Source organism: Sphingobium lactosutens (assembly GCF_013393185.1).
Lineage (GTDB): Bacteria > Pseudomonadota > Alphaproteobacteria > Sphingomonadales > Sphingomonadaceae > Sphingobium > Sphingobium lactosutens_A.
Map to the genome: position 1 here is coordinate 1 of NZ_QJQX01000057.1, position 56,367 is coordinate 56,367.

Genomic DNA, 56,367 nt, shown 5'->3' on the forward strand with positions numbered 1-56,367 from the left:
GGTGACGATTTAATCATTTGAGCCAGAGCATGATGCTGGCGAGTTTGACAAATCCGAGGAAGTTGGGGGCGAGCTTGTCGTAGCGTGTTGCGATGCGCCGCCATTGTTTGAGTTTGGCGAAGAATCCTTCGATGCCCCAACGCTGTTTGTAGGCGATGCGGTCGTAGCCGTGTTGGTACTTGCGGTGGCGGCGTGGTGGGATGACCGGCTCGCCGCCTTGCTCGTAGATGAGGTCATGCAGGCGGTCGGCATCGTAGGCGCGATCCGCCAGCACCTTGCCTGCCGGGATGCCCCGGATCAGGTCGCAGGCTGGAGCCATGTCGTTTTGCTGTCCGGGGCCAAGAATGAAGCGGATCGGCAGACCGAGGGCATCGACTACGGCGTGGATTTTGGTGCCGAACCCACCTCTCGACCGCCCGAGAGCCTGGGCTTGAACGCCCCCCTTTTTATCCGAGCCCCTGCCGCTTGAGCCTGAGCGCGGATGACAGTGGCATCGATCGCCAGCCATTCGATGTCGGGATCATCGGACACCGCCGCGAATATCCGGTCGATCACACCCTGCTCGATCCAGCGATAATAGCGCCGCTTGGCTGTCTGATAGGGACCAAAGCGTTCGGGAAGATCGCGCCAACGACCGCCTGAGCGCGCCAGCCACAGCAAGGCATCGAGAAAACGCCTGCCGTCGCTACGCGGACCACGCTTACCCTTGCGCCCGCCCGGAACGAACTCCCGCAATCGCTCCCATTGATCGTCCCGAAGTACCTCGCCTTCCACACCAGCCTCCAAAAGCCACTGTTGAATCACAAAGACCCGGCGCCGTGAATCCCTAAAATGTCACTACAGCCTAGAGCCGTGAACGATTAGATTGAATCGTTCACGGCTCTATTGTCTTTTGATTACCGCATTCTGCGAGCCGTCGGCTGTTCCAGCCGACTTCAGAATGCTCTAGCCGTTCGGCACGATCAGATATTTCTCGCCCGTCCGCCTGGCGTTGTAGGTCAACACCGCCTCCCGCGTGAGCGCATCCTGTAGCGAGATGCGCGCTTTGTAGGGGCTGGCGAAGGTCGTTGTGAGTCCGTCACGCACCCGCTGGCGCATCCGGTCCACCGTTTCGGCGCCAGCGCGCTGGAGGAAGGGGAAGAGCAGCCAGCCGCCCACATTCCAGCTGAAGCCGAAGCTGCGCGTGATGACCGTCGGCGCCATATCGAGCGCGCCATATATATAGGCCTGCTTGAGTATGTCGGAGCCATAGCGGTTATAGGCGGCCCCCTTGTTCGCCGCCTGCTCCATCGCGTGCAGGATTTCGCCGACCAGCGTGCCTCCGCCGATCGCGTCGAACGCGATGGTGGCGCCGGTCGCTTCGATCGCGCTCTGGAGTTGCGCGCGGAAATCCTCGCCGGAACTGTCGATCACATGTTCGGCACCCAGCGCCGTCAGCGTATCCACCTGCGCCTGATTGCGGACGATGTTGACCAGCGGGACATTGTCTTCCTTGGCGATACGCACCAGCATCTGGCCGAGATTGGAAGCGGCAGCGGTGTGGACGATCGCCTTGTGCCCGTCGCGACGCATCGTCTCGACGAAACCCAGCGCGGTCATCGGATTGACGAAGGCGGACGCGCCCTGCTCCGCACTCGCCCCATCGGGCAGCACCATCACCGACCGGGCGTCGACCAGCCGATATTGGGCGAACATCCCGCCCGGCACGCAGGTGACGAGCTTCCCCAGCAGCGCCTGCGCTTCGGGCGCATCGCCCGCCGCGACCACCGTCCCGGCACCTTCATTGCCGACCGCCATCGCTTCCCCGACACGCGATGCCATGGCCCGACGCGCCGGATCGGGCATCTGGGCCACGATCCGGCCATCGTCATAGTCGGCATTGTCCACATCAGCCGGGCCGAACAGCAGACCAAGGTCGGATGGGTTGATCGGCGCGGCTTCCACCCGGACCAGTATCTCATGCCCTTTGGGAGGCGGCAGGCTTTCCTCGACCAGTTGGACGGTCAGCTTGCCATCCTCGGCCAGGGTGGACAGGATCTTGAGGCCGCGCGTGTCGCCCATGGGAATGCTCCTTCTATCTGGGATCAGGAAGTAGGTGGCCGGGCTTCAATGACAAGCTGGCAAAAGTGCCGGTCGGATCAGGCCGACGGATTTTCCCGGTAGAGCGTCGGGAACATCGCCTTGAGCGCGGCGATCTTCGGCTTGTCCCAGCGGAGAATATAGGGATGCAGCGGGTTCCTGTGCGCAAAGTCCTGATGGTCGCGCGCGGCATCCTGGAAGCCGGTGAACGGCTCCACCCGCGTCACGATCGGGTCGCGCCACAGGCCCGCCTTGCCGAGCTGGGCCAAATAGGCGCGGGCCGCCCTGTCCTGCTCAGGATTCAGGGGAAAGAGCGCGCTGCGATACTGGGTGCCGCTGTCGGGTCGCTGATAGTTGAGCGTCGTCGGATCGACGATGACCGAGAAGAAGATGCGCAGTAGGGTGCCGTAGCTGACCTGCGCCGGGTCATAGGTGACGCGGACCGACTCGGCGAAACCGGTTTCGCCGCCACTCACCGTCTCATAGTCGACGCGCCGCCCTTTCAGCCCGCCGGCAAAGCCGGAGACGGCGAGATGGACGCCCTTCACATGGGAAAAGACGCCCTCCACGCCCCAGTAACAGCCGCCCGCGAAGATGGCGGTTTCCAGCGTGCGGGTCGGGGCGGCATCTATGGTCGGGACCGGCGCCTGGACGGCGGATGCGGCATGCAACGGCGGCGCGGCGACGAGCGCCGCTAGAAAGAGGGAGGTTAGGGCTTTAGAGCGCCGTTCCATTGGTCGTGGTCGCCGCGACGGCGGTGGTGCTCAGCATCGGCGGTTCCGACGGCTGCAACAGGAACATGCCGACGGCGCCGATCGCGAACCCGCCCAGAAAGCGCAGGAACAGGTCGGATTTCAAAAATGCCATCATGGCAGTGCCTTTCTTACAGTCCTTTTCGGCCAACTCGACCGGCGGCTATACCCCGGCGCCTTGCCCTTGGCTGAACCGGCCGCGTCGCGGGAGCGACTTTCGACCAATGTGGGCCAGGGAACGACGAAGGGGCCAAGTCCAAATTCGGTTTCTTTCCGCAACGGGCATATAGACGCTGCGGCGTCAATCGCAAGACGCCGCAGTGCGAAAAAGACCGTTTCCGTTTTTTGACAGGATAGAAAAACCGGCGCTTTCACGCCGGTTTCCGTTTGTCACAGATGCGAAATCGCGACGGCTTATTTGAGGGCGGCGCAGGCTTCCTGAATCCGGGTGCAGGCCTTCTTCAGCACCTCGTCCGAGGTCGCATAGCTGATGCGGAAGGCCGGCGACAGGCCGAAGGCGGCGCCATGGACAGCCGCGACCTTCGCTTCGTCGAGGAAATAGCCGATCAGCGCTTCGTCGCTGGTGATGACCTCGCCCTTGGGCGTGGTCTTGCCGATCAGGCCGCTGGCGTCGGGATAGACGTAGAAGGCGCCTTCGGGCGTCGGACAGTCGAGGCCCGGCGCATCGTTCAGCATGGCGACGACCATATCGCGGCGCTTCTTGAACACGCTGTTGCGCTCTTCAAGAAAGTCCTGCGGACCGGTCAGCGCGGCGGCGGCGGCGGCCTGGCTGATCGAGCAGGGGTTGCTGGTCGACTGCGACTGAAGCTTGCCCATCGCCTTGATGATCCATTCGGGACCACCGGCGAAGCCGATACGCCAGCCGGTCATGGAAAAGGCCTTGGAGCAGCCGTTCACCGTCAGCGTACGGTCGTACAGTTCCGGGCAGACCTGCGCGATGGTGGCGAAGGGCGTCGGCGCGTACCAGACATGCTCATACATGTCGTCGGTCATCACCAGCACATGGGGGTGACGCAGGAGCACGTCGGCCAGCGCCTTCAGCTCGTCGGCGGAATAGGCCGCACCCGACGGATTGGAGGGCGAGTTCAGCATCACCCACTTGGTGCGCGGGGTGATCGCGGCGTCCAGCTGGGCGGGCGTGATCTTGTAGCCCTGGCTTGCCGGACCTTCGATGAAGACGGGGGTGCCGCCCGCGAAGTTCACAATGTCGGGATAGCTGACCCAGTAGGGCGCCGGGATGATGACCTCATCGCCCGCATCGACGGTCGCAATCAGCGCGTTGAACAGGGTATGCTTGCCGCCCGAATTCACGCTGATCTGGCTGCGCTTGTAGATCAGGCCATTGTCACGCTTGAATTTGAAGGCGACGGCTTCCTTGACGTCGGCGGTGCCGTCCACGTCGGTATAGCGGGTCAGATTCTTGCGAATGGCCTCAATGCCCGCCTCTTTGACAAAGTCGGGCGTATCGAAATCCGGTTCGCCGGCCGAGAGACCAATAACGTCCACGCCTTCGGCTTTAAGGGCATTCACGCGCGCGCTCATCGCCAGGGTGGCGGAGGGCTGGATGCGACCGAGGGCGGCGGAAGTCTGGCTCATGGTAATAATCTTTCTCCAGAGCGATTTCAAAGCAGGCGGAACAGCCCGCTGACTCGAAAATCGCGACCCAAAATAATGAATCCCCAAAGGCCCGCAATAAAAGCGGACGCCGCGTCCCTTAGTGCGCAACGGACGAAGGGGCAACCGGCCAGATGGGCGTTAATGGCTTTACGGCAGCATAGCGTTGCTATCGGGCGAAAATCAGCGCGACAGTGTCGCCGCCACCATGCCGCGCGCGGCATTTCCGATGAAGAAGCCGCGCTCCAGATCGTGGATGCGCAGGTCGCCCTCCACCGCCTCGCCCATGTCGATCAGGCTCTGCCGCAATATGCCCGGCAGCAGCCCGCGCGACAGCGGCGGCGTCACCAGCTTGTCGCCGCGCTCGACGAAGAGGGTGGAGAAGCTGCCCTCGGTCAGATAGCCGGCCGCGTCGGTCATGAGCACCTCATAGGTGCCGCCGCGCTTGAGCGCATCGCGGTACAGCGCCCGGTCGGTGGTCTTGTGCGCCAGGCGCAGGTCGTCGGCGGGCGCGTTGCGCGGCACCACGGCGACCGGGACGATCGCCTGCGGCCAGCTACCATGATCGCGCACCTCGATCGCCAGCGCGCCGCCGCGCGACACCAGCAGCCGTACCCGGCTCGCCTCCCGCAAGCGGAAGGTCGCCGCCTGCAGCTCGTTGCGCACGCCATGCCGATCGAAGGCGAAGCCCATCGCATCGGCGCTGGCCTTTAGCCGCGCCAGATGCAGCTCAAGCAGCCTGATCCCCTCATGCGGATCGAAGGCCATGGTTTCAAGCAGGTCGAACCGTCCGTCAGCCAAAGACATTGCTATTGTTTCTAGCCCCTGCACATCATGCCATCACGCCGGCGAAAGAAAGCGCCCCTTGGCCAGGCATTCCGCCCATTCGGAGCCTGCTTCCGAATCCGCGACGATGCCCGAGCCGAGGCCCAGCCTGCCGACTCCATTGCCTTCTTCGACGCATAGCGTCCGAATGGCAACATTGAAGGCGGCATCGCCTTCCGGATCGATCCAGCCCATCGTGCCGGTATAGACGCCGCGCGCGTGCGGCTCGACCGCGTCGATGATCTCCATCGCCCGTACCTTGGGCGCGCCGGTGATCGATCCGCAGGGAAACAGCACGCGCAGCACATCGACCGGCGACAGGCCCGGCAGCACCCGCGCGCGCACGGTAGAGACAAGCTGGTGCACGGTCGGATAGCTCTCCACCCTGAACAGGTCGGGCACGGTGACGCTGCCCGCCTGCGACACCCGCGACAGGTCGTTGCGCAGCAGGTCGACGATCATCAGATTTTCGGCGCGCTGCTTGGCATCCGCCTCCAGCCAGCGGGCGTTGGCGGCATCCTCGTCCACATCGGCGGCACGGACCGCCGTCCCCTTCATCGGCCGGGCGGTCAGCTGGCCGCGCACCTGGGTGAAGAAAAGTTCGGGCGAGAAGGACAATATGGTCTGCCCCCCGTCGCGGATCACCCCGCCATAGCCCGCCGCCGCACGCGGCCGGATTGCGGCGTAGAGCGCCATCGGGTCGCCGTCGACCGCGACCGCGCAGGGAAAGGTCAGGTTGGCCTGATAGATGTCGCCGGCGCAGATATAGTCCTGCACCTGAGCGAAGGCGGCGCGATAGCCCGCCTCGTCCACCAACGGTCGCAACGGCCCGGCGGCAGCGCCCACCGGATCGGGGAGAAGGCCCGGCAGCGCACCGGGCGCAATCAGCCTGACTCCTTCGAACAGGCCGAACCAGAGCAGGGGCGTATGCGCATCGTCCCGTCGGCGCGCGATCGGCGCGAGCCGGTCTTCCAGCGCCAGCCCGGCCTCATAGCTCATATAGCCCGCGACATGCAGCCCCGCCTCGCGCGCTTCGGCCACGCGGTCGAGCGCGGGCTGCACCTCCGCCATGGCCCGAGCCGCGATAATGCCGACAGGATCGCGATAGAGCCGCGCCGGCGCCGCGCCACGCAGGCGCGCATCGTCGAACAGGCAGAAAGGCTCGTCGGGACCGGGGAGACGCATGGCGCTTCTTAACAGGCTTTGTCGACAGCGGAAGAGCGCAAGACGGCGATGCTCTGTTGCATGGACAGTTTGCAGCGCTTAGCCATCGATCCATGACCGATCCTGCCCCGGACACCCGAACCGACCGCCCGATCGGCCCGGCGATCGGCCATGGACTGCGCGGACGCTGCCCAGCCTGCGGCGAGGGCCGGCTGTTTGCCTGCTTCCTCAAGGCCGCGCCGACCTGCACGCGCTGCGGCCTTCACCTCGACGCGCATCAGGCGGACGATTTCCCCGCCTATATCGTGATCCTGCTCCTGGGGCATATATTGGTGCCCTTGATGATAGAGGTGAATGCCGCCTTTGCCATCCCGCTCGGCTGGCAGGCGCTGATCTGGCCGGGGCTGGCGATCTTGCTGGCGGTGGCGATGATCCAGCCGATAAAGGGCGGGGTCATCGCCTTTCAATGGAGCCGGCGGATGGCGGGCTTCAGATAGGCCCGCTCATCCCGGCCCGATCAATCCGGCTTGCGCAGGAAATTTCGCTCCATCGCCTCGCGCAGCGTATCGTCGATCGAGCGGCGGCCCTCCGCGCCATGGGTCACGACCGTCGTGTCACAGGTGGCGACGCACATGCCCTTCTGGAACCCCGCCGAGCTGATCGTCCAGCTGGTGCGGCCGATATGGCCGATCGCGCAATGCACCTCGAACGGATAGGGGAAATGCGATTCCTCGATGAAGTTGAGGTTCACATTGGCCACCAGCCAGCGCACCCCCTGTTCCTGCGGATGACGCCCCATATGATGATGGAAGCGGATGCGGGCGGTTTCGAAGATGCCAGAAATGGCCACATTGTTGATGTGGCCCATCGTATCCAGATCCTGGAAGCGCGTGTCGATGCTGGTGACGAAGCGATAGGCTTCGGGACTGAACCGCCAGGATTCGGGTTTGGCCATGTCCTGCTTTCCCTTTGGAATTTTCTGTCACATTTCCATAGCCGCCCGGATCGTCGATGCAATCGCGCCAGTGAAAATGGCAGGACTGCGACCTTTATGACACAATCGGCAAGCAACCGGCCATGATCCAGTGAACGGCTCGTTCGATCATGACGCACGTGTCACAAGAGCGTCACCGATCCGTCAACATGTTCACACCGCAGTGCAACATCGCGCGCTTAAGGCCCCCGGCAGAGCCAGTCATCCAACAGGGTTCCAAGGGGGATTTCACCATGCGTCCGATCAACGCCCTATTGCTTGCGTCCACCATTCTCGCCGCCACACCCGCCTTTGCGCAGGACGTCGCGCCGGCAGCCGACGCCGCTGCTGCCGATGGCGCGGACATCATCGTCTTCGGCCGTGGCGAAACCCGCCAGGTGCAGGAAATCGCGGCCAGGGATCTCGTCACCCTGACGCCCGGCACCAATGCGCTCAAGGCGATCGAAAAACTGCCCAGCGTCAATTTCCAGTCGGCCGATCCGTTCGGCAATTATGAATGGTCGCAGCGCGTCACCATCCGGAGCTTCAACCAGAACCAGCTCGGCTTCACCTTCGACGGCATCCCGCTGGGCGACATGAGCTATGGCAACCATAACGGCCTGCACATCACCCGCGCGATCAGCAGCGAGAATATCGGCAGCGTGCGCGTGTCGCAGGGCGCCGGCTCGCTCGGCACGCAGGCGACCGGCAACCTCGGTGGCACGGTCGAGACCTTCTCCGCCGACCCGGCCGACTATCTGAGCGGCGGCGCATTCGGCGCGCAGGGCAACCTGACCTATGGCAGCGACGAAACCTGGCGCGCCTTCGCCCGGCTGGCGCTGGGCAGCAAGGATGGCATTCGCGGCTATGTCTCCTACGGCTATGGCTCGACCGACAAATATAAGGGGCAGGGCACGCAGGACCAGCATATGGGCAATGCCAAGGTCGTGATCCCCGTGGGCGATGCGACGGTCGACGGCTGGCTCAGCTATTCGGACCGCCGCGAGCAGGATTATCAGGACATGTCGATGGGCATGATCCGCCGCCTTGGCTGGGACTGGGACAACACTTACCCCGACTATGCCCGCGCGATCGACTATGCCAGCCGCCTGAACGACGTCGACCGGATCAGCAACAGCGGCGGGTCGCCTTTCCCCGACGGCTTCTATGACTATAGCGGCGCATCGGTGGCCGGTGGACAGACCTATCCCGGCAACGTCACCAGCGCCGACGACGCCTATTATGACGCGGCCGGCCTGCGCAAGGACTGGCTGGGCGCGATCGGCATCACGACGCCGATCGGCGAGCAGGCGACCTTCAAGATCAAGGGCTATTACCACAATAATAGCGGTATGGGCCTGTGGGCGACGCCCTATACCCCCAGCCCCAACGGCGTGCCCATGTCGGTCCGTACCACAGAATATGAGATGGACCGGATCGGCGCGTTCGGCAGTGTCGACTATAGGCTCGGCATCCAGAATCTCAGCGTCGGCGCCTGGTATGAGAATAACAAGTTCAACCAGGCCCGCCGCTTCTACGCCTTCGCCAGCCGCACCGATCCGGGCCTGAGCTTCCGCGACTATCCCAAAAATCCCTTCGCGACCCAGTGGGAATTCGATTTCACCACCGACACGTTCCAATATCATGTTCAGGACAAGATCGACCTTGGCATGGTGACGGTCAATCTGGGGTGGAAGGGGTTCAGCGTCACCAACAAGGCCGAAGCCGTGGTGTCATCGACCTTCCCCGAAGGCAAGATCAAGGTGCAGGACTGGTTCCAGCCCCATGCCGGCTTTGCGGTCGAAATCACGCCTCAGGCGGAAATCTTCGGCGGCTTCACGCAGGTGACGCGCGCCTTTGCCAGCGCCACGACCACCGGTCCCTTCTCGACCAATCAGGCCGGCTTCGACGCGATCAAGGACGATCTGAAGCCCGAGGAATCGGATACCTATGAACTCGGCCTGCGCTACAACACGCCGGTCTTCAACGGCACGCTGGGCGCCTATCTGGTCAACTTCCGCAACCGCCTGCTGGCGGTTCAGGTCGGCAGCCCAATCCAGGGTCTGGCATCCGCGCTCCAGAATGTCGGCGGCGTGCGCGCCGTCGGCGTCGAGGCGGCGGGCGACCTGAAGCTGGGCAGCGGTTTCGGCCTCTATGCCAGCTACAGCTATACCGACGCCACCTACCGTGACGATGTACTCAACAGCTCCGACGGCACGCTGGTCGCGGCGATCAAGGGCAAGACCGTCGTCGACAGCCCGAAGCATATGGCGCGCGGCGAACTGAACTTCGATGATGGCCAGCGTTTCTTCCGCGTCGGCGTCAACTATATGTCGCGGCGTTTCTACAGCTACACCAACGACGCCTCGGTCCCCGGCCGGGTGATCGTGGATGCCTCGCTCGGCTATCGCTTCACCGACAAGATCGAGGTGCAGCTGAACGCCACCAACCTGTTCGACAAGAAATATGTCGGCACCATCGGTTCGGGCGGCTTCGGCAATAGCGGCGATGCGCAGACCCTGCTGGTCGGTGCGCCGCAGCAATTTTTCGCGACGCTGAAGACCGGCTTCTGAAGCTCGCGCCGGAGATAGAAAGATGAAGACAGTCGCGCTTGTCGCATCGACATTGGTCATGGCCCTCCCGGCCATGGCCCGGGCCGAACCCGTCCTCCTGATCTCGATCGACGGGCTGCGGCCCGGCGACGTGCTGGAGGCGGACAAGCGCGGCCTGTCCATTCCCCATTTGCGCCGCTTCCTGAAGGACGGCGCGCATGCAAGCGGCGTGACCGGCGTGCTGCCGACGCTCACCTATCCCAGCCACACCACGCTGATGACCGGCGCCGCGCCCGCCCGGCACGGCATCGTCGCCAACAACAGCTTCGATCCGACCGGCATAAACCAGGGCGGCTGGTACTGGTATGCGCAGGACGTCAAGGTACCGATGCTGTGGGAGGCCGCGAGCAAGGCGGGCCTGTCCACCGGCAATATCCACTGGCCGGTCAGCGTTGCGGCAAAGGGCGTGACCTGGAACCTGCCGCAGATCTGGCGCACCGGCCATGCCGACGACGCCAAGCTGCTCGACGCGCTGGCGACGCCGGGCCTGAAGGCTGAGCTGGAGGCCAAGGTCGGCCATCCCTACGCCATGGGCATCGACGAAAGTCTGCCCGGCGACCAGCTGCGCGGCCGCTTCGCCACGGCGCTGATCGCCGCGCACAAGCCCGATTTCCTGACCGTCTACCTGACCGCGCTCGACCATGAGCAGCATGAAAAGGGTCCGGACACGCCCGAGGCGAAGGCGGTGCTGGAGAAGATCGACGCCATCATCGGCGATCTTGTCGCGGCAGAAGCGAAAGCGCATCCCGACGCGGTGATCGCGCTGGTCAGCGACCATGGGTTCGAAGCGACCCACACGGCGCTCAACCTCTACCGCCCCTTCATCGATGCCGGCCTCATCACGCTGGGCAAGGATGGCAAGGTCGCCTCCTGGCTGGCCATGCCGTGGATCGCCGGGGGATCGGCCGCGATCATGCTGGCCCGTCCCGACGATCAGATGCTAGCCGCGCGCGTGAAGAAGCTGCTCGACCAGCTCGCCGCCAATCCGGCGAACGGCATCGCCAGAGTGGCCGACAGGACAGAAGTGGCGGCCATAGGCGGCAACCCGCAGGCCAGCTTCGCCATCAACCTCAAGCCCGGCTTCGTCACCGACATTTTCCGCGGCCCGGCAGCCCCCATCGTCGCACCCAGCCCGGTCAGGGGCATGCACGGCTATTTCCCCGGTCCGGCCCACCTTCAATCGACTCTGCTGCTGATGGGCAAAGGCGTCGCGCCGGGCAAGGATCTGGGCCAGATCGACATGCGCGCCATTGCGCCGACGCTCGCCAGGGTCATGGGCGCGGAACTGCCCGACGCGGAGAAGCCGGCGATCGATCTGGGGCGCTAGGCTGGGCGCGAGCGTTTTGGGTGGTTAGGGGACTGTCGGCTGTTCTTCTTGGCCGTCACCCCAGCGAAGGCTGAGGTCTCAGGCGAGGTTGCGCGACTTGGCCTGAGATCCTAGCTTTCGCTGGGATGACGGAATATGATAGCTTCCAGATCCCCATTCATGACCGCGCGCGCTCAAGCTGCAACCCATCGTTTCCGCCCCGGGCAATGGACTTGGTTACGAGCGCGACATAATTTGCGCCCAATCATCAGGGTCATTTCCGGGGTAATTCATGACGCAACGCTACAGCCTTGTCGCCATCATCCTGCACTGGGCGATCGCCGCCCTGCTTGCTTTCCAGATCGCCGTCGGCTGGGCGCTGGAGGATCTGGGCGCGCGCGGTTTCTCGCTCTACCAGTGGCACAAGTCGGTCGGGATGCTGATCCTCGCGCTCACCCTCGTCCGCATCGCCGTCCGCTACTGGAAACCGCGTCCGGCCAAGCTGGAGGGCGGCTGGCAGGGCGCGCTGGCATCGGGCGTGCATGTCGGCCTCTACGCCTTCATGCTGGGCGCGCCGCTGACCGGCTGGGCGCTGGTATCCACGGCGAAGGTCCAGGTGCCGACCCTGCTGTTCGGCGTCCTGCCGCTGCCGCATCTGCCCCTGCCGGCCGCCAGCCACACCCTTGCCGAAAACGGCCATGGCCTGCTCGCCTGGCTCGGTATCGCGCTGTTCCTGCTCCATGCCGCGGGCGCACTGCGCCATCATTTTCTGATGGGCGACGGCCTCATCTGGCGCATGGTGCCGGGCCGCTCGACTGCATTGCTGGTGGCGCTGCCCGCACTGATCCTGGGCGGTGTCGTCGCCGGACGCGCGATCCTGCCCGCCCCGCAGGCCGCCCCCACCCCCGTTCCGCCACCGGTAGCGGAACAGGCCGACACCGAAATAGACAATCTCGCCCAGATGGAAGCGGTCAACGCCACAGCGCCGGCCGACAATGCCGCCGCCAACGCGACACAGGCTGCTCAAGAAGAACCCGTCGGCCCGCCGCCCGCATGGACCGTCCAGCCCGGCGGCCGCATCGGCTTTTCGATCGGCAATGATGGCGAGACGATCAAGGGCAGTTTCGCCAAATGGACCGCTGCCATCGTCATGGACCCCGATCATCCCGACAGCGCGGACATCAAGGTCACGATCGACATGGCCTCGGCCAGCGTGGGGGACGCCTACAAGGACGGGATGCTGCCGGGCGAAGAATTTTTCGGCGTAGCGGCCCACCCCACCGCGACCTTCGTAGCCAAGGGGGCGGAGGCAACCGGTCCCAACCGCTACCGCGCCAGCGGCACGCTGACACTGAAGGGCGTTTCGAAGCCGCAGGCCATCCGCTTCGCCCTTTCAGGCAAGGACGCCGTCCGCAAAGTGTCGGGCAGCGCCACCATCGCGCGCAGCGCCTTTGGCGTCGGTAATGGCGACAGCAGCACTGGCCTGACCCCACAGGTGGCCCTGTCCTTCGACTTCACCGCCAAACGGAAGGAGTAATCCCGCCGCGCACTGGCCCGGCGCGATTCGGGAAGCTATGGCATCGACACGGACAGGTCGAAAACGGACAGGCGTTGTTCAGCATCGCCTGGTTACGGGCGGGCAACAAGCATCGGCTTCAGGATGATCATGATACGCGCGCTTCCGATCGCGATGGCGGCAGCCAGCCTCGCCGCCTCGCCCTCCCCTGCGGCTCCGACGGCCCCCGCCGCCGGAACGGGCGCCTTCATGTTCGAAACGGGCGCCAGCCTGCTGGCCAAATGCCGCAACAAGGCGCCCGAATATGCGCTGGCCTGCACCGCCTATATCGTCGGCGTGGTCGATGGCATTCGCAAGGATGCCTTTATCGGCCGGGGCCGTCCGGTCTGCTGGCCCGACCGCATGAGCGCGGACGAGGCGCGCAAGATCGTCGTCGCCTATCTCGAACGCTGGCCCGACCAGCGCAAGGCGCCCGCCTCGGTCCTTGTCAGCGTGGCGCTCAACGATCGCCATCCCTGCCAAAAATAGAGCGGGGCGATCAGCCTGATCGGGACAAATCATTGCGCATTCCGATGGCCTAACTGGTACAATCTTGCCTTGCCCCCCAGACAAGCGTAGGGGCGGCCCCTATTTTATCTTGAGCGAAGGAGACTCGACGTGGCGGCGAAGTGGACGCCGGAAAGCTGGCGGGAGCATAAGGGCATCCAGATGCCCTTTTATCGGGACCAGGAGGCGCTGGCCTCGGTAGAGGCCCAGCTTGGCCAGTTTCCGCCGCTCGTCTTTGCGGGCGAGGCGCGCAATCTGAAAGCCGATCTGGCCAAGGTCGTGACCGGCGACGCTTTCCTGTTGCAGGGCGGCGACTGCGCCGAGAGTTTCGCGGAGTTCCATCCGAACAATATCCGCGACACGTTCCGCGTGCTGCTCCAGATGGCGGTGGTGCTGACCTTCGCGTCGAAGCTGCCGGTGGTGAAGGTCGGCCGCATGGCGGGCCAGTTCGCCAAGCCGCGCTCGGCCGATACCGAGACGATCGGCGGCGTGGAACTTCCCAGCTATCGCGGCGACAATGTCAACGACATCGCCTTCACGCCCGAAGCCCGCGAGCCGAACCCACAGCGCATGGTGCAGGCGTATAACCAGTCGGCGGCAACGCTCAATCTGGTCCGCGCCTTCTCGACCGGCGGCTATGCGTCGCTGGATCGCGTCCACGGCTGGATGCTCGATTTCATGGGCCGCTCCCCCTGGGCCGCGAAGTTCGAGGCGATGGCCGACCAGATCGGTCAGGCGCTGGACTTCATGCGCGCCTGCGGCCTGGACGCGGACAGCGTGCCGCAGCTGGGCGGGACAAGCTTCTACACCAGCCATGAAGCGCTGCTGCTGCCATTCGAACAGGCGCTGACCCGTCAGGACAGCCTGACCGGCGACTGGTACGACACGTCGGCGCACATGCTGTGGATCGGCGACCGCACCCGTTTCGAAGGGTCGGCCCATGTCGAATATCTGCGCGGTATCGGCAATCCGATCGGCTTGAAATGCGGCCCCAGCCTGGAGCCGGACGCTTTGCTGCGCCTGCTCGACACGCTGAACCCGAAGCGGGAAGCCGGGCGCATCACGCTCATCACCCGCTACGGCCATGACAAGATCGAGGCCGGCCTGCCCAAGCTGGTGCGGGCAGTCATGCGCGAAGGCCATCCGGTGATCTGGTCCTGCGACCCGATGCACGGCAACGTCATCAAGGCGGCCAACGGCTACAAGACCCGTCCCTTCGACCGCATCCTGGCCGAAGTGCGCGGCTTCTTCGCCGTCCACCGCGCCGAGGGCAGCTTCGGCGGCGGCATCCATGCCGAAATGACCGGGCAGAATGTGACCGAATGCACCGGCGGCGCCATCGCCATCACCGACGAGGGGCTGGCCGACCGCTACCACACCCATTGCGACCCGCGTCTGAACGCGGCGCAGAGCCTGGAGCTGGCTTTCCTGCTGGCCGAAATGCTCAACGAAGAACTGAAGGAACGCCGCGCCGCGGCCTGACCTTCCTCGGGCAGGGGCGCCGTCTGGCGCGGCGCCCCTCCTCGGACCGGCGCCACCCTGTTCAGAGCAGGATGCCGAAAAGGCCGCGCGCAAATAAAGCGGGGTCGATACGCCCGTTTAAATTCATTCTATCCGCTCATTTTGAAATTTCGTTACCTATACTGGAAATAAGATTTCCAGCATTGCCTTGTCGCGTCCGTCGATGATGCGAGTGGATGACCGGTCAAAGGGGCCGGACCGAGGCTTAATACCTTGCAATGCAACAGGACGGCATTTTGCGCCCTGCCCCTGTGACGCCACGGCCCGTCCCTTTGTTGCACCTTTTTGCGGATATCATCCCTATGTCTCCGGCTCCTCGCTTGATGCCAATGCGGCGTCGCAACATTCTTGGGCCTGCTTTGCGCCCATAATCGCCTGTCTGACGCTTTGGTGGCGCGCTGCTCGCGCCCGCTTGGACGGGCCGGGAGAATAATTTGTCATCATCCCACGCGCAGTCCGCGCGTCACGCCCATTTCGGCTGGTTCAAACGCCGCCGCGACATGAAGGTCGACGACGTCACGCTGGTCGACCGGTCCCTGCTCAACCGGGCCGTCGGCGCGGCCGCGCTCGGCAACGCGATGGAGTGGTTCGATTTCGGCGTCTATGGCTATATCGCCGTCACGCTGGGTCATGTCTTCTTCCCGTCGAGCGATCCCGCCCTTCAGCTGATCGCGACCTTTGCCACCTTCACCGTGGCCTTTCTGGTACGCCCGCTGGGCGGCCTCGTCTTCGGGCCGCTGGGCGACCGCTATGGCCGGCACAGGATATTGGCGCTGACGATGATCCTGATGGCGGCGGGCACCTTCGCCATTGGCCTCATCCCCTCCTATGCGCAGATCGGCATCGGCGCGCCGCTGATGCTGCTGGCCGCGCGGCTGGTGCAGGGCTTTTCGACCGGCGGCGAATATGGCGGCGCGGCGACCTTCATCGCGGAATATTCGACAGACCGGAAACGCGGGCTGATGGGGAGCTGGCTGGAGTTCGGCACGCTGGGCGGCTACATCGCCGGCGCGGGTACGGTCACGGCGTTGCAGATGGCGCTGAGCGACGCGCAGATGCTGGACTGGGGCTGGCGGGTTCCTTTCCTGGTCGCCGGGCCGCTGGGGCTGCTGGGCCTCTATATGCGGCTCAAGCTGGAAGAGACGCCGGCATTTCAGGCCTATAGCGAGCAGGTCGATGCGCGCGAGAGCGATCGGCCGCGCCTGGGCACGCTGTTCCGCCTCCATTGGCGGCAGTTGCTGAAATGCGTCGGGCTGGTGCTGGTGTTCAACGTCACCGACTATATGCTGCTGACCTACATGCCCAATTATCTGAGCGTGACCATGGGATATGCCGAAACCAAGGGGCTGCTGCTCATCATCATCGTGATGCTGGTGATGATGCCGCTCAACATTGCGGGCGGGCTGTTCAGCGATCGGCTCGGCCGGCGACCGATGATCATCGGGGCGTGCCTCGCGCTGATGATCCTGTCCATTCCTTGCATGCTGCTGATCGGCACGGGCAATGACGCGCTGATCTTCCTGGGTCTGATGGTGATGGGGATCGTGCTGGTGTGCTTCACCAGTTCCATGCCGTCCACCCTGCCCGCGCTCTTCTATACGCCCGTGCGTTACAGCGGCCTGTCGATCGCATTCAACCTGTCGGTATCGCTGTTCGGCGGCACGACCCCGCTAATCACCGCCTGGCTGGTGCAGACGACCGGCGATCCGCTGGTGCCGGCCTATTATCTGATGGGCGCGGGCCTGATCGGCGTCATCACCATGTTGACTGTGCGCGAGACGGCGGGGCTGCCGTTGCGCGGGTCGCCGCCAGCGGTGGAAACCAGAGCAGAAGCGATCGCACTGCTGAAGAGCGACGAACCGGCGACAGTGGACAAGGCGTTGCCGGACCTCTCGCCGCCAGTGACCGACGAGAGCGGTTTCGCTCGGCCAGCTGCGGCTTAGAGCGGCAGCACCAGACTGGCCTCCAGCCCGCCCTGCGGCCGGTTGGCGAGGCGCAGTTCGCCCTGATGCTCCGCCATGATCGCGCGGACGAGGGCGAGGCCCAGGCCCGCTCCGCCCGTCTCGCGGTTGCGCGATCCTTCGAGGCGGGTGAAGGGTTCGAGCATTTCCTCCATCCGGTCCTCGGCGATGCCGGGACCGTCATCGGCGACGGCGATGCGGATCGTCCCCGCTTCGTGGAGAACCGAGACATGGGCGCGCTCGCCATAAACGATCGCGTTTTCGATGAGGTTGCGGAGCGCGCGGCGGATCTGCTGCGGCCGCACGACGGCGACGGCGCGGTCGCTGTCGGCGAGGTCGACGGGCGATCCCAGCTCGATGAAATCCTCCACCACCGCATCGGCGAGCGAGGCGAGGTCGACCTTCTGCGGGCTTTCCGTGCTGCGCCCGGCGCGGGCGAGGGAGAGGATATCCTCCAGCATCCGGTTCATCTCGTCGATCGTCTCGGACATGCGGGCGCGCTCGCCATCATCCTCGACCGATTCGGTGCGGACGCGCAGCGAAGCGAGCGGCGTGCGCAGGTCATGGCCGATCGCGCCCAGCATCCGGTCCTTCTCGTCCAGCATGGCGATGATACGCGACCGCATGGCGTTGAACGCCATGGTGAGGTCGCGCACGTCGCCGGGGCCGCGTTCATCGACGGCGTCGGCCGCGCCGCTCTTCGCAAATTGCTGGGCGGAAGCGGTGAGTTGCTTCATCGGACGAGCCATGCGGCGGCCCACCCAGAGCAGGGGCAGGAGGACGATGACATAGAGGATCAGCGTCTGGCCTATCAGCCAGCCGCCGAACCGCGCGGGCCGATTGCCGATGCGGGCTTCGGTCACGACCCATTTGCCCGGTTCATATTCGACCGCAAGGCGCAGACGGCCGATGCGGCGGTCGCGCGGCACTTCGCCGGTGGCGCGGCTGCGAATCTGCTCCCAGCGGCGCAGCGGCATGATCCGGCTGTCTTCGGCCGCGGCGACGGAGTGGACGGTCAGGCCGATATCGTCGAACATGGCCTTCGCGCGCGCCTGCACGTCGGGGCGTGGCTTGCCGTCGAGGACGGGGCGGGTCGTGGCGAAGTCGACATTGCGCCGCTCATTCCGATCGCGATCGTCACTGTCCCGCCGGTCGGCGCGGCCGGGCCAGCGGTCCCCGCGCGCGTCGAGTGCGTTGATCACGCGATACACGACCGGCGCGGTCTGGCCGGTCAGATCGACCCGGTTGCGTTCGCGCAGCAGCAGGCCGAAATTGATTGCCTGCGCGACGAACAGCCCGATCGCGACCAGCAGGATGATCTGGCCGACCAGGCTTTGCGGCCAGAGACGAAGCCGCTTCACAGCTTCCGCACTTCGGCCGACAAGGTGTAGCCGCCGCCCCAGACGGTCTTGATAAGCGTGGGGTTCTTGGGGTCCGGCTCGATCTTCTTGCGCAGGCGGCTGATCTGGTTGTCGATCGCGCGGTCGAAGGCATTGGCTTCGCGTCCCTGCGTGATGTCGAGCAGCTGGTCGCGGCTCAGCACCTGATTGGGGCGCGTGGCGAAGGCGAGCATCAGATTATATTCGGCGGTCGACAGCGGCAGCGACACGCCCTCGCTATCCACTAGCGTGCGTTCCTGCGCCTTGAGCAACCAGCCGGCAAAGGCGTAGCTCGCGCCGTCGGGTGCAGTGACGCGCTGGCCGCCGGTGGCGACGCGGCGGAAGATCACCTTGATACGGGCGACCAGTTCGCGCGGAGAGAAGGGCTTCAGCACATAATCGTCCGCGCCCATTTCCAGGCCGACGATGCGGTCGGTCTCTTCCGACCTGGCGGTCAGGAGAATGACCGGGATCTCGCTCGTCTCGCGAATGTGACGGCAGAGCGACAGGCCATCCTCGCCCGGCATCATGATGTCGAGGATGACGAGATCGATCGCGCTCGCGCTCATGCGCAGCCGCGCGTCGGCGGCGTTTTCCACGGCGGTGACGCGAAAGCCGTTGCGCGACAGATATTGCGCCAGCGGTTCACGGATCGAACGCTCGTCATCGACGAGCAGGAGATGGGGACGGTCGCTCATCTTGCCTGTCTGTCATGGCCTTCAGGAGGTTGGAAGGGCGAAGGCGTGAAAGAGGGCAAGCCTTCGCCCTTCCCGGTCGGGCGGCGGGGGCGCGGGGCCAGGGGGAGGAAAACCCCGCGCCGGACCGCCGCCCATGCTGCTCAGTTGGCGGGCGGGGGCGGCGGCGCGCCTTCCGGGCCGGGGCCGCGCTTGCCCATCGGCCCGCGCATATGATCCCGCATCTGGGGGCGGGCCGCCTTCATCTCGTCAGCGGTGACGAAGCCGTCCTTGTTGGCATCGGCCTTGTCGAACATGGCGAGCGGCCCGGCCATGAACTCGGCCTTGGTGATGGTGCCGTCCTTGTTCGCGTCGCCGAAGCCGGGACCGCCCTGACCACCATGGCGCATCATGCCGCCGCGCGGGCCACGATGATGGCCGCCCCAGCCGCGTCCTTCGGGCTTGCCGGCCTCAGCGCGGCGTTCGTCGCGCTTTTCGGCGCGAGCCTGATGACCGGCGGTAAATTCAGCCTTGCTGATCTGACCGTTCTTGTCGGTATCAAGCGCGGCGAACCGTTCGTCCATGCGCTGCTGACGCTTGAGGTCGCGATCCTTCTGCGTCAGCTGGCCGTCACGATCGACATCCATTTTTGCGAAGCGGGCTTCGAGCGCGGCGGTCAGTTCCGCCTTGCTGATCTTGCCGTCCTTGTTGGTGTCGGCTTGTTCCATCATGCCGCCGCGCGGGCCGCCGGGGCCGCCTTCGGCGCCGGGCTGGGCATAGACGGCATGGGTTGCCGCGAGGCCGCCGACGAACAGCGATCCGACCGCGACGGTGGTGAAAAATCTGCGGAGCATGTCCAACTTCCTTCCAGTGTCTTGCTGAACGGCAGTCCGCCGTCCTTGAAGACGCTTATGAGGAAAATTTGTCCCGCAACTTTGTCACGCCGCCCGCTTGTTTGTCGCAAACTGTAACGGGCGGCGTGAGAAGCAATCAGCGATCGCGACGACCCAAGAGGCGCAAACGCAGGGCGTTGAGCTTGATGAAGCCCGCCGCGTCGCGCTGGTCATAGGCGCCGGCATCGTCCTCGAAGGTCACGACCTTTTCGCTGTAGAGCGAGTAAGGCGACTTGCGGCCGACGACATAGACGCCGCCCTTGTACAGCTTCAGGCGGACGGTGCCCGTCACCTTTTCCTGGCTGTAGTCGATCGCGGCCTGGAGCATCTCGCGCTCGGGCGAGAACCAGAAGCCGTTATAGATCAGCTCGGCATATTTGGGCGCCAGCTCGTCCTTGAGATGCGCCGCGCCACGGTCGAGCGTCAGCTGCTCGATACCGCGATGGGCGAGATGATAGATGGTGCCACCCGGCGTCTCATACATGCCGCGCGACTTCATGCCGACGAACCGGTTCTCGACCAGATCGAGGCGGCCGATGCCATGCTTGCGGCCATATTCATTGAGCGTTTCGAGCAGGGTCGCGGGCGACATGCCGACGCCGTTGATCGCGACGCCATCGCCACGCTCGAAATCGATGGTGATATATTCAGGCGCGTCGGGCGCGTCCTCCGGGTTCACCGTGCGCGAATAGACATAGTCCGGGGTTTCCTCCCACGGATCTTCCAGCACTTTGCCTTCCGACGAAGTGTGCAGCATGTTCGCGTCAGTCGAGAAGGGGCTTTCGCCACGCTTGTCGCGCGGGATCGGAATCTGGTGCTTTTCGGCGAACTCGATCAGCTTGGTGCGGCTGGCCAGATCCCATTCGCGCCAGGGCGCGATCACCTTGATGTCGGGGGCGAGGCCGTAATAGCCCAGCTCGAAGCGGACCTGGTCATTGCCCTTGCCGGTCGCTCCATGGCTGACCGCATCGGCGCCGACCATCTTCGCGATCTCGATCTGGCGCTTGGCGATCAGCGGACGGGCGATCGAGGTGCCAAGCAGATAGAGGCCTTCATAGAGCGCGTTGGAGCGCATCATCGGGAAGACATAATCCTTCACGAACTCCTCGCGCAGATCGTCGATGAAGATATGCTCTTCCTTGACGCCCATCAGGCGGGCCTTGGCGCGGGCGGGTTCCAGCTCCTCGCCCTGCCCCAGATCGGCGGTGAAAGTGACGACTTCGCACTGATAGGTCTGCTGAAGCCATTTCAGGATCACGCTGGTGTCGAGACCACCGGAAAAGGCGAGGACGATCTTGTTGATGGAATCGGACATGGCTGGCGACTCTTTTCGTGCAGAAGGACGCGGAATTGATGCGCGCGCCCGGTATCAGGCAAGCCGCCAAAGCGCAACCGGACATGACAAAAGCCGGGCGTCGGGACGCCCGGCTTTCCTGTCGTGCCGATGATCGGATCAGCTGGTGCGCGGCTTCATGAAGCCCTGGCGCTGACGATCCGAACCGAAGCGGTAGACGGTCTGGCTGCGGTCCATCGCCGGAGCCATAGTGGGTTCTGCATCGATCGTCTGCGGCGCGGCATGGGGCGCGGTCGCCGCTTCCTGCTGCGTCAGCAGGAACTTGGCGCGGCGCAGACGCTTCGCGCGGGTGGCGAAGGGATTTTCGGCGCTGGGCGGCGCAGCAACCATCGCTTCGAGCGTTGCCTCTTCCGCCGTCGTTGCGGCCATCGGGGTCATCGCCGCCGAAGCATAGTCGGGGCGGACGACCGGCTCGGCAACAGGGCGGGCCGGGGCGGGCGCCGGCGTCCTCGCGGCGACGGGAACGATCGACGGTTCGACCACCGGAGCCTCGACATACTCCTCCTCGGTCCGGCGACGACGCATCAGCGCAGCGCCGCCCAGGCCGAGCAGCAGCAGCGCGCCGCCACCCATGGCCCAGAGAAGTGCATCATCCGTGCGCGCCGTTTCGGCCGGTGTTTCGGCAACCACGGGCGCCGGTGTCGGCGCGGTCGCTTCTGCCGCAGCAGGTTCAGGCGTTACGGGTACGGGCGCGGCGGCAGGCGCAGCAGCAACCGGTGCGGGCATCGGCGCAGGTGCGCGTTCCGCCACAGGCTCGGCGCGCGGCGCCGGTGCAGCCTGCGCACGCGGCGCGGCGGTGCGGTTCGCAGGCTGCGACGCAGCCTTCTCGGCCTCGGCAGCCGCAGTCGCGGCCGCAATGCGGTCCTCAACCGGCGGGGTCGTCTGGACGACCGGCTCGCTAGGCTTGAAGATCGGCGCAGGTGTGGCAGCGGCCGGTGCTTCCGGGGCCGGGGCGGCAGTTGCGGGGGCAGGCGCCTGTAGCGGCTGCGCCGTCTCCGGAACGGTGGTCGGCGCGGTCGGCGGCGTCATTACGGTCTGCGCCAGCAGAGGGGTTGCACTCAAAGCCAGAACAGCGGCGATCGCGGCCCTGGCGGGGCGGATATTGCGAATATGTCCAGTCATAGCAGAGGAGAAACCAACGACCGGACGATTCATCTCACCCAGTTCGGCTGAATCGCGATGAATCGAGTGCAGTCCGCGTTATTCCGATCAATATTAATATCCGTTCATTTCAACATGAACGTTATATTTACAAGAATAGATGCAGATGATCGGCACCATTACTGATCGCCATCGGCATCCTTATCTTCAGTCCGATCCAGACGCGCACCATCAAGCAAGGCCGCCCGCCGCTTTTCCTCTTCGGCATCGGCCGCGCGTTGCGCCTTGGTCCGGCCGAACTTCGCGCGATTGGCGTCGGCCTCCCGCGCCTTGTCCGATCGCGCCTTTGCTTTCCTCGCCTGACGCAGATTGATGACATTGCTCATCGTGACAGCATAAGGCCGGGGGCCGCATCTTGCCAAGAGGCCCGGATTCCGGGCATGACAACCTTTTCCCAGCATTCCGAGCAACACCCATGACGAGCATCCACGACGTCGCCGCCCTCGCCAAGGTTTCAATCAAGACGGTGTCGCGTGTCGTCAACAAGGCGCCCAATGTCAGCCCCGAACTGCGCGAGCGGGTGCAGGCGGCGATCGATCAGTTGGGCTATCGTCCCAACCAGTCGGCGCGGCGGCTGGCCGGCGGACGATCCTTCATGATCGCATTCCTCTACAACAATCCCGCCCCCGGCTATGTCAGCCGCATCCAGATCGGCGCGGCCTGGCGCTGCCGGGAACTGGGCTATCATCTGGTGGTCGAGCCGATCTCGCCGGGCGCGGAGGAACGGTTCGAGGTGCTGGAGCGGCTGGTCGCGGCGCTGCGCCCCGACGGCGTGCTGCTGGTGCCGCCGCTGTCGGACGATGAGGGGCTGCTTGCCCGTCTGGCGGAGATGAACCTGCCCTGCGCCCGGATCGCCGGGTCGGTCGACGCGCCGAGCTTCACCATCCAAACGCCCGAACAGGCGGCGGGCCGGATGATGGCCGACCATCTGATCGGCCTTGGCCATCGGCGCATCGGCGTCATCACTCCGCCCGACACCCACCACGCCGCGCTGCGCCGCGTCGAGGGGTTTCGCGAGGGTCTGGCCGCCGCCGGAATCGCGGTGGACGAAGCGCTGTTCGTGCCGGGCCGGTTCGACTTCGCGTCAGGGATCGAGGCAGGCGAAACGCTGCTCGCCCTGCCCCGGCCTCCGAGCGCGGTCTTCGCCACCAATGACGAGATGGCGCTGGGCGTGCTGACGCTGGCGCACCGCGTCGGGCTGCGCGTGCCGGAGGATCTGTCGGTGACGGGCTTCGACGACACGACCGCCAGCCTCACCTCCTGGCCGCCACTGACCACCGTGCGCCAGCCGCTGGAGGATATGGGCCGCACCGTGATCGAGGCGCTGGCCAGCGGCCCGGTCGATGCGCCGGAATTCCAGTTCACGCTGATCGAGCGGGGCAGTTCGGGACCGCCGGCGAAGGAAGGGTGAGAGAAGGCTGGAGCCTGACTGAAATGTCGATCCGACTATCGTCGGCCGCCATCTATTGCACGCCCATTGCGGGGTGCCTAACGATGACCCATGGATGAGAATATCTCTGTTGCCGCAAGCAGCTTGCGCAACCGCATTGCCAGTGGAGAGCTGGCGATCATCTCCGCCGGGTTCCGGTGCTTCACCAAAGCGCAGATCATCAAGCAGTTGGGCATTGAGCAAGAATCGCTGGCGTTCGATAGCGGGTTCTTCCCCCCTTCCGCTGTCGCGAAAATGCTGGAGAGCGATAGGATCGACTTGCAGCAAGGCCATACAGCCTGCCTGAAATTCGAAAATTTCGAGCATGACCAGCATGGCAAAGGGCTGCGGTTCACATTTTCGACCTATGAAGAGATCGACCGGCTGGCCGTATCGCCGACCATGGCGGGCCTGAACCGGCTGCTGGACAGCACTTTTGGCTATTACACGCTGAACATCGCACATCATTATGTTCTGGCGCACTATAATTGGCACAGATTTGCGGCCGGCAAAGAGGGTCGCAATCGGGATATATCGGGCAATATCCGATCGACCGGAGAATTGCTCACCAAACGCCTGAACCGCCTGAAACAGAAGGGCAGAGACGCGAAGAGAGTCCTGCTGGTGGTCGGAGAAACGCAGGGCTATCGCTACATGATGATCGATGACGCCCTGTTCCCGCTCGATGAGCATGGCGAGATAGCAGATGCAGCAAGGAGACTGTTTGGCTCCAAATGCCAAATCGTCACATTGGACGATATTGCTACGCCGGAATGCGCCCTGGCGCTGCTCTGAGGCGACCCGCCAATGATCGCGGCGGCGAAAATGGGCTGACTCTACGCGCCATGGGAGAGGTCATCGACGAGATCGAGACCCTCGCTCCGGGCGCTTACCGCACTGTTACCGCACACACCGCAGCACTAAAGCTTGTGCGCGGCGGAAAAAGTGAATGATTTATAAGAGAAAACTGCTGGAGCGGGTAGCGGGGATCGAACCCGCATCACAAGCTTGGAAGGCTAGTGCTCTACCATTGAGCTATACCCGCCCGGCAGGAGAGCGCCCTGCCATCATCGCAGGGGTCTCGTCAAGATCACCCTTACCCAAGTTGCCGATTTCCTCTATCAGACTGTCATGGATCGGCCCTCCCTGCGCCAACTCGACCTTTTCGCGCAGATGGTTGCGGCTGGCAGCCTCGCCCGATGCTCCAGCATGCTGGGCGTTCCGGCCGATGCGATCGCGCGCGACATGGCGTCGCTGGAAATGCGGCTGGGCTATCGCCTGTTCGAGGATCTGGAAGGCGCCGCGCGACTGACCCCGGCAGGGCGCAAGACGGCGCAGGCCATGACCCTGCTGGGCGATGACGACCCGCAACTGCCGGACGAGACGCCAGAGCCGGCCGCGCCGACATCGGCCCCGCCCCCTCTCCCGACCGCTGTCGAGACGGCGGCGCTGATCATCCTGACCACGCCGCTGGTCCCGCAACAGCCCGCCGAACCGCCACGCCAGACCATCCTGCTTGCCGCGCCCGCGCCGGTCTTCGGCCATTTGCAGGAGAAATTGTCGGCGTTCGAGGCGGCGAACGAGGATATCGCGATCACGCTCGACCTGCATGTCCAGTCGGCCGAGGATGCAGCGATGGCGCTGCGGCGGGGCGGGGCGGACATCGCCTATTTCTACGCCATGGGCGCCCCCGACGCCTTTCCGTCGCGCTATGGCTGGTCGGAACAGCTCAACCTCTATGCCGGCGCGGCGCATCCGCTGGCGCGCGCCGACAGCGTATCGCGCGAGGATCTGGCGATCAGCCCGATGATCGCGATGGACTGGCGCAACGCCACGCGCGCGATCATCGAGGAAGCGCTGGAGCGCGGCCGCGCCCGGCTGGGACCGGTGGCGATGGAAAGCGACGACATGTTCGCGGTGATGGCGGCGCTGCGCGAAGGGGCGGGGCTGTTCCCAGCCTTCGGCGCGCTGGCCCGCGATCTGGGGCGGATGGACGGGATCGGCCGGGTGCGGCTCGACATGCCCTTGCCTCCGATCGAGATAAGGCAGGCGACCAGCCCGCGCGCGGCCGAGACGCCGGCGGTCGAGGCACTGGCGGAATTTCTGTTTCTCTGATCTGCCGCGGCGCGCTGCTGGACAGGCGAAGCAAACGGGGTGGGCATGATATCTTGTAGCGGATTGGCCACGCTCCTTCGTCAGACATGGCGCGGCGCAACAAAAACGCGCCCAACCGGTATTGATATATTGTAACATACTGGATACAGGGTCTCATCCTCTCCCGCCCTATGCCAAGGATGATAGTCCCTGATGTCCCGTTTTTCGTCGCTCCGTGCCGGTTGCGCCTTCTCCGCCCTCTGCCTTGCGCCCGCCGCCCTTGCCCAGGCGCCGACTGATTCCGCGCCCGACCAGGCCTATCATGACGACGCCAAGTCCGACATCGTCGTCACCGCCCTGATCCCGCGCCGGCAGGGCGACATATTGTCGGGCACCTCAGTCCTTGCCGGCGAGAAGCTGACCCGCGACCTGCGCCCCAGCATCGGTGAGACGCTGGCCCGCCAGCCCGGCGTGTCGGCCACCTCCTTCGGTCCCAACGCGTCGCGCCCGATCCTGCGCGGTTTCCAGGGCGAGCGCGTGCGCATCCTGACCGACGGCATCGGCAGTTTCGACGTCTCCAACACCTCAGTCGACCATGCCGTCGCGATCAATCCGCTGACCGCCGACCGGATCGAGGTGCTGCGTGGCCCCGCCGCCCTGCTCTATGGATCGTCAGCGATCGGCGGCGTGGTTAATGTGATCGACAGCCGCATCCCGCGCCGCGTGCCGGACGAAGCGATCCATGTCGAGGGCATCGCCACCTATGGCAGCGCCGCGAACGAACGCACCGTGAGCGGCGAGGTCGAGGCGCCGCTGACCGAGAATTTCGTCGTCCATTTCGACGGCAGCTGGACCAAGACCGACGATCTGCGCACCGGCGGATATATATTGTCGAAGCCGATGCGGGCGCTGGCCGCCCAGTCCGACGACTCCGAAATCCGCGAGGATGGCCAGTGGAAGGGCAAGCTGCCCAACACCGCCGCCGAAACCTGGGAAGTGGCGGGCGGCTTCGCCTATGTCGGCAATGGCGGCAATCTGGGCATGTCGGTGTCGCACAGCGAGAATCGCTATGGCGTGCCGTCGCGCATCGACGTGACCGAGAAGCATGATCACGACCATGATCATGACGACGAACCGGGCCACACCCATGAGGATGTTACGCTGTCGATGAAGCAGACCCGCGCCGACCTGCGCGGCGAAGTGTCGACGGGCGGCGGCTTCCTCGACAGCATCCGCCTGCGCGCGGGCTTCGCCGATTACCAGCATCAGGAAATCGAACCTACGGGCGAGGTCGGCACGACTTTCAAAAACCAGTCGATGGAAAGTCGGCTGGAATTCGTCCAGGCGAAGCAAGGCGGCTGGGACGGCGCGTTCGGCGCGCAATTCTTTACCCGCAGGTTCGAAGCGATCGGCGAGGAGAAGTTCCTGCCGAAGAACGAGACCAACCAGTTGGGCGTCTTCACGCTCCAGTCGGTGGATCTGGGCAGCACCCGGATCGAGGCTGGGGCGCGGTTCGAGCATACCGATCTCGCATCGAATGCCGACGCGGACCTGTTCGTCGGCAGCTATCGTCGCAACTTCAATGCGCTGTCCGGCTCCATCGGCATCAGTCAGGAAGTCGTGCCTGGCTGGCGCGCGGGCCTCAACGCCTCGCGCAGCGAACGCGCGCCGTCGGCCGAAGAACTGTTCGCGCGCGGCAATCATGCCGGCACCCAGGCATTCGAACTGGGCGATCCGACCTTCGGCAAGGAAAAAAGCTGGGGCGTCGAAGGCACGCTGCGCGGCAAGGGCGAAGGCTATAGCGTGAGCCTGGCCGCCTATCACAACTGGTTCAGCGGCTATATCTATGATGCTATCGTCGCGGACAGCGTATGCCAGACGGCCAATGGCGGGGCGGAACTGGAATTTCCCTGCTACGCCTACAGCCAGGCCGATGCCCGCTATTACGGCTTCGAGGCCGAGGGATCGGTGAAGCTGGCACAACTGGGCGGCTATGCGATCAATCTGGACGGCGTCGCCGACTATGTCCGCGCCACCATCAAGGGCAGCGGCCCGGCGCCGCGCATTCCTCCGCTCCGCCTGCTGAGCGGGATCGAGGCGCAGGGCGAGCGGATCAGCGCCCGTGCCGAGGTCGAACATGTGTTCGAGCAGAACCGCATCGCAGATACGGAAACCCCGACCGACGGCTTCACGCTGGTCAACGCATCGCTCTCTTTCAAGCCGTTCAAGGGCAATGACCGCACCACATTGCTGCTGTCGGCGAACAATATCTTCGACGTGGAGGCCCGCCGCCACGCCAGCGTGCTCAAGGATTTCGCGCCGCTCGCAGGCCGCGACATCCGCGTCACCGCGCGCTTCTCGCTGTAACATCTGTTCAGGGCCGGGACAGCGGAAGCGCCCGGCCCTGAACTTAGTTCATTGCGCATTATGACAATATTGTTACATATGGTCGATGCGCCAGATCGCCGCTCTGCCCTATTCCACCGCCGCCGACGGATCGATGCAAATCCTGCTGATCACGTCGCGCGAGACGCGACGCTGGGTGATTCCCAAGGGCAATCGCATCAAGGGACTGGCTGGCCACCGCGCCGCCGAGCTGGAAGCCTATGAGGAAGCGGGCATCCACGGCATCGCCTGTCCTGCCCCGCTCGGCCGCTATCGGTATGACAAACGCAAGCGCAAGGGCGGATCGCGCGAGGCCGAGGTGGAGGTTTTTCCGCTTGCGGTCACAGGCCACCTGACGCAATGGCCCGAACAGGGTCAAAGGGAACTGCGCTGGTTCCCCGTGGCCGAAGCTGCGCAGGCGGTCGACGAGCCCGACCTGCAATCGATCATCGCGGCCTTCCGCGAACCGCCCGCCGATCCGGGCTGGTTCATCCGGTTGCTGCTGGCGATCCGCGAGAAGCAAAGTGAAAGGACTGGAATGCTGCGCTGGTTTCACGCGCTGATGCCCAAGCAGGGGCGATTCTTCGAGCAGTTCGAGGATCATGCCACCACCCTGGTCGCAGGCGCGGATGCGCTCGCCAGGCTGCTGAAGGGCGGGCCGGATATGGCCGAGCATATCAAGACGATTTCCGACCAGGAACATGAGGCGGACGATATCATCCGCGACGTGTTGCAGGACGTGCGCCGCATCTTCGTCACCCCCTTCGATCGCAGCGCCATCACCGGCCTGATCGGCGTGATGGACGACGCGATCGACCAGATGAACCAGACGGCCAAGGCGATCGCCCTGTTCGAGGCGAAGGAATTCCCCTCGCAGATGCAGGATATGAGCGCGCTGATCGTCGAATGCGCGCGCATCACCGCGGAAGCGATGCCGCTGCTGCGCTCGCTGAACCTCAATTCGACGCGCCTTCATGACCTGACCGAACGGCTGGTCAAGCTGGAAGGCCATGCCGACATCCTGCACGAGGCCGGCCTCAAGGCGCTCTATGCGCAGGCGCGGGCGGGCAATCCGATGGACTTCATCGTCGGCAACGAGATTTACAGCCATCTGGAAAAGGTGACAGACCGGTTCGAGGACGTTGCCAACGAGATTTCCGGCCTGGTCATCGACCACGCCTGATCGCGCGCGTCGGAACCCGATCCCATGGAAGCCCATATCGCTTTTCCGCTGCTGATCGCCTTGATCGGCGTCGCGCTCGCCTTCGATTTTCTGAACGGCCTGCACGACGCCGCCAATTCGATCGCGACCATCGTGTCGACCCGCGTTTTGAAGCCGCAATATGCGGTCGCCTGGGCCGCCTTCTTCAACTTCATCGCCTTCCTCTTCTTCGGCCTGCATGTGGCCGAGACGGTCGGCAAAGGCATCGTCGACGCCAGCATCATCGATGCGCAGGTCATCTTCGGCGCGCTGATGGGCGCGATCGCCTGGAATCTCATCACCTGGGGCCTCGGCATCCCCTCCTCCTCCAGCCACGCGCTGATCGGCGGGCTGCTGGGCGCGGGCACAGCCAAGGCGGGCCTTGGCGCAGTCGTATGGAGCGGCGTGTTCAAGACCAGCGCGGCGATCGTCATCTCCCCCGCGGTAGGCCTGTTCCTGGCGCTGATGCTGGTGCTGCTGATCAGCTGGATCTTCCGCCGGTTCACGCCGCAGGGCGCCGACCGGGTATTCCGCAAGCTGCAACTCGTCTCCGCCTCGCTCTACTCGCTCGGCCATGGCGGCAATGATGCGCAGAAGACGATGGGGATCATCGCCGTGCTGCTCTATTCGCAGGGCATGCTGACCGGGGGCTTCCATGTGCCGATGTGGGTGGTGCTGAGCTGCCAGGCGGCGATGGGCCTCGGCACGCTGCTGGGCGGCTGGAAGATCGTTCACACCATGGGGTCGAAGATCACCCGCCTAACCCCGGCGCAGGGCTTCTGCGCGGAAACCGGGGGCGCCATCACCCTGTTCATGGCGACCCATCTGGGCGTGCCGGTATCGACCACTCACACCATCACCGGCGCGATCGTCGGCGTGGGCGCATCGCGGCGGCTGTCGGCGGTGCGGTGGAATGTGGCGTCGAGCATCATCGTCGCCTGGGTCGTCACCCTGCCCGCCTCGGCGGCGATCGGCGCGCTGTTCTACGGCCTGACGAAGCTGTTCTGAACGCGATTGGGGCGCGGTCGGTTTCCCGCCGCGCCCCCTCTCCTCCCTCGCCTTGAGCGTTATGCCACGCGGCCGAGCCGGTGATAGAGGTTGGCATATTTGATCGATTCCGGCTGGTCCTGAACTTCCTTCAGATAGTGCGCGATGGCGGTGCGGATCAGGCCGAAATCCTGCTGGCTGAAAACCGCGCGCGAGCGAGCGGGCTGGGGCTGTTCGATCGTGTCGGTGGTCATGAATTCTTCCTCTGCTTCATGCCCTTGGTGCGGGCCATGGACATCGAAATAGACAATCTCGCCGCATCCGGTAAGGCCGATGAGTGGCGCGAAGTCATAATCATATTTGGTCATTTTGTCATTCTATGACATTATGACTTTATGGCAGAGCTGACCGACCGCAAACTCTATCTGGGGCCGAAGCTGCGCGTGCTGCGCCGCGAACTGGGCCTCAACCAGACGCGGATGGCCGAGGAACTGGGCGTGTCGCCCAGCTATCTCAACCATTTGGAACGCAACCAGCGCCCGCTGACCGCGCAGATGCTGCTGCGGCTGGCCAACACCTATGACATCGATATTCGCGATTTCACCGCGTCTCCGGCCGAGGCCGGCCCCGGCGAACTGAGCGAAATCCTGTCCGACGCGCTGGTCCGCGACATCGGCATCGCCCGCGACGAGATATTGGAGGTCGCGGAAAATTATCCCGGCGTCAGCGAAGCGATCGCCCGCTTTTATCGAGCATTGGGCGATCTGCGCCGCCTGCCCGGTGAAGCGGCGGACCGCAGCGGCCCCGCGCCGCTGGTCGCACCGATCGACTGGCTGCGCGAGATCATCGCGCGCGCGGGCAATCATTTCGCCGAACTGGATGCGGGCGCGGAAGCCATCGCCGCGCAGATGAGCGACGACCCCGCCCTGCTTCAGGCCGAACTGCGCGCGCGGCTGAAAGAACGGCACAATATGAGCGTGCAGGTGATGCGCGCCGACGTGATCGCCGGGTCGCTGCGCCATTATGACATGCACCGGCGACGGCTGATGCTGAGCGAGCGGCTGCCGGCATCGGGCCGCCTCTTCGCCATCGCCTATCATCTCTGCGCGCAGGAACTGGCCGAGGCAATCGGCGCACAGGTCGCCCGCGCCGCGCCGCCGGACGAGGACAGCCGCCGCCTCGCCACCATCGCACTCACCAACTATGCCGCCGCCGCGCTCATCATGCCCTATGACCGCTTCCGTCAGGCGGCCGAGCAGAACCGGCACGACATCGCCCTGCTGCGCGACCGGTTCGGCGTATCGACCGAGCAGGTCGCGCATCGCCTGACCAGCCTCAACCGCACCGGCGCGCGCGGCATCCCCTTCTTCATGGCGAAGATCGACCGGGCCGGCATCCTGTCCAAGCGCTTCGATGGCGAGGCTTGGCCCTTCGCCCGCTATGGCGGGCTTTGCCCGCGCTGGGACGCCAGCGACGCGCGCCTGCCCGACCGGGTCGAGACCCAGCTGATCGAAACGCCGGACGGGCGGCGGTTCGTGACCCTGGCCATGGCGCTGCCGCAGGGGACGGCGGCCGGGGCGGATGGCGGTCGCAGCCGCTCCGTCATCGCGCTGGGATGCGAGGCGAAACATGCCGAGCGGATCGTCCATGCCGACGCGATCGATACGGAAAAGGACGATGCGATCGCGGTCGGCCCGACCTGCCATGTGTGCGAGCGGCGCGACTGCCCCGACCGGGCGCTGCCGCCGGTAACACGCGCGCTGGACCTGCACAGCTATGAACGCACGATCGCGCCCTATCCGTTCCGGCGGGTTTAGACCTTCGGCAAATCCGGGCGACCTGGAGACGACCATTTGCGGACATTCCCTCTCCCATCGGGAGAGGGAGGGAGCCGAGCGCAGCACGGCGGAAGGGTGAGGGGAGGACGCAGCAATACTCGCCCTCACCTTCCCACTCGGCTGCGCCGAGCGGGCCCCTTCCTCTCCCGGCGGGAGAGGAGACTATGTCCCCTAACCACCCGTTCGCCACTTCCCCGAAGGCGCGGGTCACGCTCCTGTCGTCACTTCAGCCGCAGCGTTGGAGAGACGAATCCTCATTTTCCGTAGGGATGATGGCGCAGGAGTTGCCCGTCCCCCCTAGACCGCTCTTGCCCATCTTCCTGCACCGGAAACCATGGCGCGGAGCATCCGGATGCGTCTTTCGGCATGGGATTTTCTCTGTTGCATCCCGTCCGATGGGCCAGCGCCATCCAACTCGCCTGCCCAAGCCATGCGCCCAACCTCTCGCGCCCGTCGCCGCCGCGATGCCCATTGTCGCGCGCCTGCCGCAATTTCTGCGAGCCGGCGCGAAATGCTCGACGACATCGGGAACATCGGACCGTCGCGTCGATGCGGCGCCGAAACCGCATCCTGCCGCAGGACCGACTCGCCTCGTCCCTCCAACCCTTGCCGGGGATGGACCATCCTCCTAGCCGCCTTCAACATGAAGAATTTTCGCCTTGCCCTCACCGCCGCCGCGCTGGCCGCCGCCCTCCCCGCCACCGCCCATGCCGAAGGTCTGGGCGCGGAAATCAATTATGGGCGCGCGGACGGCCATTGGGGGACGGAGATCGGCGCGGGCTATGCGATGGGCATTGCCGGATTCAGCCTGACGCCGGGTGGCGGCGTCTATCTGCGCGATGGCGATACCAAGCTCTATGGCCGGGTCGAGGCCGCCTATACCCTGCCGATGTCGGCCACGATCGGCGCAGGCGTGCGCTTCAGCGGCGACAATATACGTCCCTATGCGACGCTCGCCATGCCGATCATTCCCAAGCTGCGGGCCAAGGCCAATGTCGGCCCCAAATATTATGCGGTCGGCCTGACGTTGGGCTATTGAGGCTGGACCCGATTGCCGGGGCATTACGCCCCCGCTCCACGGCGGACCGGGATGGCGCGGACGCATCGTGCAGGATGCGCCCCCATTCCGGTCCTTCTCCGTTTGACGGCGGATGCCCCGGCGCGCAATGGTCGCGGAAATTTTACGGGTTATCGGCGTTCCCTGCGTCAGCAATTGACCCGTCAGCGTCATATGCCTGACACAGGAGACTGGACAACAGGAGATTGGGCATAAGTCCGCCTTTTCAGAAGGAATGCGTTTTCCGTGACATCCCGTGAACTGACCGGCTTTCTTCCCCTGAGCGAGGCGCAAGCCGGCGAGGATGATCTGCCCCGCCGCCTGTCCGACATGGCATGGCGCATCGGCTTCGGCGCCATCGGCTGGCCCTGGCTGCTCGCCAGCCTGTCGGGCGGGCGAAAGGCCGACAAGCGCGCCCTGCTGGACGACCTGGGCCTTGCCCATGACGCCCTGCCGCATCTGGGCAGCTGGAAGGCGGATGTCGGCTTCCTGCGCCATATCGTGCGCGAAATCACCCGGCTGCGGCCGGCCCATGTGGTGGAACTGGGCGCCGGCGCGTCCTCGCTGGTCGCGGCGCGCGCGTTGCAACTCCATGGCGGGGGACGGCTGCACAGTTTCGACCAGCATGGCGGCTTCGTCGATGCGACGCGCCAATGGCTGGCCGACAATCGTCTCGACGTCGATATCCGCCATGCGCCGCTGACCCACGAAAGCGCCGACTGGCCGGGCCGCTGGTATGCGATCGACACGCTGCCCGAGCAGATCGACCTCATCATCATCGACGGCCCGCCCTGGAGCGTGCATCCGCTGGTGCGCGGCGCGGCCGACAGCCTGTTCGCCCGCCTCTCCCCCCATGGCGTGGTGCTGCTGGACGATGCGGCGCGGCCCGGCGAGCGGCTGGTGGCGCGGCGCTGGCGGCAGCGCTGGCCGCATATCGACTTCCGCCTGATGAAGGACGGGACCAAGGGCACGCTGGTCGGCCGCCGCCGCGACGTTACCCTGCCGGTCGCCAACGACAATGAAGCGGGCCGCACCCTGCGCCACATGGGCCGCGCCGCCGCCATCGCCGCCCTGATCGCGACCGGATGGATCGCGCGCGGCGAACTGGGCGAATTCCCGCAGGCGGCGCAGGCGAGCAGCTTCCTCGACGAAGCCGCCGCCTCCCGCCGCACCGGCCTGCTGCGACAATCCATGGCCTCGCAGGTCGAAAGCGCGACGCTCAACCCGCAGGAGATAGAACGGGCGACCGGCATCATCCTGCCCGCCCTGCCCGCCGACTGGCGCGTCACCGACGTCCAGCTCTTCCCCACCGCCGACAGTCCGGCCATCGCCATGTCGCTGGAAACGGGGCGGGGCGAACATCTTTCCTTCTTCGCCGACCGCGCCGAAACGCCGGCGGAAGGCAAGCCCCTGCTGGCCGAGCGCGCCGGCGACGTCAGCGCCTATTGGGAAGTGGGCGACATGGCCTACGCCCTGACCGGGGAAGCCGCCCCGCGCCGCATCATGGAACTGGCGGGCACGATCGCGCCGGGGGGCTGACCCTCCTCTTCAAGGCTGGCCATTGAGGCGGGCGAAGCGGCCTGCTAAGCGCCGCGCATGGAGGATGTCGCACCCACTTCGCCGCCTGCGTCCAGGCGCCCCGCCCTCGGCAGCCTGGCGATGCTCTGGCATTTCGCCCGGCGCTATCCGGCGCGGATCGCGGGGGCGCTGGCTGCGCTGATCGTCTCGTCCGCCGCGACGCTCGCCATCCCCAACGGCTTTCGGCTGGTCATCGACAAGGGCTTCATGGGCGGCGGCGACATCAGCCGCTGGTTCGAATATCTGCTGATAATCGTGGTCGTGCTCGCGCTGGCGAGCGCGCTGCGCTTCTATTTCGTGTCCTGGCTGGGCGAGCGGGTCGTCGCCGACATTCGCAGCGCCACCCAGGCCAATTTGCTGCGGCAGGCGCCCCGCTTCTTCGAGGAGAACCGCCCCTCCGAAATAGCGTCGCGCATGACCGCCGATACCGCGATCGTCGAACAGGTGGTCGGCTCGACCGTGTCGGTCGCGCTGCGCAATCTGGTGACAGCGACCGGCGGCCTCGTCTACCTGTTCACGCTCGCGCCCAAGCTAGCGGGGCTGTTGTTGCTCGGCATCCCGGTCATCCTGCTGGTGTTGCTGGGCCTTGCCCGGCGCGTGCGCAAATTGTCGCGCGACAGTCAGGACCGGCTGGCGGATATCGGCAGCCTGACGACCGAGGTGCTGGGCGCGATGAAGATCGTCCAGGCCTTTGGTCAGGAAGCGCGCGAGGCGGCGCGGTTCGACGCAACGGTGGAGAAGGGCTTTGCCACCGCGCGGAAACGCATCCTGCTGCGCGCCGCCATGACGGCGCTTGCCTTCGGCCTGGTATTCGGGTCGATCACCGGCGTGATGTGGCTCGGCGCGATCGACGTTGCCGCGGGGCGTCTGTCGGGGGGCAGCATCGCTGCATTCGTGCTGACGGGCGGCCTGGTCGCGGGCGCCTTCGGTTCGTTGTCGGAAAGCTGGGGCGACCTGCTGCGCGGCGCTGGCGCTGCGAGCCGGCTGGACGAATTGATGCGGGCGGAACCGGGCATCGTCCCGCCGTCCCGACCCGCGCCCTTGCCCGCTGCCGCGCAAGGCGCGCGACTCAGCTTCGAGGATGTCCATTTCCACTACCCTACCCGTCCGGACCAGGCCGCGCTCAACGGCATCACGCTCGACATCGCGCCCGGCGAGACGGTGGCCGTGGTCGGTCCTTCGGGGGCGGGCAAGTCGACCCTGATCCAGCTCGCGCTGCGCTTCTACGATCCCGAGCGGGGGACGGTGCGGCTGAACGATATTCCCCTGCCGGATGCAGACCCGGCGATGGCGCGCGCGATGATGGCGATGGTGCCGCAGGACAGCGTGATCTTCGCGGCCTCCGTACGCGACAATCTGCGCTACGGCCGCTGGGATGCTGGTGACGACGCGATCTGGAGCGCGGCACGCGCCGCCAATGCCGAAACCTTCCTGCGCGCGCTGCCGCAAGGGCTGGATACATTTCTCGGCGAAGGGGGCGCGCGCCTGTCGGGCGGCCAGCGGCAGCGACTGTCGATCGCCCGCGCCCTGCTGCGCGATGCGCCGATCCTGCTGCTCGATGAAGCGACTTCGGCGCTCGACGCCGAATCCGAACGACTGGTGCAGGACGCGCTGGGGCGGCTGATGCAGGGGCGCACGACCATCGTCATCGCCCATCGCCTGGCGACGGTCCGCGCTGCCGATCGCATCGTGGTTCTGGACGAAGGGCGGATCGTCGAACAGGGCGACCATGCCACGCTGGTCGCCGACGGCGGCCTCTATGCCCGGCTGGCAAGCCTGCAATTTCACGACAGTCCCGTCGCCTGACGCACATTCCGCGTGATCAGGATTGCCTGGAGCTTCGGATTTCACGCGGGGCGCTGTAAAATATTCTGAAGTTGGCAAGGACGGATAACGGCTCGCAGAGGGCGGTAATCGAAGGACAAATCAGCCGTAAACGATCCAATCAATCGTTCACGGCTCTGGCTCAGCGCAGCGCGATCTGGCTCAGGCGAACGATATGATCGAGGATAGCCGGGTGCAGCGGGCGTTCGAACGCGCAGCCCGCTTCATGACCGCGCGTCCACAGCACCCGCGCGCGACGCCCCTCAAAACCGGGCAGCATGACCCATAGTTCGTTGCCGGTGGTCAGCTTCATGAAGCTTTGCAGACGAAAACCGCTGATCGACAGGTCGGCGATGCGGCTGGTGAACCAGGTTTCCCCCGGCCGCCGCACCTTGACGCCAATCTGCACAGCACGCCGTTCGGCAGTCCGCTGCTTGTGATCCTGATCGAGATGCGATTCCGCGCCCATGCTTCCAGCATCGAGCATCAGGGTAAGAAAAAAGTTAAGCGATTGTGCGGAAGTCAAAAAAAGGGGCCGCCAAAGGCGACCCCTGCAAATCCCAGCATAGGAAGATCCGTTCCTGCCGCCCCGCGAGGAGGGGAAGTCCTGATAACGCGGACCGGCCGGAGTTCAGATCTTAGAAGCTGCCATATTGTTCGTTGCCGACGAAACCCAGCTTGGTCACGCCCGCACGCTTGATCTCTGCCAGCACCTCGTCAACGACGACGTAGCGCGTTGCCGCGGCGGGCTGGAACTGCAGTTCCGGCTCGACCGGCAGGCGCAGCGACTGCTGCAGATACTGACGCAGGGTCAGCAGGTCGATCGGCGCGCCATTCCAGGTGATGACGCCACCGGCGTCGATCGCGACCTTGTTCTTGACCGGGTCGATCACGCTGTCCGTGGGCGGCGCGTTCTGCGGCAGGTCGATCTTCACCGCGTGGGTCTGGATCGGAATGGTGATGATGAACATGATGAGGAGAACGAGCATGACGTCGATCAACGGCGTCGTGTTCATTTCCATCATCGGCTCGCCATCATCGGAGCCCATGCTCATTGCCATAGCGAAATCTCCTTAATCAGCCGGTCAGAGGCGGGTCGTCGTCGTGCCGGGTTCCGGCTCGGAGATGAAGCCCACCTTCGGGAAACCGGCGCGCTGCATCGTGTAGATGGTGCCACCGATGCAACGATAGGGGGTGTTGATGTCGCCGCGGATATGCACTTCGGGCAGATCCTCGGGCGTCATGTTTTCAACGCCGCCAGCCTTCTTGATGTCTGCTTCGAGCTTTGCAACCGCACGATCGAGCAGTTCGCTCGAACTGACGGGCGCCATGCCCCAGAAAACTGCGCACGCACCGTCAGAACCGGTAGTGACCGAAAGGGACACGTTTTCCGGCTTCGTCGTGGTCGGCTCGAACGCCACCTTGGGAAGCTGCAGATCGACCGTCTGGACGACGACCGGGACCGCGATGAGAAAGATGATGAGCAACACCAGCATGACGTCGACGAGCGGCGTCGTGTTGATGTCGGACAAGGGCTTGTCGTCACCGCCGCCGGGGCCAACACTCATTGCCATTGATACTATCCTAACCTTGGTGTCGATGGTGCCCCGCTGAGCGAGGCCCACGTCCGGCAGGAAACCGGGCGGTCGCAGCCGCCACCCGGTTCCCGAACCGGAGTATTAAGGCAATCAGGCCTTGGTCGGCGCAGCAGCCGGCTTGGCGGCCGAAGCAACCGGGGCAGCAGCAACGGTCGGCTTCACAGCGCCGTCCGAAACCAGATAGGCCAGCAGGTCGACGGTGAAACCGTTCAGCTGCTCGGCGATCGACTTGTTGCGGCGCTGCAGGAAGTTGTAGGCAAGCACCGCGGGAACGGCCACGGCCAGACCCAGGGCGGTCATGATCAGAGCTTCACCGACCGGGCCGGCAACGGCGTCGATCGAGGCCTGACCGGCGGCGCCGATCTTGATCAGGGCGCGGTAGATACCGATAACGGTACCGAACAGACCGATGAACGGCGAGGTCGAACCGACGGTTGCGAGGAAGGCCAGGCCACCGTTCAGCGACGAGTTGATCGCGGCTTCCGAGCGGGCCAGCGAGCCGTGCAGCCAGTCATGCGCTTCGACCGGATCCTTCAGCTTGCCATGCTCGTCCTGAGCCTTGATGCCGTCGTCGACGATCTGCTTGTAGGCCGAGTTCTTGTCGAGCTTGGCCGAAGCTTCCTTCAGCGAAGCGGCGCGCCAGAAGGTCGCACGGACCTTCTTGCCCTGGTTGATCACCTTCTGCTGTTCGATCAGCTTGGTGAACAGAATGTAGAAAGTGCCGACCGACATACCGCAAAGGATGATGAAGACGGTCCAGGCGATGGTGCCGCCCTGCTCCAGGGCTTCCATCAGGCCATAGGGGTTTTCCGGCTTCGGAGCCGCAGCTGCGAGATACATCAACATGTTCAAGACTTCCCTCTCAATGAGATCAAGCTAGGGACAGGCGGCGCCGGGCGCGCGCCTTCCCGATAGGATTATTCCGGCAGACGCCAAGTGATACGCCCGTTGTAGGTGTCGGGCATATCCTGACCATCAGAACCCTTGGCCGGCTTGAACCGCGCACGGCGCGGAAGCAGGCGGCAGGTCGCCTCGTCGAGGTCGGCATGACCGGTCGAGGAGGTGATGGTGCAGTTGGTGACGCGTCCATCCGCGCCGATTTCCAGACGGAAACCGGCCGTACCCGAACGTTCTTCGCGCTGCGCGCGGCTCGGATAGTCGGCATCGCTGAGCCAGCTGCCCGGTGCACCACGCGGCGTTGCGCGTGTTGCGGCCTGAGGCGGCGGCGGCGGGGCCGGCGGCGGGGGCGGCGGTGCGGCGACCGGGACCGGATTGAACACCGGCGGCGGCGTCCGAACCGTCTGGATCGGCGGCGCGGGCGCCGGGGTCTGAACGATCGGCGGGGGCGCGACGACCGGCGGCGGTTCGACCGGCTGGTCTGGCGGCGGCGGCGGCGGCTCCTCGTCCGGTGGCGGCGGTTCCTCCTTCACGTCGATCACGTTCAGCTGTTCCGCCGCCTTTTTGACATATTTCATGCCAAGACCGGTGACGAAGGCATAGCCGAGAACAGCGTGAATCAGGGCGACGATGACGATCGATATCGTGCGACTCGATCCTTGCGAGTGGTCAGCATAGGCCATTCGGCAACGACACTCCTTAACTCATCTTACCAGTGGTTTATACAAATCAGCCAAAAACGACCCAAGCTGTCCGGGAGCTATCCCGGCCACCTTTGGCCCCTGTCCGTCCAATTGCTACCGAGCGAACTCCTATCGCGGCGCACCGTGGCACGCAAACGCTTTATCGATATCCTCATTTGCGTGTACCAAATCCTATCAGAAAGACTTGCCTGTGATATCCTTGCCACGGGCCAAAACCATAGGACGAAGCTGTTGAAGAAACCCGCCACCCCGTTACGCTGCCTGGGCCTCGCTTGCCTCATTTCCGCCGCATATCCCGCGGTTTTCCCAGCATTTGCACAGGGCGACCAAATGGTAACGCAATCACCGATTGTGCGACCGGGGCAGTCCGCCGCCCTCTCCTATGCCGACATAGTGGACCTTGCCGACCATGCCCCGCTTGTGGCCAACGTGCGCATTCGCAACATCATCAAAGTCAGACCCGAGCAGGCTGGAACCGTCCCGCAGGGGCATCAACGGGTCTATATCGAGGCCGAAGTGACCGGTTTGATTCGCGGCGACGGGGGAATCAGTCCGACCGTCACCTATCTTTACGACGTCCCGCTCGATCGTCGGGGGAAGCTGCCCAAGCTCAAAAAGGCGCAGGTCATCCTCTTTGCGCGGGCCGGCAGCCGGCCGGGAGAAATCCAATTGGTCGCGCCCGATGCGCAAATCCCGGCCGCTCCGGCCGAGGTCGAGCGGGTAAAGCATATTCTCTCCGCCCTGGTGGCGCCCGATGCCCCGCCGACGATTCTCGGCCTGGGGGACGCCTTCCATGTCGCCGGTACGATCGCGGGCGAAGGCGAGACGCAGATTTTCCTGCGGACCGAGACCGGCGACCCGGTCTCGCTCTCCATCCTGCGCCGCCCCGGCCAGGCCCCGCGTTGGGCGGTCGCGCTGGGCGAGATCGTCGATGAAGCCGCCCGTCCGCCCGAACAGGGCAGCCTGCTCTGGTATCGGCTTGCCTGTGGCCTGCCGCCCGCTTTGCCGCCCCAGGCCGTGCGGACCCTGGCGGTGCCCGATGCCGAAGCGGCACGCGCGGACTATAAGCTGGTGATCGATGCGCTCGGTCCGTGCGGGCGCTCACGAACGGGTGGCTGATTCGCGCTTTTCCTTTGGACAGGGGCGAAGAGGCGGCTATCAGCGCCGCTCTTGAAAAGTCGGAAGGGAAGATAGCCGCCATGACCAATCTGCACCGCCATGCCCCGCTGCGCGTCGCGCTCGTCGGCCTCGGCACGGTGGGCGGCGGCGTCATTCGCCTGCTGGAGAAGAATGGCGACCTGATTGCGCGACGGGCCGGCTGCCCGATCCAGATCGTCGCCATCTCCGCGCGCGATCGCAACAAGGATCGCGGCGTCGACCTGTCGCCCTATGAATGGGTCGATGACATGACGACTCTTGCCACGCGCGACGATGTCGATGTGGTGGTGGAACTGATCGGCGGCGCGGACGGCCCCGCCCTCACCCTCGCCCGCCAGTGCCTGACGGTCGGCAAGCCTTTCGTCACCGCGAACAAGGCGATGCTCGCCCATCACGGCCTCGACCTGGCGCGGCTGGCGGAGAAGGGCGGGATCGCCCTTAAATATGAAGCCGCGGTCGCCGGCGGCATCCCGGTCATCAAGGGCATGCGCGAAGGCGCCGCCGCCAATGAGATCAGCCGCGTCTATGGCATCCTCAACGGCACCTGCAACTACATCCTGACCACCATGGAAAAGGAAGGCCGGGGCTTCGACGAGGTTCTGAAGGAAGCGCAGGAACTGGGCTATGCCGAAGCCGATCCGAGCTTCGACATTGACGGCGTGGATGCCGCGCACAAGCTGACCATCCTCGCCAGCCTCGCCTTCGGCACCGAACTGGATTTCGACGCCGTTGCCACTACCGGCATTCGCCATGTCATCGCCGCCGACATCGCCGAAGCCGCTGCCCTGGGCTTTCGCATTCGCCTCGTCGGCATGGCGCAGAACGGATCAGAAGGCCTGTTCCAGCGCGTCCACCCGATGCTGGTGCCGCTCGACCATCCGCTCGCCCATGTCGACGGGTCGCTGAACGCCGTGGTGGCGGAAGGCAATTTCGTCGGCCGCCTGTTTTTCCAGGGGCGCGGCGCCGGCGATGGCCCGACCGCGTCCGCGGTGGTCGCGGACCTGATCGACGTGGCGCGCGATGAATATGGCGATGCCTTCGCCATGCCGGTCGCCGCGCTTACGCCGCAGAAGACCGCCGACGCCGGCGAGCGGATCGGCCGCGCCTATCTGCGCTTCAAGGTCAAGGACCAGCCCGGCGTCCTGGCCGAAATCGCCGCCGCCACCCGCGACGCGGGCGTGTCGATCGAAAGCATGATCCAGCGGGGCGCGCATCAGGAAGATGGCGTGCTGGTCGCGATCGTCACCCATGCCAGCGAGGAACGCGCCGTGCGCAACACGCTGGAGCGGCTCGCCGGATCGGACAGCCTGCTGGACACGCCGATGGTGATGCACATCCTCGACTGAGGTTCAATGCTGCCCGGCGCCGTTGAAGCGATCGGGCAGCCCAGGCGACGGCGACAGATCGGCGTCCGGATCGATGATCGCGGTCGCTGCCTTCACCAGCGCGCCGACCGCCTGGAATATCGGCAGGCCGCCTGTGCATCCGGCCCCCTGCCCGCCGACGACGCCGCAGCCGCCCTGCCTCACGGGCGCGGCAGAAGCGCGCGGCGCATCGCCCTTGACGATCCCGCCTTCAACCGGTTCGCGCGGCAGGGGCAGCCGCTCCTTCGCATTGCGCTCCGCCCGATTGCCGCAGACGACTATAGCGCCGCCACCTCGGTCGCAGGGCTTCACAGCCTGCGTTTTGGCGCGATAGACCGCCATCGCATCATCCATTCCGGCCGCCCGAGCGCCACCCGGCGCCAACAGCATCAATGCAAGGAGGAGGCCCGGCGATTTCATCGGTCGAGGAGGGAATCATCCAATGATGGCGGGATGATGGCCGACGCTCGACAAGGGCTGGCACAGCGCCTATCGCCCTTCGTCAAAGCAAAGGGAAGAGGAACAAGATGGTGCAGGGAAGCTCGATTCTCGACCGTGTCCTGGTATTGGAAATGGTCCGCGTCACCGAAGCCGCCGCGATCGCCGCATCGAAGCTGATCGGCCGCGGTGATGAGAAGGCCGCGGATGCCGCCGCCGTCGAAGCCATGCGCCTGGCCTTCAACGATCTCTACATGGACGGCACCGTCGTCATCGGCGAGGGCGAGCGCGACGAGGCGCCGATGCTCTATATCGGCGAGAAGGTCGGCAATGCGATCGGCACGGGACCGAAGATCGATATCGCGCTCGACCCGCTGGAAGGCACAACGATCACTGCCAAGGCCGGTCCCAACGCGCTCGCGGTACTGGCCATCTCCGAAGAGGGCGGCCTGCTCAATGCGCCCGACGTCTATATGGAGAAGCTGGCGGTCGGTCCCGGCTATCCCGAAGATATCATCAATCTCAACAAATCGGTGAAAGAGAATGTCGAGGCCGTCGCCGCCGCCAAGGGTGTCGATGCGCACGAACTCATCGTCTGCGTGCTCGATCGCCCGCGACACGAAAAGCTGATCGCGGAACTGCGCGCGATCGGCTGCGGCATCATGCTGATCCCCGACGGCGACGTGGCGGGCGTGATTGCCACCACCGACCCGGAAACCACGATCGACATCTATATGGGATCGGGTGGCGCGCCGGAGGGCGTGCTGGCCTGCGCCGCGTTGCGCTGCGTCGGCGGCCAGTTCAAGGGCCGCCTCCTCTTCCGCAACGAGGATGAAAAGGCGCGCGCCCGCAAATGGGGCATCACCGATCTCGATCGCATCTATGACCTGAAGGAACTGGCCAGGGGCGACTGCATCTTCGCGGCGACCGGCGTAACCGACGGATCGCTGCTCGACGGGGTCAAGCGGCTGCCCGGCGGAAAGCTCACCACCGAAAGCGTCGTGATGCGCGCCAGCACCGGCACGGTCCGCTGGGTGAAGGGCGAACATCGGACCGACCATCGGGGCAACTGATCGAAGCCCGGTTGGTGAACGCAAGAGGGAGCCTGAAAACGGCTTCCTTTTTCATGCTGCGCCAGAGCGCATTCTGCGGGCCGTCGGCTGTAACAGCCTACTTCAGAATGTCCTATCGGCCCGCGCGATGGTTGAGGTCGTGGCCCAGCGCCAATATGCCGACGCCGATCAATGTGTAGAGACTTTCCTGCGGGCCATGGTCCATGGTCAGCGCGCCGGCCATGACGCCCAGCCCCAGCGATCCGATCGCGGCGGGCATCATGAACCGATGGACGAGCGCCCCATGCCCCAGCGCCACGGCGCCGAGCAGGATAGCCAGCCCGAGGCCGACCTCATGGAAAATCGGACTTTCGAAAATGCCGCCGGCCGATGCCAGCAACCCAAGCACCACGGCCGTGACGAAGCAATGCGCCACACATAGTCCCGACACCGCGATCGCGATGCGATCGAGTCGTCCGGTGAAAAGGGCATGGCGAAGGCTCTGCGGCATGGTCGCTGCTACATAGGACAACCCGCTTTAAGTTACAACATAACATTGGGGAAATTTACTGGCCGCGCGCGCCTTGCGCGGTCGGCGTCAGGCAGCCAGGCGCAGACAGTTCCGACCGCTATGCTTGGCGCGATAGAGCGCCCGGTCGGCCGCCTCCAGCATCGTCGAGCGGGGTGAAAAACCATCCAGTTGCACCAGCCCGGCGCTGAAGGTGATGGCGATCGCCTCACCCCTGTCATTGACCTCGATCGGCATCGCCATTCGGGCGCGCAGCGTTTCACATGTCATGCTGGCCCCGGCGATATCGGAATCGACGAACAGAATGGCGAATTCCTCTCCACCCAGCCGTCCGACGCTGTCGGCGCCACGCAGCCCCTGCCGCAGCCTGTCGACGAACGCGCTGAGCACCCGGTCGCCGGCGCTATGGCCGAAGCGGTCGTTGACCGACTTGAAATGGTCGATATCGATCAACAGCAGGCTCGACCGCCCGCCTTTTGCGACCCGCAGGATTTCGCCATCCAGCTTTTCCAGGAAAGCGCGCCGGCTGTCCGCGCCGGTCAGCGAATCGCGCGCGGCGACCTGTTGCAACGCCCTTTGTCGCGCCTTGTGCCGCGATATATCACGGATCATGCCGATCACGCCGCTTGGCTGGCCATGCCCGTCGACCACCGCCCGGTTGACCATTTCGCACCAGTCGAGATCGCTGACCGACAGAAGGGGACGAAACTCCACCTTGTGCACGGTGCCCGGCTGCGCCAGCGCCTGCTGGTGAGCCGCGATGACGGCGGCGCGATCCTGTGGAGCGACCAGATTGGCGGCGGACTGGCCCACAAGCAGATCGGGCGCGCAACCAATCTGGTCCAGGGCCGAGGGGGACGCATATTCGATCATCCCGTCGAGGCTGATATCGAGCACGACATCGCCGCTATGTTCGGCAATGGCGCGGAAGCGGGCCTCGCTGTCCTGCAACATCCGAAACAGCCGCTGGCGGCCGTTAAGTTCGGCGGCCACCGGCATCGACAGCAGGAAACTGAGCGCCAGATAGAATTGAAAGGCCTGGACCCGCTCGCCAAGCGTGGCCGAAATGATCATCAATGGCCCGATGCCCTGGAGCGTCGCCAGCCCGCCGATGATGGCAAGGAGGAGGATGGCGGCCGCCGCCCCCATATGGCCGACGCGAAAGGCGATCAGCACCAGCGGCAGCAGCGGGGCGAACAGCATGGGGTAGCTGGCCCAGTAGAAAATATGCACCGCCACCAGAGCGAACAGCGCCAGCAGGGCAAGCGCCTCGACCTTCACGGACCGCGACGTGTCGCGCATCCAGCGGCCGAACTCGCCCTGCAACAGCATGAGCAGGATCGGCGTGCAGATCAGGCCGCCCAGAGCATGGCCGGTATACCATTGCAACCAGGACGCGGTGAAGCCGACCGGCGACAGCAGGGCCGCAACCGAGGCCGCCGCCAAACCCGTCACCACATCGGCCACCCCGCAAAGGGCGAGGATGAAGACCACGAGCGGGCGGACCGATCCCGTCACTGCCCGATCATGCAGAAAATGACGGCAAATGACGGCGACGATCAGGGCTTCGCCGACATTGATGGCCGCCATCGGCAGCGCCGCGAATGCGCCCATGCCGAACAGCAGGGTGGCGAGCGCGCTGGCGAGCGCACAGGCCAGGATCGCGCGGGGCCAATAGGCGGTGCGGGAGGTCAGCAATTCCGCCATCAGAAAGGCGTTGGCGCCCCAGATGAAGGCCAGCCCGCCTTCGAAACGCGATATGAGCAAAGCAACCGACGCCACCGCGAAATAGACACAACCGGTCATAAGCGGCGCGAACAGAGGCGAAGGATGGCGAAGGACGAACCGCAACATGGTTCGACCGCGATACCATGCTATCCTTAATATTTGCTCACGGCCGGTCCAGCGCCGCGCCGCCCCTGCCGCCATCCGCCCGGATCGCATCTGCCAGCACCGCCTGCCAGGCGGCGATCCGCCGATCCCGTGCGACGCCGGACAGGACGGGTTCGAACGCCGCGCCCCCCGATCCGCCGGCCATGGCCGATTCCAGCGTGGGAAACAGGCCAGCCCCCACGGCGGCCAGCATCGCCGCGCCACGCGCCGTCGTCTCGATATCCGCCGGGCGCTCGACCGGCAGGCCCAGAATGTCCGCCATGTCCTGCGCAATCCAGTCGTTCGCGCTCATCCCGCCATCGATCCGCAACCGATGCCAGGGCGCGCCATCGGCCGCGAACGCGGCGGCCAGATCATGCACCTGGTGCGCGATCGATTCGAGCGCGGCCCGCACGATATGCGCCCTGCCCGTGCCATGGGTCAGCCCGTGAATGCTGCCCGTCACCCCCGGCTGCCAATAAGGCGCGCCCAGCCCCGACAGGGCAGGCAGCAGCACGACCCCGCCATTGTCGGGCACCGACCGGGCGATGGCATCGGTATCGGCCGCGGCGGCGATCAGCCCCAGCCGATCGCGCAGCCATTGGATGAGACTGCCGGCCACGAAGATCGACCCTTCCAGCGCATAATGGCGGACACCGTCGATCTGGCACAGCACCGTGCCCAGCAGCCGGTGCGCGGAAACGGGCAGCGCCGGGCCGGTCGACGCCAGGATGAAGGCGCCCGTTCCCAGCGTCGCCTTGACCGTGCCGGGCGAAAGACAGCCTTGCCCGATGGTCGCGGCCTGCTGGTCCCCCGCAAGGCCAGTGATGGGGATCGCGCCGCCCAGCAGGTCCGGCACCGTTGTCCCCAGCATAGCGGCATTGTCGACGATCGCCGGCAGCGCGGCGCGCGGCACGCCGAAGAGCGCGCAGAGTTCATCGTCCCAGCCCGCGCCGTCGAGCGTCATCAACTGAGTGCGACTGGCATTGCTTGCGTCTGTGATATGAAGGCCCCCGGTCAGCTTCCACACCAGCCAGCTTTCGATCGTACCCAGCGCCAGCGCGTCGCCTGCCGCCGCGACCGACGGTACATGATCGACCAGCCATCGCATCTTGGTCGCGGAAAAATAGGGATCGATCACAAGGCCGGTACGCGACTGGATCAGTGCTTCATGGCCTTCGGCGCTCAGAGCCTCGCACCGGTCGGCGGTACGCCGGTCCTGCCAGACGATGGCGCGCGACAATGGCGCACCGGTGCGCCGGTCCCAGGCGACGACCGTCTCGCGCTGGTTGGCGATGCCGATCGCCGCAATCCGGTCCGCGCCGCCGACATGGGCGACCATCTCGCGGGCGCAGGCCAGGGTGCGCTCCCAGATCTCGGCCGCATCATGTTCGACCCAGCCGGGCCGGGGATAATATTGCGACAATTCCCGCTGCGCCATGGCGCCCCGCACACCATCGGCGGTGTAGAGCATGGCGCGGGTGGAGGTCGTGCCTTCGTCCAGCACCAGGATCATGCGCTCGCTCATCGTCTCTCCTTCAGCCACGCATCGAGCGCGGCCACTTGCGCCCCGTCCAGCCGCAGGCCCAATTTGGTCCGGCGCCAGATGATGTCCTCGCTCGTCCGCGCCCATTCTTGGTCGACCAGATAGGCGACTTCAGCTTCGGTCAGGCCCGCGCCGAAATGGACACCGAGCTGGACAATCTCGCGTGCCTCGCCCAGCCATTCCCGCGCCCGCGTGCCATAGGCCTGCCCGATCCGGTCGGCGGTCGCGGTGTCGAGAAAGGGATAGTCGCACGCCAGCCCGACGACCAGTTCGCCAAGCCCGGTCATGGCGAAATCGCCGCCCGGCAGCGGCGCCTCCGCCGTCCAGTCACCCCCTCGCAACACCGGAAGATGCGGCTGGAGCAGGGCTACCACCTCGGCCGCGAGATGGCGATAGGTGGTGATCTTGCCACCCAGCACATGAAGCAAAGGCGCCGCCCCCGGCCCGCCTGTGTCCAGTTCCAGACGATAGCCGCGCGTCGCCGATTCGGGACGCGCCGATCCGTCATCGATCAGGGGACGCACGCCAGCATAGGACCAGCGGACGTCGGCGGGCGTGATGGCGCGCGCGAAATAGCGATTCGCCGCTTCGCACAGATAGGCGATCTCCTCCGCGCCGGCCTCGACATGATTCAGCCCGCCCGCATGGTCGCGATCGGTGGTGCCGATCAGGGTGAAGTCGCGCTCATAGGGAATGGCGAAGAAGATGCGGCCATCGGGCAGCTGGAAGAAATAAGCGAAGCCATGGTCGAACAGGCGCGGCACCACGATATGCGATCCGCGCACCAGCCGCATCGACCGATCGGCGGCCCCTTCATGGGCAAGGCGCATGAGATCGAGTACCGAAGGGCCGGTTGCGTTGACCAACGCCCGCGCGCGAAATCGCTTTGGCACACCATCACCCGTCTCCGCCCCTATTTCCCAACAACCACCCGCCCGCGCCAGGCTCCTCACTTCGGTGCGCGTGTGCACCTCCGCGCCCCGGTCGGCGGCATCGCGCGCATTGAGGACGACCAGACGGGCATCGTCGACCCAGCCATCGGAATAGCAATAGGCCGGACCGAAGCCGGGCTTGAGCGGCGCACCCGCCGCATGCCGGCGCAGGTCGATCGCCTGCGTCGCCGGCAAGGCACGACGCCCGCCGATATGATCGTAGAGGAAAAGCCCGAGCCGCAGCATCCAGCGCGGCCGCAGCCCCGGCGCCCAGGGCAGCACGAAGCGCATCGGATGAATGATATGCGGCGCGATCCGCCACAGCCGCTCGCGTTCGGACAGGGCTTCGCGGACCAGAGCGAATTCGCCCTGTTCCAGATAGCGCAACCCGCCATGGATGAGCTTGGTCGATGCCGACGACGTGCCCTGCGCCAGGTCGCCCCGCTCCAGCAGCAGCACCCGTGCGCCTCGCCCCGCCGCGTCGCGGGCAATGCCGCAGCCATTCACCCCGCCGCCGATGACGGCCAGATCATGGATGGCGGCTTGGCTCTCCTCGCTCACCGCCAAAGCTGTAGGACGCGCCGCGGGCCAAGGAAAGCGCCAACGGAAAAGCCGGCGGGGAGGAGCCTCCTTCCCGCCGGTTCATCACCGGTGCGCGACTATCCCTGCCGCAGCGCATTAGAGCGCGCTGCGTTAAATCCGAAGCAGGTCGCGCGCTCTAAGTTTTTGTTGTCGCATCGTCTTAAGCGGAGCCAAAGGCCAGCGTAGGTAAAACCGGTTCCCACTTTTAGCTGCGCTGGCCTTCGGCTCCGAACGATGCTCTAGGCACAAAACAGCCCCCGCTCCTGCACCCCATGCCCCCGGTGACGAAAGGATTCAGGCGAGGCTGTCGACCACCAGCCCGCTATTGCTGCTGTCGGCGCTGCTCGCCGCGCTGCCATATAGCGACTGCGATATGCTCGACCGGAGATTTTCCAGAAAGGCGATGATCGAATCCAGCTGTTCGGTGGCACTGGCGGTGTCCGTGCTGCCGGTCGAACTGCTGTCGTCGCTGTCGTCGGACGACCCCGACGGCGGCGGCCCGGGTGGAGGGCCGCGCATCGGGCCGACGCCGCCGACGCCGCCCATGCCCTCGATGCTCATGCTCCCGTCGCTCATGCCTTCGCCGCTGGCGTCGGCGGTCTGCATCGATCCGCCCGGCCCCTGCGCGAAGAAGCTTTGCAGCGTCGCCGCCTGATCTTCGGTCAGGGTTCCGGCCGACACCTGATCCTCGATCAGGGAATCGATCCGGTCCTTCATCTCGGACGGATCGAGCCGCGACCTGCTGTCGATCGCCGACGAGGAAAGCGCATCGCCGATCGAATCGAGCGCGGTTTCCAGCGCGTCGCCATCGACCTCCGAGAGCGATCCTGCCTCGACCGCCGCGTCGATCTTGCGATCCATCGCCATGCGCGGCGACGGCGGCATATTCATGGTGTAACTGGTGATACTCGTCATGATTGAAGTCCCCACTTCATTTCAGTGGGGTTCATCATGCCGCGAATGTCTGAAAAAACCTTATATTTCAATGATGTAATTTACTGAAATATAAGCGCTACAATGATATGCAGCGCATAAAGGCCCGCCTGTCGTCAGGCCTTTTCCAGCGTGCATTGCAGTGGATGCTGGTTCTGCCGGGCGAAATCCATCACCTGGTTGACCTTGGTCTCGGCCACCTCATAGCTGAAGATGCCGCATATGCCGACGCCGCGCTGATGGACGTGGAGCATGACGCGGGTCGCCTCTTCCATGTCCATGCGGAAGAAGCTCTGCAGGACATGCACGACGAATTCCATCGGCGTATAGTCGTCGTTGAGCATCAGCACCTTGTAGAGCGATGGCTTTTTGGTGCGGGTGCGCGTGCGGGTGGCGATGCCGACGTTGGGACCGCCCGGCCCCTCGCCCTGATCATCCTGATCCCGGCCCGCCATCTTTACGGACCACGCCGATGCGGTGGTGACACTGTTCATGATGCAGAAGGATATGGCGATTCGTCCGTCCATGGCAAGGGGGCGGCGCAGCCGTTCGGCGCGCGCGGCGAACATCGACAAAGCAAAGGGCGCCCCTTTCCGAAGAAAGGGACGCCCTTCACGCTATGACGGGTTCGTCGGAAGGCCTCAGGCGGCCAGCGACTTCACCTTGTCGGTGACGAGGGTCACGCGCGCGGTCAGCGGCTGCGCGACATCGCCGGCCAGCTTGATCAGCGCTTCGCTGTTCTTGGCGGCTTCCTTGGTGAACTCGTCGAAGCTGGCCGAGAAGAGCTGGCTCTGCAGCTGGAAGAATTCGGTCGGCGTCTTCACGCTCGAAAAGGTCTTGAACGAGGCCGTCGCCTTCTCGAAGCTCTTGCGGCTGTAGTCGACCGCTTCCTGGCCCAGCGTTTCGATGCCCTTGGCCGCGATCTTGCTGGATTCAACGAGGGCTTCGACATTGCCCTTGGCGATGTCGCTCAGTTCCTCGATGGCCTTGGTCGACTTTTCGACATGGGCCTTGGTCTTCTCGTTGAAGTCGGAATAGGCGGTTTCGAACTTGGCCTTGGTTTCTTCGGCGAACTTCTTTCCGGTCTCGATGACGTCGTTCATGATCTTCGTTCCTTCTGTGGCGGGCAGCGGCTGGGTCGCAGTGGTTTCGGCCTTGGTCAGGCTCTCTGTGATTTTCGGTTCGGCCTTGACCGGCTCAGGGACCGGCTCGGGCGCGGGCTTTTCCGCCACCGGTTCCGGTTCGGGCGCCGCATCGACCGCCGTCGTCGCAGCGACTATGGCGACCGGGTCGGCAGGCTTGGCCTGGCTCTGCGGATTAGCGTCGATCGGCTTCACCTTCGCAGCTTGCGGGTTGGTGTCGATCGGCTTGACGCTGGCCGCCTGGGGATTGGTATCAATCGGCTTCACGCTCGATGCCGCCACCTTTTTCGGCGCGGGCTTGAGCGGAGGAGCTTTCTTCACAGTATCGCCTCCGATCGCCGCTTCGGCCGCTTTCAGCGCCTCGCTCGCCGACAATGTCGTCGAACCGGCCTTGCTGCGCGGTGTGCTCCTCGGGGTCTTCGGGGTATCGGCCATCACCATCCTCCGCTTGTTGCACTGCACAATATGCTTTTCCGGAACGTCGCGCAAGCATTATTGTGCAGTGCAACAAAATTGCCATGGACGGCTTGCCGCAAACCAGTCACAGCTTGTCGCAATAGTGAGAAAACAGTGGTTTACCGGTTCTTTACGTAGCGTCCGGGGGCGTCCTCGATCGCCTTGAGCTTGCCTTTGCCAGGCACGCGCGCGCCCTTCACGGGCACGGTTTGCGAATCGAGTCGCTCAATCCACACGCGCCAGTCGGGCCACCAGCTGCCCTTGGTCTCCTTCGCGTCTGCAAGGAAGGCGTCCAGCGTGTCATGCGCCTCATCACAGGCCCAATATTGATATTTCATCGCGGCGGGCGGATTGACGACGCCGGCGATATGACCGGAGCCGGCAAGCAGGAAGCGGGTCGGTCCGGAAAGATTTTCGGTCAGCTTCCAGACGCTTTCCAGCGGCGCGATATGATCTTCGCGACCGGCCTGAACATAGGCGGGCGTCTGGATCTTTGTCAGATCGATCGGCGTACCCGCGACGCTGATCGCGCCGGGCGTCACCAGCAGATTGTCGCGATAGAGCTGGGTCAGATAGTCCCGGTGCCAGCGCGCCGGCAGGTTGGTGGTGTCGCCATTCCAGTAGAGCAGGTCGAAGGGCGGATAATCCATGCCGAGCAGGTAATTGTTGACGACATAGTTCCAGATAAGGTCGCGCCCGCGCAACAGGTTGAAGGTCGCGGCCATGTAGCGCCCGTCGAGGAACCCCTTGGACGACAGCTGATCCACCATCTTCATCTGATCGTCGTCGACGAACAGGGTGAGGTCGCCGGCCTGGCTGAAATCCACCTGCGCGGTGAAGAAGGTCGCGCTCGCCACCTTGTCCGCCTCGCCCCGCGCGGCGAGCAACGCCAGCGTCGCGGCGAGCGTCGTGCCGGCGACGCAATAGCCGATGGTGTGGACGCTCTTGACCTTCAGCAGGTCGCGCACCGTGTCGATCGCGTCGACCTGCCCTTTCAGGATATAATCGTCCCAGACCATGTCCTTCATCGACGCGTCGGCCGACTTCCAGGACACCAGGAACACGCTGATCCCCTGATCGACCGCCCATTTGACGAAGCTCTTCTCGGGCGAGAGGTCGAGAATGTAGAAGCGGTTGATCCAGGGCGGGAAGATGACGAGCGGCGTTTCCAGCACCGTTTCGGTCGAGGGCGCATAATGGATCAGCTGGTAGAGCGGCGTCTCATGGATCACCTTGCCCGGCGTCGCGGCGATGTTGCGCCCCAGTTCGAACTGGGTGCCGTCGGTATGGGTGAGCTGGCCCTTCTCCATATCGGCCAGCATGTGCTTGAGGCCCTTGACCAGATTTTCGCCGCCGCTCTCGATCGTCTTGGCCACCACCTGCGGATTGGTGAAGGGGAAGTTGCTGGGCGCTATCGCGTCGAGCAGGCCGGTGGTGGCGAAGCGCAGCTTGGCCTTCTGCTTCGGGTCCACGCCATCGACCGCATCGGCCAGCTTGAGCAGATAGTCGGAGAGCAGCAGGTAACTCTGCCGGATCAGGTCGTAGAAGGGATGTTCGGTCCAGGCCGGATCGGCGAAGCGCCGGTCTTTGCGCGCAGCGGGGCTGGTCGCAGGTGCGGGATCGGGACTCGTGCGCAGCAGGCCGCCCGAATCGAGGAAGCGCTGCCACATGGCCAGGCCTTCATCGGCGAAGCCAGTCTGGATGCGCGCGACGATCGCCGGATCGAAGGGCAGGGCCTGGCCGGTGGTGGCGGCGGCCTGTTCCAGCATCAGTTGCTGCGCGCGCCCGATCGCCTGCGTCCATTGCTGCATCTCTTGCAAGGTGGGCAGGTGAGGCTCCATGACGTTGGTCTTTTCCATGGCCACCTTCCTCCTCTTGGCATCGCCGGTGCGCGCGGCTTTCACTGGCGCGTCGTCCCTTGGCCGGTTATAGCCAGATTGTGACACGCACATGGCGCGTCACGCACTATTCCCTACCGCGAGCTTTCAGGAAAGCCCAATAATGTCCGAAGAATTTTACCGCATGAAGCGCCTGCCGCCCTATGTCATCGCCGAAGTGAATGCGATGCGAGCGGCAGCCCGCGCCGCGGGAGAGGACATTATCGACCTGGGCATGGGCAATCCCGACCTGCCGCCGCCCGACCATGTCATCGCGAAACTGATCGAGGTCGCGCAGAAGCCGAGCGCCCATGGCTATTCCCAGTCGCGCGGCATCCCCGGCCTTCGCAAGGCGCAGGCCAATTATTATGGCCGCCGGTTTGGCGTGGACATCGATCCCGAGACCGAGGTCGTCGTGACCATGGGATCGAAGGAAGGTCTTGCGAGCCTTGCCACCGCGATCACCGAGCCGGGCGACGTGGTGCTGGCGCCCAACCCCAGCTACCCGATCCATACGTTCGGCTTCATCATCGCCGGTGCGACCATTCGATCGGTGCCGACCACCCCGGACGAGAATTATTTCCGTTCGCTCGATCGCGCGATGGCCTTCACCGTGCCCCGCCCGTCGATCCTGGTGGTCAACTATCCGTCCAATCCGACCGCCGAGACGGTCGACCTCGCCTTCTACGAGCGCCTCGTCGCCTGGGCGAAGGAGAACAAGGTCTGGGTGCTCAGCGACCTTGCCTATTCCGAGCTTTATTATGACGGCAATCCGACGCCCTCGATCCTTCAGGTGCCGGGCGCCAAGGATGTCGCGATCGAGTTCACCTCGCTCAGCAAGACCTACTCGATGGCGGGCTGGCGCATGGGCTTTGCGGTCGGCAACAAGAAGCTGATCGCGGCGATGACGCGGGTGAAATCCTATCTCGACTATGGCGCCTTCACCCCGATCCAGGCGGCCGCCTGCGCCGCGCTCAACGGGCCGCAGGACATCGTCGAGAAGAACCGCCTGCTCTACCACAAGCGCCGCGACGTGCTGGTGGAAAGCTTCGGCCGGGCAGGCTGGGACATCCCGGCGGCGCGTGCGTCGATGTTCTGCTGGGCGCCGCTGCCGCCGGCGCTCAAGGAGATGGGGAGCCTCGAATTTTCCAAGCAGCTCCTCACCCATGCCAAGGTCGCGGTCGCGCCGGGCGTGGGCTATGGCGAAGATGGCGAGGGCTTCGTCCGCATCGCTATGGTCGAAAATGAGCAGCGGCTGCGGCAGGCCGCCCGCAACATCAAGCAATATCTGAAATCCATGGGGGTCAACATGCCTTCGAACAAGGGCGCGGCCTGACATACAGACCGGACAAGGCGGGCGGGCGCTGCGGCTGTATCGCGGCGCTGCCCGTTATTCTTTTAATGTTGGCTGCGGCTCTCTTCTTCGCAGTTGGCGACTGCCACATTGACGCCGATGATATGCAATGTGAGAAGGCCAGCCGATACGGCCTTCTTGTCCTGCTCCTCACGCCGCTCACCGGCATCGTCACTTTCTTCCTTATTCGCTGGTTGGTAGAAAAGCGCAGATGACCATGATCCCTGCCCTGCCCCAGGTCAGCCAGGTCGCCCAGACGATCCAGCTGGCGCTGGCCCCCGTCTTCCTGCTGGCGGGCATCGGCGCCTTCCTGAACGTCTGCGTCAGCCGCCTGTCGCGGATCATCGACCGGGCGCGCGACGTGGAAAAATGGGTGTTGTCCACGCGCGGCAAGGAACATGACCGGATGGTCAGCGAAATCCGCGTGCTCGATCGCCGGATGAGCGTGGTCAACATCGCGATCTTCCTCTCGGTCGCCTCCGCCTGCGCCGTCTGCCTGGTCGTGATCCTGCTGTTCGCCGGCAATCTGTTCAACGCGCATCTGGGCACCCCGATCGCGATCCTGTTCAGTCTGGCGATGCTGTTGCAGGCAGCGGCCTTCGCCACCTTCATTCAGGAAATCCGGCTGGCGTCGCGGATCATCCACATCCGCAACGAGGTATTGTTCCACAAGGCCGATGAGGAAGAAGCGGCATGACCCGCTTCACCGTCAACGACCGGCCGGTGCAGTATCGCATGGACCCGGAGACGCCCCTGCTCTGGGCGCTGCGCGATGCGTCGAACCTGACCGGCACCAAATATGGCTGCGGCACGGGCGACTGCGGCGCCTGCACCGTCGATATCGATGGGGAGGCGGTGCGGTCCTGCCAGGTGACGATCGGCAAGACCGAGGGGCGGTTCGTCACCACGATCGAGGCGCTGTCGCCCGATCGCGGCCATCCGCTGCAACAGGCCTTCGCCGCCGACAATGTCTCCCAATGCGGCTATTGCATCCCCGGCATGATCATGGCCGCATCGGTGCTGCTGCGCCGGACCAACGATCCGTCCGACGAGGAGATCGACGCCGCGATCACCAATATCTGCCGCTGCGGCATCTATCCCCGGCTGCGCGGCGCGATCCAGCGGGCGGGCCGGATCATGCGGGGCGAAGATGAGGGAAGCGGCGACCAGGCTGCCGCCGCGCCGCCGC

General features: G+C 64.9%; 51 protein-coding genes, 1 tRNA gene and 1 pseudogene (1 of these 53 only partly in view). 23 read left to right on the top strand and 30 right to left on the bottom strand.

The window, feature by feature from the left end:
- Positions 1–13: 13 nt before the first annotated feature.
- The 7 genes and pseudogenes from DM806_RS16195 to pabB all read right to left on the bottom strand — a co-directional run bounded on the left by DM806_RS16195 (position 14) and on the right by pabB (position 6,476).
- Positions 14–804: pseudogene (locus DM806_RS16195) on the bottom strand (IS5 family transposase).
- Between the two features lie 141 nt (positions 805–945).
- On the bottom strand, positions 946–2,061 hold the full coding sequence (locus tag DM806_RS16200) for a zinc-binding dehydrogenase (RefSeq protein ID WP_179044226.1): 1,116 nt from the start codon (positions 2,059–2,061) through the stop codon (positions 946–948).
- A 77-nt stretch (positions 2,062–2,138) separates the two neighbouring features.
- A complete protein-coding gene (msrA, locus tag DM806_RS16205) occupies positions 2,139–2,813 on the bottom strand; it encodes a peptide-methionine (S)-S-oxide reductase MsrA (RefSeq protein WP_179044227.1) in 675 nt (224 codons plus the stop codon).
- A complete protein-coding gene (locus DM806_RS16210) occupies positions 2,797–2,949 on the bottom strand; it encodes a hypothetical protein (RefSeq protein WP_179044228.1) in 153 nt (50 codons plus the stop codon). Before DM806_RS16210 ends, msrA begins: the two co-directional genes overlap by 17 nt.
- Before the next feature lie 296 nt (positions 2,950–3,245).
- Positions 3,246–4,448, bottom strand: coding sequence for a pyridoxal phosphate-dependent aminotransferase (locus DM806_RS16215; RefSeq protein WP_179044229.1), 1,203 nt, complete (start codon positions 4,446–4,448; stop codon positions 3,246–3,248).
- A 201-nt stretch (positions 4,449–4,649) separates the two neighbouring features.
- Positions 4,650–5,273: an aminotransferase class IV gene (locus DM806_RS27315; RefSeq protein WP_256869347.1), complete on the bottom strand. Its 624-nt coding sequence runs from the start codon at positions 5,271–5,273 to the stop codon at positions 4,650–4,652.
- A gap of 33 nt (positions 5,274–5,306) precedes the next feature.
- The gene (pabB, locus tag DM806_RS27320; protein WP_256869348.1) at positions 5,307–6,476 is read right to left on the bottom strand and encodes an aminodeoxychorismate synthase component I; all 1,170 of its coding nucleotides are present in this window, start codon (positions 6,474–6,476) and stop codon (positions 5,307–5,309) included.
- Positions 6,477–6,568: 92 nt separating this feature from the next.
- On the opposite strand from pabB, the gene DM806_RS16225 reads away from it, so the two are divergent.
- Complete coding sequence (locus DM806_RS16225; protein ID WP_179044230.1) at positions 6,569–6,952, top strand: DUF983 domain-containing protein; 384 nt, start codon at positions 6,569–6,571, stop codon at positions 6,950–6,952.
- Between the two features lie 20 nt (positions 6,953–6,972).
- On the opposite strand, the gene DM806_RS16230 is transcribed toward DM806_RS16225, so the two are convergent.
- A complete protein-coding gene (locus tag DM806_RS16230) occupies positions 6,973–7,410 on the bottom strand; it encodes an acyl-CoA thioesterase (RefSeq protein ID WP_179044231.1) in 438 nt (145 codons plus the stop codon).
- A 272-nt stretch (positions 7,411–7,682) separates the two neighbouring features.
- Here DM806_RS16230 and DM806_RS16235 point away from each other — a divergent pair, with 272 nt between their 5' ends.
- The 6 genes from DM806_RS16235 (at position 7,683) to proP (ending at position 16,872) form a co-directional block, all read left to right on the top strand.
- Entirely contained in the window at positions 7,683–10,001 is a 2,319-nt protein-coding gene (locus DM806_RS16235; RefSeq protein ID WP_179044232.1) for a TonB-dependent receptor, read from the top strand.
- 22 nt (positions 10,002–10,023) lie between these two features.
- Entirely contained in the window at positions 10,024–11,367 is a 1,344-nt protein-coding gene (locus DM806_RS16240; RefSeq protein ID WP_179044233.1) for an alkaline phosphatase family protein, read from the top strand.
- A 271-nt stretch (positions 11,368–11,638) separates the two neighbouring features.
- Positions 11,639–12,883, top strand: a complete 1,245-nt coding sequence (locus DM806_RS16245; protein ID WP_179044234.1) for a YceI family protein — start codon at positions 11,639–11,641, stop codon at positions 12,881–12,883.
- Between the two features lie 129 nt (positions 12,884–13,012).
- A complete protein-coding gene (locus DM806_RS16250; RefSeq protein WP_218647520.1) occupies positions 13,013–13,390 on the top strand; it encodes a Rap1a/Tai family immunity protein in 378 nt (125 codons plus the stop codon).
- A 129-nt stretch (positions 13,391–13,519) separates the two neighbouring features.
- Positions 13,520–14,890, top strand: coding sequence for a class II 3-deoxy-7-phosphoheptulonate synthase (locus DM806_RS16255; protein ID WP_179044235.1), 1,371 nt, complete (start codon positions 13,520–13,522; stop codon positions 14,888–14,890).
- Positions 14,891–15,363: 473 nt separating this feature from the next.
- Positions 15,364–16,872: a glycine betaine/L-proline transporter ProP gene (proP, locus tag DM806_RS16260; protein WP_218647521.1), complete on the top strand. Its 1,509-nt coding sequence runs from the start codon at positions 15,364–15,366 to the stop codon at positions 16,870–16,872.
- On the opposite strand, the gene DM806_RS16265 is transcribed toward proP, so the two are convergent.
- The 6 genes from DM806_RS16265 to DM806_RS16290 form a co-directional block, all read right to left on the bottom strand.
- Positions 16,869–18,251, bottom strand: coding sequence for an ATP-binding protein (locus tag DM806_RS16265; protein ID WP_179044236.1), 1,383 nt, complete (start codon positions 18,249–18,251; stop codon positions 16,869–16,871). The genes proP and DM806_RS16265 overlap by 4 nt on opposite strands.
- The gene (locus DM806_RS16270) at positions 18,248–18,967 is read right to left on the bottom strand and encodes a response regulator (RefSeq protein ID WP_179044237.1); all 720 of its coding nucleotides are present in this window, start codon (positions 18,965–18,967) and stop codon (positions 18,248–18,250) included. The genes DM806_RS16265 and DM806_RS16270 overlap by 4 nt, the downstream gene beginning before the upstream one ends.
- Before the next feature lie 140 nt (positions 18,968–19,107).
- Positions 19,108–19,797, bottom strand: a complete 690-nt coding sequence (locus DM806_RS16275) for an EF-hand domain-containing protein (protein WP_179044238.1) — start codon at positions 19,795–19,797, stop codon at positions 19,108–19,110.
- Positions 19,798–19,933: 136 nt separating this feature from the next.
- Positions 19,934–21,151, bottom strand: a complete 1,218-nt coding sequence (locus tag DM806_RS16280) for an argininosuccinate synthase (RefSeq protein WP_179044239.1) — start codon at positions 21,149–21,151, stop codon at positions 19,934–19,936.
- A 138-nt stretch (positions 21,152–21,289) separates the two neighbouring features.
- Positions 21,290–22,312 (bottom strand): hypothetical protein, encoded by a 1,023-nt coding sequence (locus tag DM806_RS16285; protein ID WP_256869349.1) that lies wholly within the window; start codon positions 22,310–22,312, stop codon positions 21,290–21,292.
- Between the two features lie 158 nt (positions 22,313–22,470).
- Entirely contained in the window at positions 22,471–22,677 is a 207-nt protein-coding gene (locus tag DM806_RS16290) for a DUF4169 family protein (protein ID WP_179044240.1), read from the bottom strand.
- 89 nt (positions 22,678–22,766) lie between these two features.
- Here DM806_RS16290 and DM806_RS16295 point away from each other — a divergent pair, with 89 nt between their 5' ends.
- Both DM806_RS16295 and DM806_RS16300 read left to right on the top strand, forming a co-directional pair.
- Positions 22,767–23,762, top strand: coding sequence for a LacI family DNA-binding transcriptional regulator (locus tag DM806_RS16295; RefSeq protein WP_179044241.1), 996 nt, complete (start codon positions 22,767–22,769; stop codon positions 23,760–23,762).
- Between the two features lie 90 nt (positions 23,763–23,852).
- A complete protein-coding gene (locus DM806_RS16300) occupies positions 23,853–24,575 on the top strand; it encodes a hypothetical protein (RefSeq protein ID WP_179044242.1) in 723 nt (240 codons plus the stop codon).
- A 176-nt stretch (positions 24,576–24,751) separates the two neighbouring features.
- Here DM806_RS16300 and DM806_RS16305 read toward each other — a convergent pair.
- Positions 24,752–24,825, bottom strand: a tRNA-Gly gene (locus DM806_RS16305).
- Between the two features lie 86 nt (positions 24,826–24,911).
- On the opposite strand from DM806_RS16305, the gene DM806_RS16310 reads away from it, so the two are divergent.
- The 4 genes from DM806_RS16310 (at position 24,912) to DM806_RS16325 (ending at position 30,468) form a co-directional block, all read left to right on the top strand.
- Positions 24,912–25,895: a LysR family transcriptional regulator gene (locus DM806_RS16310; protein ID WP_179044243.1), complete on the top strand. Its 984-nt coding sequence runs from the start codon at positions 24,912–24,914 to the stop codon at positions 25,893–25,895.
- 192 nt (positions 25,896–26,087) lie between these two features.
- Positions 26,088–28,241 carry a TonB-dependent receptor gene (locus DM806_RS16315; protein ID WP_179044244.1) on the top strand — a complete coding sequence of 718 codons (2,154 nt, stop codon included), beginning with the start codon at positions 26,088–26,090 and terminating at the stop codon, positions 28,239–28,241.
- A gap of 85 nt (positions 28,242–28,326) precedes the next feature.
- Positions 28,327–29,442, top strand: coding sequence for a DUF47 family protein (locus DM806_RS16320; RefSeq protein ID WP_179044245.1), 1,116 nt, complete (start codon positions 28,327–28,329; stop codon positions 29,440–29,442).
- Positions 29,443–29,466: 24 nt separating this feature from the next.
- Positions 29,467–30,468 carry an inorganic phosphate transporter gene (locus DM806_RS16325; RefSeq protein WP_179044246.1) on the top strand — a complete coding sequence of 334 codons (1,002 nt, stop codon included), beginning with the start codon at positions 29,467–29,469 and terminating at the stop codon, positions 30,466–30,468.
- A 59-nt stretch (positions 30,469–30,527) separates the two neighbouring features.
- Here the strand turns inward: DM806_RS16325 and DM806_RS16330 are convergent, their stop codons facing one another.
- The gene (locus DM806_RS16330; RefSeq protein WP_179044224.1) at positions 30,528–30,815 is read right to left on the bottom strand and encodes a hypothetical protein; all 288 of its coding nucleotides are present in this window, start codon (positions 30,813–30,815) and stop codon (positions 30,528–30,530) included.
- A 27-nt stretch (positions 30,816–30,842) separates the two neighbouring features.
- Here DM806_RS16330 and DM806_RS16335 point away from each other — a divergent pair, with 27 nt between their 5' ends.
- From DM806_RS16335 to DM806_RS16350, 4 genes are all read left to right on the top strand, one after another.
- Entirely contained in the window at positions 30,843–32,264 is a 1,422-nt protein-coding gene (locus DM806_RS16335; protein ID WP_179044247.1) for a helix-turn-helix domain-containing protein, read from the top strand.
- A gap of 664 nt (positions 32,265–32,928) precedes the next feature.
- Positions 32,929–33,324 carry a hypothetical protein gene (locus tag DM806_RS16340; protein WP_179044248.1) on the top strand — a complete coding sequence of 132 codons (396 nt, stop codon included), beginning with the start codon at positions 32,929–32,931 and terminating at the stop codon, positions 33,322–33,324.
- A gap of 264 nt (positions 33,325–33,588) precedes the next feature.
- Positions 33,589–34,881 carry a class I SAM-dependent methyltransferase gene (locus tag DM806_RS16345; RefSeq protein WP_179044249.1) on the top strand — a complete coding sequence of 431 codons (1,293 nt, stop codon included), beginning with the start codon at positions 33,589–33,591 and terminating at the stop codon, positions 34,879–34,881.
- 57 nt (positions 34,882–34,938) lie between these two features.
- Positions 34,939–36,726: an ABC transporter transmembrane domain-containing protein gene (locus tag DM806_RS16350; protein ID WP_179044250.1), complete on the top strand. Its 1,788-nt coding sequence runs from the start codon at positions 34,939–34,941 to the stop codon at positions 36,724–36,726.
- A gap of 160 nt (positions 36,727–36,886) precedes the next feature.
- On the opposite strand, the gene DM806_RS16355 is transcribed toward DM806_RS16350, so the two are convergent.
- The 5 genes from DM806_RS16355 to DM806_RS16375 form a co-directional block, all read right to left on the bottom strand.
- Positions 36,887–37,213 carry a PilZ domain-containing protein gene (locus tag DM806_RS16355; RefSeq protein ID WP_179044251.1) on the bottom strand — a complete coding sequence of 109 codons (327 nt, stop codon included), beginning with the start codon at positions 37,211–37,213 and terminating at the stop codon, positions 36,887–36,889.
- A gap of 169 nt (positions 37,214–37,382) precedes the next feature.
- Entirely contained in the window at positions 37,383–37,805 is a 423-nt protein-coding gene (locus tag DM806_RS16360; protein WP_179044252.1) for an ExbD/TolR family protein, read from the bottom strand.
- A gap of 24 nt (positions 37,806–37,829) precedes the next feature.
- Complete coding sequence (locus DM806_RS16365) at positions 37,830–38,318, bottom strand: ExbD/TolR family protein (RefSeq protein ID WP_179044253.1); 489 nt, start codon at positions 38,316–38,318, stop codon at positions 37,830–37,832.
- Between the two features lie 114 nt (positions 38,319–38,432).
- A complete protein-coding gene (locus tag DM806_RS16370; protein ID WP_179044254.1) occupies positions 38,433–39,188 on the bottom strand; it encodes a MotA/TolQ/ExbB proton channel family protein in 756 nt (251 codons plus the stop codon).
- A 71-nt stretch (positions 39,189–39,259) separates the two neighbouring features.
- On the bottom strand, positions 39,260–39,922 hold the full coding sequence (locus DM806_RS16375) for an energy transducer TonB (RefSeq protein WP_179044255.1): 663 nt from the start codon (positions 39,920–39,922) through the stop codon (positions 39,260–39,262).
- A gap of 351 nt (positions 39,923–40,273) precedes the next feature.
- Between DM806_RS16375 and DM806_RS16380 the strand changes: the two genes are divergently transcribed.
- Positions 40,274–41,062, top strand: coding sequence for a hypothetical protein (locus tag DM806_RS16380; protein ID WP_256869350.1), 789 nt, complete (start codon positions 40,274–40,276; stop codon positions 41,060–41,062).
- Positions 41,063–41,142: 80 nt separating this feature from the next.
- Positions 41,143–42,447, top strand: coding sequence for a homoserine dehydrogenase (locus DM806_RS16385; RefSeq protein WP_179044257.1), 1,305 nt, complete (start codon positions 41,143–41,145; stop codon positions 42,445–42,447).
- Between the two features lie 3 nt (positions 42,448–42,450).
- Here the strand turns inward: DM806_RS16385 and DM806_RS16390 are convergent, their stop codons facing one another.
- A complete protein-coding gene (locus DM806_RS16390; protein WP_256869351.1) occupies positions 42,451–42,807 on the bottom strand; it encodes a hypothetical protein in 357 nt (118 codons plus the stop codon).
- A gap of 185 nt (positions 42,808–42,992) precedes the next feature.
- On the opposite strand from DM806_RS16390, the gene glpX reads away from it, so the two are divergent.
- On the top strand, positions 42,993–43,976 hold the full coding sequence (gene glpX / locus DM806_RS16395) for a class II fructose-bisphosphatase (protein ID WP_179044259.1): 984 nt from the start codon (positions 42,993–42,995) through the stop codon (positions 43,974–43,976).
- 112 nt (positions 43,977–44,088) lie between these two features.
- Here the strand turns inward: glpX and DM806_RS16400 are convergent, their stop codons facing one another.
- The 8 genes from DM806_RS16400 to DM806_RS16435 all read right to left on the bottom strand — a co-directional run bounded on the left by DM806_RS16400 (position 44,089) and on the right by DM806_RS16435 (position 53,806).
- The gene (locus DM806_RS16400; RefSeq protein ID WP_179044260.1) at positions 44,089–44,466 is read right to left on the bottom strand and encodes a MerC domain-containing protein; all 378 of its coding nucleotides are present in this window, start codon (positions 44,464–44,466) and stop codon (positions 44,089–44,091) included.
- A gap of 87 nt (positions 44,467–44,553) precedes the next feature.
- Entirely contained in the window at positions 44,554–46,290 is a 1,737-nt protein-coding gene (locus tag DM806_RS16405) for a sensor domain-containing diguanylate cyclase (RefSeq protein ID WP_256869352.1), read from the bottom strand.
- Between the two features lie 85 nt (positions 46,291–46,375).
- On the bottom strand, positions 46,376–47,884 hold the full coding sequence (locus DM806_RS16410) for a glycerol kinase (protein ID WP_179044262.1): 1,509 nt from the start codon (positions 47,882–47,884) through the stop codon (positions 46,376–46,378).
- Positions 47,881–49,395: a glycerol-3-phosphate dehydrogenase gene (locus DM806_RS16415; RefSeq protein ID WP_179044263.1), complete on the bottom strand. Its 1,515-nt coding sequence runs from the start codon at positions 49,393–49,395 to the stop codon at positions 47,881–47,883. Before DM806_RS16415 ends, DM806_RS16410 begins: the two co-directional genes overlap by 4 nt.
- Positions 49,396–49,710: 315 nt before the next feature.
- On the bottom strand, positions 49,711–50,331 hold the full coding sequence (locus DM806_RS16420) for a hypothetical protein (RefSeq protein WP_179044264.1): 621 nt from the start codon (positions 50,329–50,331) through the stop codon (positions 49,711–49,713).
- Between the two features lie 134 nt (positions 50,332–50,465).
- Positions 50,466–50,876: an ATP-dependent Clp protease adapter ClpS gene (gene clpS / locus DM806_RS16425; protein WP_179044428.1), complete on the bottom strand. Its 411-nt coding sequence runs from the start codon at positions 50,874–50,876 to the stop codon at positions 50,466–50,468.
- Positions 50,877–50,990: 114 nt separating this feature from the next.
- Positions 50,991–51,926 carry a phasin family protein gene (locus DM806_RS16430; protein ID WP_179044265.1) on the bottom strand — a complete coding sequence of 312 codons (936 nt, stop codon included), beginning with the start codon at positions 51,924–51,926 and terminating at the stop codon, positions 50,991–50,993.
- Between the two features lie 140 nt (positions 51,927–52,066).
- The gene (locus DM806_RS16435; protein WP_179044266.1) at positions 52,067–53,806 is read right to left on the bottom strand and encodes a PHA/PHB synthase family protein; all 1,740 of its coding nucleotides are present in this window, start codon (positions 53,804–53,806) and stop codon (positions 52,067–52,069) included.
- 142 nt (positions 53,807–53,948) lie between these two features.
- Here DM806_RS16435 and DM806_RS16440 point away from each other — a divergent pair, with 142 nt between their 5' ends.
- The 3 genes from DM806_RS16440 to DM806_RS16450 form a co-directional block, all read left to right on the top strand.
- Entirely contained in the window at positions 53,949–55,160 is a 1,212-nt protein-coding gene (locus DM806_RS16440; protein ID WP_179044267.1) for an LL-diaminopimelate aminotransferase, read from the top strand.
- A 235-nt stretch (positions 55,161–55,395) separates the two neighbouring features.
- Positions 55,396–55,875 carry a DUF2721 domain-containing protein gene (locus DM806_RS16445; RefSeq protein WP_179044429.1) on the top strand — a complete coding sequence of 160 codons (480 nt, stop codon included), beginning with the start codon at positions 55,396–55,398 and terminating at the stop codon, positions 55,873–55,875.
- Positions 55,872–56,367: the 5' portion of a (2Fe-2S)-binding protein gene (locus DM806_RS16450; protein ID WP_179044268.1), read on the top strand. The gene runs 83 nt beyond the window's last position; the window shows 496 of its 579 coding nt (coding positions 1–496); it begins with the start codon at positions 55,872–55,874; its stop codon lies beyond the right edge, outside the window. The genes DM806_RS16445 and DM806_RS16450 overlap by 4 nt, the downstream gene beginning before the upstream one ends.

Bases quoted from the DNA above. Each gene is read 5' to 3' on its own strand.
- DM806_RS27315 (WP_256869347.1), bottom strand. From the start codon at position 5,273: ATGTCTTTGGCTGACGGACGGTTCGACCTGCTTGAAACCATGGCCTTC.
- DM806_RS16440 (WP_179044267.1), top strand. From the start codon at position 53,949: ATGTCCGAAGAATTTTACCGCATGAAGCGCCTGCCGCCCTATGTCATC.
- DM806_RS16330 (WP_179044224.1), bottom strand. From the start codon at position 30,815: ATGACCAAATATGATTATGACTTCGCGCCACTCATCGGCCTTACCGGA.
- DM806_RS16300 (WP_179044242.1), top strand. From the start codon at position 23,853: ATGGATGAGAATATCTCTGTTGCCGCAAGCAGCTTGCGCAACCGCATT.
- glpX (WP_179044259.1), top strand. From the start codon at position 42,993: ATGGTGCAGGGAAGCTCGATTCTCGACCGTGTCCTGGTATTGGAAATG.
- DM806_RS16445 (WP_179044429.1), top strand. From the start codon at position 55,396: ATGATCCCTGCCCTGCCCCAGGTCAGCCAGGTCGCCCAGACGATCCAG.
- DM806_RS16290 (WP_179044240.1), bottom strand. From the start codon at position 22,677: ATGAGCAATGTCATCAATCTGCGTCAGGCGAGGAAAGCAAAGGCGCGA.
- DM806_RS16295 (WP_179044241.1), top strand. From the start codon at position 22,767: ATGACGAGCATCCACGACGTCGCCGCCCTCGCCAAGGTTTCAATCAAG.
- DM806_RS16275 (WP_179044238.1), bottom strand. From the start codon at position 19,797: ATGCTCCGCAGATTTTTCACCACCGTCGCGGTCGGATCGCTGTTCGTC.
- DM806_RS16325 (WP_179044246.1), top strand. From the start codon at position 29,467: ATGGAAGCCCATATCGCTTTTCCGCTGCTGATCGCCTTGATCGGCGTC.
- DM806_RS16230 (WP_179044231.1), bottom strand. From the start codon at position 7,410: ATGGCCAAACCCGAATCCTGGCGGTTCAGTCCCGAAGCCTATCGCTTC.
- DM806_RS16405 (WP_256869352.1), bottom strand. From the start codon at position 46,290: ATGACCGGTTGTGTCTATTTCGCGGTGGCGTCGGTTGCTTTGCTCATA.
- pabB (WP_256869348.1), bottom strand. From the start codon at position 6,476: ATGCGTCTCCCCGGTCCCGACGAGCCTTTCTGCCTGTTCGACGATGCG.
- DM806_RS16430 (WP_179044265.1), bottom strand. From the start codon at position 51,926: ATGGCCGATACCCCGAAGACCCCGAGGAGCACACCGCGCAGCAAGGCC.
- clpS (WP_179044428.1), bottom strand. From the start codon at position 50,876: ATGGACGGACGAATCGCCATATCCTTCTGCATCATGAACAGTGTCACC.
- DM806_RS16435 (WP_179044266.1), bottom strand. From the start codon at position 53,806: ATGGAAAAGACCAACGTCATGGAGCCTCACCTGCCCACCTTGCAAGAG.
- DM806_RS16390 (WP_256869351.1), bottom strand. From the start codon at position 42,807: ATGGCGGTCTATCGCGCCAAAACGCAGGCTGTGAAGCCCTGCGACCGA.
- DM806_RS16400 (WP_179044260.1), bottom strand. From the start codon at position 44,466: ATGCCGCAGAGCCTTCGCCATGCCCTTTTCACCGGACGACTCGATCGC.
- DM806_RS16340 (WP_179044248.1), top strand. From the start codon at position 32,929: ATGAAGAATTTTCGCCTTGCCCTCACCGCCGCCGCGCTGGCCGCCGCC.
- DM806_RS16280 (WP_179044239.1), bottom strand. From the start codon at position 21,151: ATGTCCGATTCCATCAACAAGATCGTCCTCGCCTTTTCCGGTGGTCTC.
- DM806_RS16270 (WP_179044237.1), bottom strand. From the start codon at position 18,967: ATGAGCGACCGTCCCCATCTCCTGCTCGTCGATGACGAGCGTTCGATC.
- DM806_RS16410 (WP_179044262.1), bottom strand. From the start codon at position 47,884: ATGAGCGAGCGCATGATCCTGGTGCTGGACGAAGGCACGACCTCCACC.
- DM806_RS16285 (WP_256869349.1), bottom strand. From the start codon at position 22,312: ATGACTGGACATATTCGCAATATCCGCCCCGCCAGGGCCGCGATCGCC.
- DM806_RS16370 (WP_179044254.1), bottom strand. From the start codon at position 39,188: ATGTTGATGTATCTCGCAGCTGCGGCTCCGAAGCCGGAAAACCCCTAT.
- DM806_RS16380 (WP_256869350.1), top strand. From the start codon at position 40,274: ATGGTAACGCAATCACCGATTGTGCGACCGGGGCAGTCCGCCGCCCTC.
- DM806_RS16200 (WP_179044226.1), bottom strand. From the start codon at position 2,061: ATGGGCGACACGCGCGGCCTCAAGATCCTGTCCACCCTGGCCGAGGAT.
- DM806_RS16335 (WP_179044247.1), top strand. From the start codon at position 30,843: ATGGCAGAGCTGACCGACCGCAAACTCTATCTGGGGCCGAAGCTGCGC.
- DM806_RS16375 (WP_179044255.1), bottom strand. From the start codon at position 39,922: ATGGCCTATGCTGACCACTCGCAAGGATCGAGTCGCACGATATCGATC.
- DM806_RS16355 (WP_179044251.1), bottom strand. From the start codon at position 37,213: ATGGGCGCGGAATCGCATCTCGATCAGGATCACAAGCAGCGGACTGCC.
- DM806_RS16240 (WP_179044233.1), top strand. From the start codon at position 10,024: ATGAAGACAGTCGCGCTTGTCGCATCGACATTGGTCATGGCCCTCCCG.
- DM806_RS16310 (WP_179044243.1), top strand. From the start codon at position 24,912: ATGGATCGGCCCTCCCTGCGCCAACTCGACCTTTTCGCGCAGATGGTT.
- DM806_RS16245 (WP_179044234.1), top strand. From the start codon at position 11,639: ATGACGCAACGCTACAGCCTTGTCGCCATCATCCTGCACTGGGCGATC.
- DM806_RS16215 (WP_179044229.1), bottom strand. From the start codon at position 4,448: ATGAGCCAGACTTCCGCCGCCCTCGGTCGCATCCAGCCCTCCGCCACC.
- DM806_RS16385 (WP_179044257.1), top strand. From the start codon at position 41,143: ATGACCAATCTGCACCGCCATGCCCCGCTGCGCGTCGCGCTCGTCGGC.
- DM806_RS16420 (WP_179044264.1), bottom strand. From the start codon at position 50,331: ATGACGAGTATCACCAGTTACACCATGAATATGCCGCCGTCGCCGCGC.
- DM806_RS16250 (WP_218647520.1), top strand. From the start codon at position 13,013: ATGATACGCGCGCTTCCGATCGCGATGGCGGCAGCCAGCCTCGCCGCC.
- msrA (WP_179044227.1), bottom strand. From the start codon at position 2,813: ATGGAACGGCGCTCTAAAGCCCTAACCTCCCTCTTTCTAGCGGCGCTC.
- DM806_RS16320 (WP_179044245.1), top strand. From the start codon at position 28,327: ATGCGCCAGATCGCCGCTCTGCCCTATTCCACCGCCGCCGACGGATCG.
- DM806_RS16350 (WP_179044250.1), top strand. From the start codon at position 34,939: ATGGAGGATGTCGCACCCACTTCGCCGCCTGCGTCCAGGCGCCCCGCC.
- DM806_RS16210 (WP_179044228.1), bottom strand. From the start codon at position 2,949: ATGATGGCATTTTTGAAATCCGACCTGTTCCTGCGCTTTCTGGGCGGG.
- DM806_RS16315 (WP_179044244.1), top strand. From the start codon at position 26,088: ATGTCCCGTTTTTCGTCGCTCCGTGCCGGTTGCGCCTTCTCCGCCCTC.
- DM806_RS16365 (WP_179044253.1), bottom strand. From the start codon at position 38,318: ATGGCAATGAGTGTTGGCCCCGGCGGCGGTGACGACAAGCCCTTGTCC.
- DM806_RS16360 (WP_179044252.1), bottom strand. From the start codon at position 37,805: ATGGCAATGAGCATGGGCTCCGATGATGGCGAGCCGATGATGGAAATG.
- DM806_RS16225 (WP_179044230.1), top strand. From the start codon at position 6,569: ATGACCGATCCTGCCCCGGACACCCGAACCGACCGCCCGATCGGCCCG.
- DM806_RS16235 (WP_179044232.1), top strand. From the start codon at position 7,683: ATGCGTCCGATCAACGCCCTATTGCTTGCGTCCACCATTCTCGCCGCC.